Genomic DNA, 57671 nt, shown 5'->3' on the forward strand with positions numbered 1-57671 from the left:
ATAGCTGGGTAGCCAAGTTTGGAAGGGATAAGCGCTGAAAGCATCTAAGCGCAAAGCCCCCCTCAAGATAAGATTTCCCATAGCATAAGCTAGTAAGACCCCTTGGAGATGACGAGGTAGATAGGTCTGGAGTGTAAGCATAGTGATATGTTAAGCGGACAGATACTAATCGGTCGAGGGCTTAACCAAAAGGGTTAACCCAAAAACGCACACACAAAAAGAACAAAGCAAAGTTTCGATGTCGATAGTTGGTTTTAACGTGTAGTTGAATGTCTGGTGGCGATAGCGGAGGGGACACACCCGTTCCCATACCGAACACGATCGTTAAGCCCTCCAGCGCCAATGGTACTTAGGACGTAGGTCCTTGGGAGAGTAGGACGTTGCCAGGCATACAATATTACAGTGACACTGTGCTTATAGTGTAGAGTCACTGCAATGACGCGGGGTGGAGCAGTTGGTAGCTCGTCGGGCTCATAACCCGAAGGTCACAGGTTCGAGTCCTGTCCCCGCAACCATAAAGGCCCGTTGGTCAAGCGGTTAAGACACCGCCCTTTCACGGCGGTAACAGGGGTTCGATTCCCCTACGGGTCACCAAATGATAGAGGTTAGACTAATAGTCTAGCCTCTATAAAAATAATAGAGTAGATTATAATAGTTTAATAGATTCATTCTACTAATTAGCTATAAATTACTTTATATTTAATGGGTCTATAGCTCAGCTGGTTAGAGCGCACGCCTGATAAGCGTGAGGTCGGTGGTTCAAGTCCACTTAGTCCCACCAAAAAAACTTGCTCATAAGAGGCAAGTTTTTTTTATTAGTGTAATCTACAAATAAAATAAAATAAAATAAAAATACATACTTACTAGATATACTGTTAACAAATTATTGGAAATGAAACATTATACATGTGTTTTACGTATACTATAATGATGTCAACCGATGACTAGTAGAGTATCAAGTATAATATAAGGAGATTTTATAAAATGGAGCTAATAGGTATTTCTTTAGTAGGCGCGCTATTTATATTTATGATTGTTATTGGACTATTTATCTTAAATATTGCGACTAGTATATGGGCTTATAGAGATGCGAAAAGAAAAGGGAAGAGTAATGAATACTCGTTAATTGTTTTAGTAGCTACAATAGTTTTTCCGATTATTGGATTGATTATTTATTTTATAATTCGGAACGACTAGAGTAAATTCTCGTAACCAATACCTAATCCAGGTATTGGTTTTTTCTATATTGTCTATACTAAGCAAAAGGTAATAACTATTGGATAACTATTGGATGTATATGATTACATGTCAAAGTCATACTACTATTTTGTATTTGATAAAATTTGATTGTGCTTCAAAATTAGAAAAAGGATGTGATCTATTAATGTTCAACACACTTAATAAACGTCAACAATTGATTAGGATATTACAGCTTTGTATTATATTACTTGTTTTTACTACATTAATAGGCTGTGGTATTTTTAAAAGAGATGCCCAACAACCTCCAGCGAACGATGAAGCGGTGGAACCAACAGTGGTATTTGATCCAGGGTCTTTTGAAGATCCTACGGTATGTAAAACATGTCATGGTGACATATATAAAGCTTGGGAAGGTTCTATGCACGCTTATGCTTGGACAAGTAATTTTTATCAGCATGACTATCAGCAAGGAAACTCAGAGACAAATGGTGGTACTGAATTCTTCTGCGGGGCTTGTCATGCGCCAATAGCTGCTAGAACAGGACTATTACCGCCAGCCGATGCAAGTAAATTTGATGAAGTTTCACACAAGGGTGTTTCTTGTGATTTTTGCCATACCATTTCAGATGTTTTAGCTACCCATAATATGAACAGTGTATCAGAGCCAGGCAATACGAAGTTAGGCCCTAATGGTGATGGACAATCTGGTTATCATCAAATTCAAGGTTCGCAGTTATATCGCTCGGCAGAGTTTTGTGGTGCTTGTCATAATGTGGATCATCCAACAACAAATGTCGGCGTAATAACGACTTTTGATGAATGGCAGGCTAGTAGCTATGCTGCAGACGGTATTGTTTGTCAGGATTGTCATATGACACCAACTCCTGGTGTAGCCAAAAATCCTGGAAAAGCTGCTATAATGGGGCCAAATCGGGAACATGTAGCTACCCACTATTTCGAAGGTGGCAGTACATACTCGTTCATGCAACAAGGGAGCGACCAGCATGCGCAAATGGCAAGTGAACGGTTAAAAGCTGCAGCTACCGTGGATTTAGACGCTACTAGAAATGATAAAGGTATTGAACTTACTGTAAACGTTACGAATGTTGGTGCGGGACACAATATTCCTACTGGAGTCTCTTACATTCGGAAAATGTGGTTGGAGGTTACACTCTCAGATAATAAAGGCCAGATTGTGTATCGCTCAGGACATCCCGATGATAATAACTTTATTGATCCTGATGCTGTCTTCTATCGTAAAGTCTTTAAAGATGCCAGTGGTAATTTAACAAGTAAAAGCTGGTTAGCAGAAGGTATTGGTTACAATCGTACGATTCCTCCTAAGGGGACAGATTCGGAAGTATATCAAATCCCAGTAGAAGGAAATAACTTCAATGCACAGGTTCGTTTAATGTATCGTTCATTCTCTCAAGACAATATGGTACGAGTTATGGGAGAAGATGCACCGCATATAGATAGTATAGAAATGGCAAAAGCAAATATTACAATCCAATAGTAACAAATGAAAACATATGCTAATAAAAATACAGCCAACGTTGGGTTTGGCTGTATTTTTATTGTATTGTTTAGTTTAGTGGCATTTACAGTTAAGGTAATTATGGGGAATTTATCTTCTGAGTTGTCCATCGACACTAATGATTGCTTCATGATACGGAATATTCTTACCTGATTGCTGTAACGCTTGTTGTACTGCACCTACGATACCACCACAGCACGGGACTTCCATTCGTACGACGGTGACACTTTGGATGGAGCCGGTAGAGAACATATGGGTGAACTTTTCTGTGTAAAACTGATTGTCATCTAGTTTAGGACAGCCAATCATAGTGACTTTGTCTTTCATAAAGTCTTTATGGAAATCGCCGTAAGCAAAAGCTACACAGTCAGCTGCTACTAGTAGATGTGCATTGACTAAATAATCCGCAGCAGGATTGATTAACTTAATTTGAATCGGCCACTGACGTAATTCAGATGGTCTTTGTTTTGTATCTGTTGCATGAGTAGCACTATTGTCACTCGTAGTATTAGCCAGCTTTTTCGCTTGCATTCCCGGACAACCGCCAAAGCTAGGAGCAGCAGGTTGTGCATGAGAAGTGCTTTGTGCCTGATGTTTGTTATGATTCTCTAGCATAGCTTCAGGAATTTCTCTCCCTAGAGAAGTTAATAATTCGACAACAGCTGATTCATCATAATCAACTGCTTCTCTTTCGATAATTTCAATTGCGTTCGTAGGACAGGCTGGTAAACAATCTCCTAAGCCATCACAATAGCGGTCATGTAATAATTTAGCTTTCCCGTTGACCATTTGAATGGCACCTTCATGACAAGCCTGTACACATAATTCACAACCATTGCATAAGTCTTCATGTATATGAACGATTTTTCTTAACATTATTGAATCAACCTTCCTTTTCTTTATTCTATGTAACTTATTATACATAAGGACGACTGAAAGCCATATGAGTTATATCACAATTATATGTATTTCTTTACATAGGAAAGTCCTTTTAGATATGATTACTAAAAGGACCTTTAATTAAGTTTTTATGAGTCTTAGTAACGATATACAGGACAAACGTTACATGTTTCCCATTGGATTACTCCACATGCAAGTCTTTTTCCAGCATCGCCTGCAGGTTGAGAGCGATAGTCATCAGGGTTTTGATGGATAATTACGGCTTTACCGATTGCTTCGGATACTTCGAACTTATTGCTAAAAAAACTCATGCGGGAATATCCGTTGTTTGAAAACAACACGGGGAAGTCGCCAGCATGATTGCCATGAGGTTGGTTCCTTGGATTCCAGTGTCCTCCTGCTGCTTGAAATGGATCTGCTGGATTGCCTATCTCGCAAGTTCCATGATCGTGTATATGAAATCCGTGTGGTCCGATGGGGTCTTGGTCGTTTGTAGCTGGTTGAAACGGTGGTAAACCTTGCACTTCTACTGTGATTTCTGTACCGCCAGGAACACTGTCAAAATAGACAATTCCTTGGATATTAGGTGCTAAGGGCCCCCCTTTAATATAGGCTACTGCTCTTTGTTGGTTGTAAATATAGGAATACATGGTGTGAATAACCTCCAAGTAATTTTTTATCTCAGCGGCGTTTACTAATATTCCAGTAAAAACTCCATCTGAACTAAGTTTTCTTTATGGTGCATTATATTATATGTTAAAGTTAAAATTAGGTAAGTGAAAAGATAATATTTTTGGAGCTGATTCGATGAAAATCATAGGTTTAGGGGATTCCATTACGGGTGGTTATCCGTATTCACAAAATGACTCTTGGTTTAATCTTGTTTGTGAAAAACTTAATGTGGAGTTTGTTAACATGGGAGTGAATGGGGACTTAACGAGTGGTATGTTAAAACGACTACCTGATGCTCTTCTGAATAACCCTGATATGGTGATTATTCTTGGAAGTACAAATGATGCATTTCATCATATTCCATTGGAAGAGGTAATAGAAACATTCAAAAGAATGGTAGATATGCTTAAAACTGCGGATCCTAATTTAGTAGTGATTTTGGGGATTCCCATACCAATTGATAATTACGAAGAAGAACAAATTCTTGATTTATATCGCCAATGGATTCAAACTTATGCAGCGAAGCAAGAGATTCCAACTATTGATTTCTACTCCGCTATTACAAGTCCTAACACTCATAGAATTTGTGAAGAGTATGACGAAGATGGCTGTCATCCAAACCTATTTGGTCATAAAAAGATGGCGGAGGTTGCAGAGGTAGTTCTGCTAAAATTCTGCAAATCCATATAGTACAATTGACATGATAAAGAAAACTTAGTTCAGATGGAGATTTAACTCCACCTGAACTTTAGTTGGCACTTATTTCGAAGCTTGGCGGCACTTATCTCCCACTTATAGAAGTGGGAGTATTAGTAAACGCCGCTGAGATAAATAGGGAGTGGTTAGAATCAGAATCTCTTATAAACTGACGCTGCTCTTTCTAATATTCGTAATCTTAATTCAATCGGCTCATTTCTTCTTTTTATATTCTGGTCTTTATAATCAGAGAATTGAGGAAGAGGTACAAGTTGCTTTTGATAGGGCAAAGAATTATCGCGATATGTTAGAAGATTCTTATAATCAGGAAACAATTGACTTTATCATGAGGCTAGAAAAGCATCCTAGCAACATACTGATTCTTATGGATGACAATCATAAGCTAATTCATTCTTCCAATGAATTACTGTTCGAACACCTTGAAATTGCAAATGAGATGATGATTGAGAGGAATTGTCCTGACAACTATCAAGATGAGATACTATTGAGGGAACCTTATTTTGTCTTTTTGTCTCCCTTGATCAGTAACAATAGCTTTCAAGGATGTATTATTATGATTACAGATATGGAACACATACACCTTGTAGCCGATAAATTTAAGACATATTTTATGATGGTTGCAGTTGTCACAGCGTTCTTGTTCCTAATAACGATTTATGTATTATCGCAATTCATATCGCTTCCCTTAACAAGGATGAATGAAGCTGCAAAACAATTACGATTAGGAAACTATCAAGTGAAACTAAATATGCATCGGGATGATGAGTTGGGTGAACTGGCCTCTTCTATTCAATCTCTTTCTAATAATCTTGAGAAAGTACAACGCGAAAGATCAGAGTTTTTAGCAAGCATTTCCCATGAACTACGAACACCGCTTACATATTTAAGAGGGTATGCGGATGTTGCTCAGAGAAAGATTAGTGAGGAAGAAAGAGAGAAATACTTAAAGATTATCCACGAAGAATCTAAGCGACTTACGACGTTAGTGGAGAATTTGTTTGATTTAGCGCAGGCTGACCGACATCAACTTACAATTCAAAAAGAATGTGTGAATATCGGATCATTATCCGCAAATATTCTGCAGAAATTTGAGTTAGTTGCTCGTGAAAGAGGCATTATGATAGAATTCCAATCTGCAGATGATGTATTTGTGAACGTAGATCCATTGCGATTTGGCCAAGTCATCATGAATGTAGTAGATAACGCTATTAAATATTCACCCAATCAATCAAAAATTATATTCTCAATAAAACAAGTCAATACAAAAGTGATAATTAGCGTGCAAGACTTTGGCCAAGGGATACCTGATGATCAAATTACAAATGTATTTGAACGTTTCTATCGAGTGGATCTATCGCGGGCTCGAGAAACTGGAGGAACAGGGCTAGGTTTAGCTATTACTAAAGAAATCGTAGATCTTCATCACGCCACTATTAACATTTCTAGTACCCTTGGGATTGGAACAACAGTTACCATAGAATTGGAGAGTGAAATCCATGAAAAGAGTTCTAATCGTTGATGACGAAGAGCGCATGCAAGAATTACTAAAGCTATATTTAACCCCCCATCGTTATGTCTGTGATTCTGCATCGACTGCTGGCGATGCCCTTGAATTGTTAAAACGCAGTGCTTATGATTTAGCATTATTAGATGTGATGATGCCAGGTATTAGCGGGTGGGAATTGTGTCAGGTGATTAGAGAGCAATATAAGATTCCTGTCATCATGATAACTGCTAGAAGTGCGAAAGAGGATATTGTAAAGGGATTCAAGCTAGGTAGTGACGATTATATTATTAAGCCATTCGATGAAGATGTTCTGATCGCTAGAATAGATGCGGTGTTACGTCGTTCAATTCCCCAGACTACGGCAACAACTACTAATGAATCATTTGTCATCGATGAAGAATCGCATGAAATTACGTATAAAGGCATTTCGATTCCACTTACTGCGAAGGAGTTCAATCTGATACATTTGTTAGCGAAACATCCTAAACGGGTATATAAAAGAGAACAATTGATGGACATAATATGGGGGTATGACACCGATACGGAAGATCGTACGATTGATTCCCATATAAGGAATATTCGAGAAAAATTTCGAAAAGCGGGCTTTCCTATAGACGAATATCTAAAAACAATATGGGGCATAGGTTATCGCTGGGAGAAGGAGGTTGCGAAATGATGGGATATGGACATATGGGCGGCGTCTATGGCTTCCCTTGGATGATGGTAGGAATGATGATATTTTGGGCATTGCTAATTCTAGCTGGTATCTTTATGCTGAAAAGCTTTATTTCAGGTAAACATAGCTCCCTAGCTTCACCAGATTCTTTGGAAATTTTAAAAATTCGTTTAGTAAAAGGAGAAATTAACGAAGAAGAATATTTAAAACTTAAAGAACTGATCACAAAATAATAACAATTTATCCATAGATTCTGCAAATTTGTTGGTTAAGCTATAATTGTAGGAAAGTATAAAGAAAAATACAAAGGAGGTGTCTTAATGAAAAAGTCGTTAATTGTTTTCGCAGCACTTGCAGTCATTATTGCTTTTGCTGTTCCTGGAGTTTTTGCAGCAACTACTCCACAACAACAAGAGATTGATGCGATTCAAAAGCAAATGATTGAGCTTCGCAAACAACTGGTAGATCAGTATGTTGCCGCAGGGCAAATCACTAAGGAGCAAGCGGATTTAATGAAACAACGCTTAGATGCAGCGCCACAAACTTCTGGTGAGCTTCAGCGTGGTTTTGGTCGTGGTATGGGTAGAGGTGGCTGCGGGCAAGCTGGTCCTGGTGTAGCAGGTGGATGCGGTGGACCTGGAAGTTGCGGTGTTCAAACAGAAGTAGCTCCATCGAACACGAATTTGTAGGATACAAAAAATTCCTATAGAATCTAATTTTTAAAACTAAATACTAATAATTTCTAAAAAGACAGATCTCACAAAAGATTTGTCTTTTTTTTTCAAAAAAAATTCAAAATCGTATTGACAGTATAGGCAAGATGATTTATATTTAAATCAAACAGCACCAATTAAGTGTACTTTCAAGATTTATTCATAATACTTAAGAGATTGCGACAATTTGCAAAGAAATATCTAGCATTAAACAATTAATAACCTATTGATTTTATTGATTTTATTGGTTTAATAGGATTAGTAAAGTATATTTAAAATGATTGACAATGATTAGTCGTTGTCATATATTTAAGGCGTAAACATCACTGCTTTGGTATACTTTCAAAATAAATTCATAATTAACACTGAAAAATGAATAATAATAAATAGAATCAATCATGTTTAATAGTGCAAAACGTAGAGTATAGATATTGAGTATAGATAGATTCAGGATTCAGAGAAAGAAGGAGGAGCACTGTCGTGATATTAAATCAAGCTACTGATTATGGATTTCGCATCGTATTATTCTTATCAAGACAGGGTATCGGGGTTCGAACAGAAGCGCAACAAATTAGTGAACATGAGAATATACCAGAAAGATTTTTGTTCAAAATCATGAGGAAACTAACGAAGACGGGAATTGTAAAATCTTATAGAGGAGCGAATGGTGGTTTTACAGTAGGTCGCGCTCCAGAAGATATTACGTTATTGAATATAGTAGAAGCAATTGAAGGTCCTATTTGTGTCAATGTTTGCTTTAAAGGGGCAAATCATTGCAACAAGAGCTTTACTAAGCATTGTGTAGTGCATCAAGAGTTAGCAAAGTTAAGGCAGGATATTACTGCCCGACTTAGCAATATAGATTTCAAATCTCTTCTTGAGAAAGAAAATACTTTGAAAGAAGGTGATCAAGTCTTTTGTTGTAACAGTGTGAGTTAAAGTTTTTATTTAAAAATTTAGGAGGTGTTTTTTCGTGTTAGATGTATTATTACTATCTAGACTGCAATTTACATTCACTGCAATCGTTCACTACTTTTTTATACCACTAACTTTAGGTTTAGCTGTTTTAATCGCTTATATGGAATACAAGTATTGGAGAACTAATAGCCCTTTATATGATAAAATGTCCCGCTTCTGGACAAAATTGTTCCTAGTAAACTTTGCAATAGGTGTTGCGACAGGTATTACAATGGAATTCCAATTTGGAACAAACTGGGCAGCATATTCACGTTATGTAGGTGATATTTTCGGTGCGCCACTTGCTGCTGAAGGAGTATTTGCTTTCTTCTTAGAATCTACTTTTATAGGGTTACTTGTATTTGGTAGAGATAAGATTTCAAGAGGCATGAGATTTTTTGCAGCACTAATGGTAGCATTCGGAACGAACCTTTCGGCGTTCTGGATTCTAGCTGCGAACTCTTGGCAACAAACTCCTGCAGGATACAAAATTAATGAAGAGTTGAATCGTGCAGAAATGACAAGCTTTTTTGATGCAGTATTTAACCCATCTACATTAGTTCGTTTTTCTCACGTTCTTGAAGGAGCATATATTACAGCTGCGTTCTTCATCATGGCTGTAAGTGCATACTACTTATTGAAAAAGAAAAATGTAGAGTTAGCAAAAGAATCTATGAAAATTGCTGTAGTATTTGGTCTTGTATTCGCATTGTTACAACCCATTTCTGGACACTCTCACGCAACACAAGTAGCGGAGCTACAACCTGCAAAGCTCGCTGCTTATGAAGCACATTGGGAAACAAGAGAAAATGCGCCACTTTTACTATTCGCAATCCCTGATTACGCAAACGAGACAAACAAATTTGAAATCGGAATTCCTGGAATGCTAAGTTTCTTAACTTACTTAGATGCAAGTCAACCAGTTACTGGACTAAAGGATATACCTGCAGAAGAAAGACCACCTGTATTAAGTACATTTTTATCCTTTAGAATCATGGTCGGTATAGGGATGTTTATGATTGCATGGATGATCTACTTAGCAATTTTGGCGAGGAAAGGTACATTATACACGAATCAATTTGCGTTAAAGTATGCATTGTATTTCTTACCATTACCGATTATCGCAAACTCATTTGGTTGGGTTGTTACGGAGCTAGGGAGACAGCCTTGGACAGTATACGGTCTCATCACAACTGCTGAAAGTGTATCACATTTAACAGCAATTGAAGTGTTAATTTCTCTAGTGTTATTCATGGGGATTTATACATTCCTTGGATATTTAATGGTGTACTTAATGGTGAAAGAAATTAAGAAGTTTAACATGGATACAGATATTACATCTGATACACCTGTAGGTCCTGCAAAGGGGGTTACTGTATAATGGATTTAAATGCGATTTGGTTCTTACTTGTTGGTGTTTTAATCATTGGATATGCAATTCTTGATGGATTTGATTTAGGAATCGGTAGCTTATTCTATCTTCTTGGAAAAACAGAAGATGAGAAGAAAACGTTAATTAACTCAATTGGTCCAGTATGGGACGGTAATGAGGTTTGGTTATTAACTGGTGGTGGAGCGTTATTTGCAGCTTTCCCATTCGTTTACGCAACTGTATTCAGTGGTTTCTACCTAGCAATGATGCTAGTACTATTTGGCTTAATCTTCCGTGCAATTGGAATAGAGTATTATTTCAAGTCGGACGATGATAAGCAAATACAAGGTCTTTTGGGTAAAATGTTCTTTATCGGCAGTTTCTTACCAGCACTTCTATTCGGTGTTGCAGTAGGTAACGTAGTAGTAGGGATTCCTTTAGATGAAGCACAGAACTATGCTGGTAATTTCTTCGGATTATTAAATCCGTATGCATTATGCTTAGGGATTGTAGGGTTACTTGGATTCTTACTACAAGGTTCAACTTACACTGCAATTAAAACAGAAGGTGCTTTACAGAAACGTGCCGTTGGTTTTGCTAATACATTCTGCTGGTCATTATTGGTAGCTTGGATTCTAGGTGGAGTGGCAACTTATCTATTTGCTCCGCATATGTTCACAAACTATAGTGCAATGCCTGTATTGTATGCTCTTCCAATTTTAACACTAGTATGTATGGCGTCTATTCCATTCTTCCTAAAGGCTGCAGCATATGGTAAAGCATTCATTGCTAGTTCCCTAGTGATTGCAACAAAGGTTCTCACAATTGCAGGTGGATTATTCCCGAACTTAGTAATTTCTACAAACACAGAACACTTGACTATCTATAATGCTTCTTCAACTGAACTTACATTAACAGTAATGTTAATTATCGCAGTCATCGGAGTACCTATCGTCTTAGTTTACACTGGCTATGTGTACTATGTATTCCGTGGAAAAGCTACTCCAGAGCGTCAAGGATACTAAGAATTAAATGATTGATAAAAGATTAAACCAGGAGGCAAAAATTCGAGGGCGGATTCTTGTCCTCCTGGTTTGCTTTGCTATAGCAAGTGGAGCTCTGGCGATAGGGCAAGCATATTCTATAGCAACGATAGTGGATCAAGTGTTTCTAAAAGGGTTGCAACTATCATCTATGTACGGCATGTTAGGGACTTTATTGGCTATATTTATTGGTCGTGGATTACTTATGTATTGGAATGCGAAAGTTGGAGTGTCACTCGCTGGGGCTGTCAAGAATAGTATCCGTGAAAAACTTGTGCAGAAACTTACGAAGAGTGCACCACATTATCTTCTTTCACGTAAGACAGGGCAATTAATTAGTGTGTTAGCAGATGCGATCGATCAGATTGAAGGATATTATAGTCGTTATTTGCCGCAGTTGATTCAAGCGGCCATCATTCCTTTGATGGTTTTAATAATCGTTTTTACGTTTAATATTTACTCCGCGCTTATTATGCTGATAACGGCACCGTTAATCCCCGTATTTATGGTATTGATTGGGAAGATGGCGGATAGTAAATCGCGCGAGCAAATGGATATTTTAATGAGGTTTTCTGGTCATTTCTTAGATGTACTTCATGGATTCACAACGTTAAAGATTTTTGGGCAGAGTCGTGCTCAACGTAGAGAAATTGTAGAAATCAGTAATAATTTCCGTGATACCACAATGGAAGTTTTGAAAATTGCTTTTTTATCAGCGTTAATGCTAGAAATCTTAGCTACAATTAGTACAGCGATGATTGCAGTAGAGGTTGGACTACGTTTAGTGTATGATCATTTAAGCTTTCACACGGCATTCTTTATTCTACTGCTTGCACCTGAGCTATACCTTCCGTTGAAAAACCTAGGAAGTGGATTCCATACAGGGAGAAATGCGATTGCAGCAGGGGAGAAGATATGGGAAGTCTTAGATGAAAAAGAGTTGAAAACAAATTGGGGAAATCAAGAGCTTTCATTATTAGCACCACCTCAAATGACTATAGAAAATGTTTCTTTTCATTATCAAGAAAACAGGGAAATATTAAAGAAAATTTGCGTTGCAATCCGTGCCGGGGAGCAAGTGGCGATTGTCGGAAGAAGCGGTTCTGGAAAAACGACCTTACTAAAATTACTTCTAGGTTTATTACCGCCGACCCAGGGCCGAATCCTTGTGAATGGAATTAATTTATCAGATGTCAAAGAAGATTCATGGTTATCGAATGTCGCTTATGTGTCACAAGAGCCATATCTATTCGCAGGGACCATTGCCGACAATATTGTTATGAGCAATGTAAAAGCTACCCGTCCTGATATCGAACATGCGGGAAAACTTGCTGGCGTTGATCTTGTTGTCGAACATTTATTCCTAGGGTATGATACGGTTGTTGGCGAAGGTGCACGGGGGATTTCCGGCGGGGAAAAGCAACGGATTGCGTTAGCGCGTGCATTTTTGAAACAAGCTCCTGTAGTTATCCTTGATGAGCCGACGGCGGGTCTCGATTTAGAAACAGAGCATTTTATGAAACAAGCGATGGAGAAACTGCGTGAACATGCAACGGTATTTACTGTGGCCCACCGATTACAAACGATTATTGGAGCTGACAAGATTTTACTGCTATCAGATGGAGAAGTAATAGGGTGTGGTTCCCATGATCAGTTACTCCGTGAGTCTGAGCAATATCGTGATATAGTGTCGGTATATAGAGGTGAACATCTATGAGAGAACTAGGACATTTAATTCGCCTAATGGCATCAGAGAAGAAAGCTATTTTATTATCTGTACTTTTAGGTTTTATAGCTGCGGTTAGCTCTGTAGGCTTAATGGGTACAGGTGGTTATTTAATTTCTAAAGCTGCCCTTCATCCACCATTACACACATTGACACTGATTATTGTAACGGTCAGATTTTTTGGTCTTGCGCGTGCTGCGGCCCGTTATGCTGAACGATTTTTTTCACATCAAGCGACTTTTTCGATTTTAGGACAAATTCGTGTATTTTTTTACGATAAGCTTGAACCGTTAGCTCCTGCGATTTTCATGAAATATCGTAGTGGTGATTTATTAACTCGTATTGTTTCAGATGTGGAAAGTTTACAGTACTTCTTTTTACGGGTTGTATATCCACCACTGGTAATGGTATTTGTATTCTTAGCTACTGGCTTGTTGTTACTAGCATTTTCTTGGCAAATGGCAATCACTCTGATGATGGGTCTTCTAGTTGTCGGGTTTTTGATTCCTGTCATTTTTGCCTATATCGGACAGAATAATGGCTACCATTTACGCCAAAAACGCTCAGAGTTCTCGAATCAAGCGACGGAATTGCTTTTTGGTTTTGTTGATTTGAAGACAAGCCTTCAGTTAGAAAAGAAGACCGAAGAATTGAACCATGCATCCAAGGGTTTAATACAAGAGCAAAACCGTTCTGGGATATTAGCGGGTATGGGAGAAAGTCTAGCGATGGTAGGGGCGTTTTTAACTGCATGGGTTGTTCTTTTTGTGGGAGTCATTGCTGTCAGTGCTGGTGAAATGAACGGAGTGTTCTTAGCGCTACTTGTCTTAGCAACTCTTACGGTGTTTGAAGCTGCAACACCTGTAGCAGTTATCCCAGGACATCTGGAAGAAAGTCGGGTCGCGGCTGGTAGACTCTTTGGGTTAACAAAGTCAAGTATAGGATCAAAAGATGTGCATGTGTCGAATACCTCTTATGGCAGCTTGTCAATACAAGAGTCTGAACGACTCAATGAAGAAGTAGTATTTCCACCAGTCGATGTTGTTCCTATTCAATTTCAGTATGTGAACTTTTCTTATCCTGATGAGGAACGTCAAGCGTTAAATGCCTTGAACTTACATTTAGCAGTGGGTAAGAAGATTGCTATTGTAGGTCAAAGTGGATCTGGGAAAAGCACGATATTAAATTTACTCTTAAAGTTTTACGAGTACCAAGAAGGTGAGATTTATTTAGGTGAACGAGAGTTGTCAACGTATTCCCCTGAAGAGGCAAGAAGGTACTTTGGGGTTGTATCGCAGTCGAATCATTTCTTTCATGATACGGTAAGGGCGAACCTATTGATCGCTAAACCTGATGCTACGGATGCCGAGCTTTCCAAGATTTTAGATGAAGTATCGCTTGCATATATATCGTTAGATGATGTACTGGGGGAGAAGGGCCTTGGCTTGTCTGGTGGAGAAAGGCAACGTTTGGCAATTGCTCGCATGATCTTGAAAGATGCGCCAATCCTTTTACTTGACGAACCAACGACAGGACTAGATTCAATCACAGAAAGAGAAATATTGGCACTTCTATGGCCAATTGTTACAGATAAATCGATTCTATATGTGACGCACCGTCTTGTTGGCTTAGAGAAGATGGATGAGATTGTCGTAATGAGTCAGGGGCGTATCGTAGAACAGGGTACTTTTGAGGAATTGATGAAGCGTCAGGGACATTTTTATCAACTGAAACAATTGGAAAAAGAGAAAATTAATTAAAATCTTGCATAAAAGAACATTTGTTTGATAAGATAGCATTATCGAACGAATGTTCTTTTTGTTGGGGGGAATTAGGAATGGAGACGGTGTTATTAGCTGACATGAACTCATTTTTCGCATCTGTAGAACAGGCGGACCAGCCAGAATTGCTAGGGAAACCGGTAATAGTTTGTGGTGATCCAGCGAAGCGGCATGGTATCACGTTGGCAGCAAGTCGAGAAGCGAAGAAATATGGGATTAAGACAGCGATGCCATGCTGGGAAGCATTGAGCTTATGTCCAGAGGCTATTGTTGTAAGGCCGCGTATGGCACGATATGTAGAAACGTCTCTAGTCATTGTCGAGATTGCCAAGGAATTCTCTCCTTTAGTTGAGCCATTTTCTATTGATGAATTATTTATTGATACACAAGGCACGGAAAAGTTGTTTGGGAGTAGTGTGGATGTGGCAAGTTTATTTCGGAAAACCGTGTATGAGCGAATCGGTGTACCTTGCTCAGTAGGGATTGCCCCAAATAAATTATTAGCGAAAATATGCTGTGATGTAGAAGCCAAAAAGTCTTTATCCGGTATTTCGAAATGGTCCTACGAAGATATACCAGTCAAGCTGTGGCCAAGACCCGTGAAAGATTTATTTGGCGTTGGGAAAAGAATGGAGAAAAACTTCAAAAACATGGGGATTACAACGATTGGGACACTCGCACAATATCCAGTTCCTATCCTGAAAAAGAAATTCGGGATTCTTGGTGAGGTGTATCATTTATCAGCGAATGGCATTGATAACTCGCAAGTGACACCCCATTCCCATGATGATGTCAAAGGGATTGGGCATTCGATTACCCTGCCACGGGACTATTATCGTTGGGAGGAAATCCAAGTTGTTCTGAGGGAAATTACAGAAGAAGTATGTTGTAGGGCTAGAAGGAAAGGGAAGATTGGAAAGACAATCTCTTTATATGTCCGCGGTATCGATCTGATATCCAGTGTTCAGCGTTCGAAATTGCTAGCTAGCTATAGCAATTTATCTACGGATATATGCCCTTTGGTAGAATGGTTATTTCAGCAGCATTGGGGAAGTCAGCCTGTCCGTGCGATTACTATTTCTTTATCAAATTTAATGGATGATGAAGCGTTACAGCTTGAAGTGTTCGCTGATCGGGTAGCAGAACGTTCCTTGGCTTATACAATTGATAATATTCGTTACCGTTATGGAAAGACAGCAATCTTTAAGGCATCCTCCCTAAGTGAAGGAGGAGTTTACCACGAACGATCAACGTTAATAGGCGGACATAAGGCATAGTGAGTAGGAGGAAACAGCATGAACCACATAGGGAAATTCACAAGTAAGCAGATTAGCGATTGTACACGTGGAATGAATCGAGGAAATAAATTATATGAGGGGCATCGAATGGTACTCCCGGAGCATAAAGAGAAAATTATCGAACAAAAGCGCCGCGAATACTATGTTCATGAGGATGAGTGCTTCGTTCAAGAAGATGAGGAGAAGAATCTGATTCTCGAACAAGCAATGCAAAATCAAGAGATGGTTGAGATTTGCTGGCAAGAGGTCATCAATCCTATGAAACTGCCACCAGAGGAATATGCGCAATACCTTCATCAGGCGTTTGACCCAAAAGCAATAAAGGAAATGAAGATTCGTACTGAAGTAGGGAAAATTGCTGGCGTTGTATCTGCCCAAACGATGTTAAAATGCAAAATGCAGTCAGGAAACCACTTGATTGCCTTACAAGACATTATCTCAATTCGAAAACTGTAGGTGATGCCTGATTGACAGGTATTTTTTGACTCAGTATGATGAATTGAGTGGAATTTATCATTGCTAAACATCTAAGCAATTGATAAGGTGGAATAGTAACGAACGCGTATTTGCTAAAGGAGAATTAATGTGCGTATTATAGGGATAGATCCAGGCACAGCTATATTAGGATATGGGATTATAGAAAGTGTGGCAAACAAACTTAAGCCGATAGATTTTGGTTGCATACGCACAGAGTCAAACATAGATATGCCTATACGGTTAGGGCAAATCTACGAAGATTTAACGTATTTGATAGACAAGTATAAGCCTGACGTGATGGCTGTAGAAGAGTTGTTTTTTAATAGAAACGTCTCTACTGCTTTAACAGTCGGTCAGGCTCGTGGAGTTGTGCTATTAGCTGGGGTACGAGCAGGCATTTCCGTATATGAATATACGCCTTTACAAGTAAAACAAGCGATTTGCGGCTATGGGAGAGCAGAGAAGAATCAAGTCCAAGAGATGGTGCGCATGTTCTTAAACCTTAAAGTGATACCGAAACCGGATGATGCCGCAGATGCATTGGCGGTAAGTATATGTCATGCCCATTCTGCTACCATGCTTAGTAAACTAGCAGAAAAATAAAAGAGATAAGATACATAGCAATAAAAGAGATAAGATAATATAGTAGATAAGAAGGCAAGAAAGTTCTAGTATTACAGAGAAGAGGGGACCCATGATTGCGTTTATTGAAGGTATTGTAGAGGAAGTAGATATTGATCATATTGTAGTGTTAACTGGTGGGCTTGGCTATTATATTAATACACCAGGGAACGTGTACGGGAAATTAAAAGTAGGCGAATCCAAAAGGATTTATACCTACCAAAGTGTCCGCGAAGATGATATATCCCTCTTTGGTTTCTTGGAGAAAGCAGAGAAGAAGATGTTTCAACTTCTTTTGCAAGTTTCAGGAATCGGGCCTAGAGTGGCAATTAATATTATAGGAGCGGGAGAACTAGATCGACTCTACCAATCAATAAAATTTGAAGATCTAGCGTTCTTAACGAAACTTCCTGGAGTAGGTAAGAAGACAGCGCAACGTATGATTCTGGATTTGAAAGATAAGATTAAAGATATGGATATCCATTCTGATTTCAATGGGATAAGTGCCAAACAATCTCTGACATCTAATTGTTTTGGCTCATCATCAATTTTGCAAGATACCATCGGCGCATTAGAATCCTTAGGGTATTCCCTGCGAGAGGCAGAACGAGTGATTCAGGAAGTAATGTCTAATAACGGCGAAGAGGAACGACAAAGCTGGTCAGTAGACACATATATCCGTAAATGTCTGTATATTCTCTCAAAAGAGCAATAATAGGCTATATCATTCCTATACTAGCCATATCTGAATACATACGTAGTTAGGAGAAATACTAATGGAAGAAAGAATTATATCGGCAAGACTCACAGAGGAAGACGGGGAAGTTGAATACAGTCTTCGACCGCGCTATCTTGCTGAATATATTGGTCAAACACGAGCAAAAGAGAATCTAAAAGTGTTCATAGAGGCAGCGAAAATGCGCAATGAAGCGCTCGACCATGTATTGCTATATGGTCCTCCGGGTCTCGGAAAAACAACTCTTTCTAATATCATTGCGAATGAGCTCGGTGTGAATATTCGTACAACGTCAGGACCTGCAATCGAGCGTCCAGGGGACTTAGCGGCAATTCTCACGAATCTTCAAGAGAATGATGTGTTATTTATTGATGAGATTCACCAGCTACACCGAAGTGTAGAAGAAGTATTGTATCCGGCAATGGAAGACTTTGCATTAGATATTATTCTTGGAAAAGGACCGAGTGCTCGCTCTGTTCGTCTAGAATTAGCTCCATTTACACTCATTGGGGCGACGACGAGAGCTGGTAAACTTTCTTCTCCATTAAGGGATCGATTTGGTGTAGTCAGTCGCTTAGAGTATTACTCTGTGGAAGAATTATATCAAATCGTTATCCGTGCAGCGGAGATATTAAATGTACCAATTGAACAATATGGAGCATTAGAAATTGCACGACGTTCACGGGGAACCCCGCGAATTGCCAACCGCATGTTAAAAAGGGTAAGGGACGTTGCGCAAGTCCGCGGAGAAGGGATCATAACGAAAGAAATTGCCAATCTCGCACTACAAATGATTCAAGTCGATGATATCGGCTTAGATCATGTCGATCACAGACTACTACATACCATTATAACGAAGTTTGCTGGTGGGCCAGTAGGCTTGGATACGATTGCGGCAACGATAGGCGAAGAATCGGATACAATCGAAGATGTGTATGAACCATATTTATTACAAATAGGATTTTTGCAAAGGACACCTAGGGGTCGCGTTGTTACACCACTTGCCTATGAGCATTTCGGCATACCTATACCAGAATAACGCAGAAGTAAAGGGGTATCGAATGTATGAATGATTTTGGGAAGGTTCTCATTACTGTTGGGATCATATTCGTTGTAGTAGGTATTGTCTGGCAGTTTGGGGGACGGTTTGTTTCCTTTGGTAGACTTCCAGGTGATATTGTAGTAGAAAAGGAAAACTTTAAGTTCTACTTCCCAGTGGTCACATCAATCGTATTAAGTATTGTACTATCATTGGTTCTGTGGGTTATATCTTCACTCCGAAATTAAAAATCAGGATTTTAAATATTGGAAACACTAACGAAAAAAAGTTAGTGTTTTTTAGTGTAATTCTTCACAAATCATGATAAAATCATAAAAATATATTCTGAATATTGATACAAATGGAAATCAACACTATAATGACAATAATACTAAAGGGAATGAGAGTAGTGTTCGCGTCTGTAGTGTTTAGCTCAATGAGTATTCTGAGGTGAAATCATGTTTACAAATATGCGACGCAAAGAAAAGATGATCAGTGAAAATGACACAAAAGAAATTTTAAACCGTTGCCAACACGGAACATTAGCCACAATAAGTGTCAATGGGTACCCTTATTCCGTACCATTGAATTATGTGTTCGACCAAAATCGTCTGTATTTTCATTCTGCTACAACAGGGCATAAGTTAGATAATATTCAACATAATCCGTTGGTCTCTTTTACGGTGATTGACTATTATCAATTGATTCCAGAGAAATTTGATGCACATTATGATAGTGTGATTGTCTATGGGAAAGCTAGTATTGTTGAAGAAGTAGAAGGGAAGCGGAAAGCCTTACAATTGTTTATTAAAAAATATTCTCCTAATTATGTTGAGCAAGGAAATCATTATATTGAAAGGGCAATGAATCATACAACTGTGATACAAATGCAAGTTGAACATATGACCGGCAAGCACGGTAGATAAAGAAAACTTAGTTCAGATGGAGTTATTACGCTAGCTGAACTCTAGTTGCACTTATTTCGAAGCATGGCGGTACTTAGCTCCTACATATAGAAGTGGAGTACTAGTAAACGCTGCTGAGATAAAGAAAACTTAGTTTAGATGGAGTTATTACTCTAGTTGAACTCTAGTTGCACTTATTTCGAAGCATGGCGGTACTTAGCTCCTACATATAGAAGTGGAGTACTAGTAAACGCCGCTGAGATAAAGAAAACTTAGTTCAGATGGAGTTATTACGCTAGCTGAACTCTAGTTGCACTTATTTCGAAGCATGGCGGCAGTTATCTCTCACATAAAGAAGTGGGAGTATTAGTAAACGCCGCTGAGATAAAGAAAACTTAGGGAGTATTAGTAAACGCCGCTGAGATAAAATTAGAAAAGGGGATATTGGATATGGAAATCACAATTGAAAAAACAACAAGCCCAAAAACAAAACCTGATCAAAATGCACTGGGCTTTGGAAAATATTTTACAGACCACATGTTTATCATGGATTACGAAAAGAATATTGGCTGGCATAACGCCAAAATTATTCCATATCAACCAATCCCTCTTGATCCTGCTACTGCAGTTTTTCATTATGGACAAGCAATATTCGAAGGATTAAAGGCTTATCGAACAGATGATAATCGAATTTTATTGTTTAGACCGAGTAAAAATATGGAGCGTATCAACATAACCAACCAAAGAATGTGCATGCCGGATGTGGATGTTGATTTTTGTGTCAATGCCATTAAGGAGATTGTAAGAATTGATCAAGACTGGATTCCTTCTGCTCCAGGAACAGCTCTATATATTCGGCCGTTCATTATTGCAACAGATCCATACTTAGGTGTGCGTGCGTCGCAAACATATAAATTCATGATTATTCTATCACCAGTGGGTGCTTATTACCCACAAGGTATGAATCCAGTTAATATTTATGTCGAACCTGATTATGTTCGCGCTGTTCGAGGCGGAACAGGGGATGCGAAGACTTGTGGAAATTATGCTGCGAGTTTAAAAGCTCAAGAGCGTGCTGCTGAAAAGGGTTATGTCCAAGTATTGTGGTTAGATGGGGTAGAGAAGAAATATATTGAAGAAGTTGGCTCCATGAACGTGTTCTTCAAAATCAATGGTGAGATTATCACTCCTGCCTTAGGGGGGAGCATTCTGCCAGGAATCACAAGAGCATCTGTGATTCATCTCCTAAAAGCGTGGGGTCTGACTGTTACGGAACGTAAGATTTCTATGGATGAATTGTACCAAGCCTACCAATCAGGTATCTTAGAAGAAGCTTTTGGTACTGGTACTGCAGCTGTTATTTCACCGATTGGTGAATTAAGCTGGAATGGTGAAAACATTGAGCTAGGAAAAGAAGTGGGCGAGTTAGCGAAGAAAGTATACGATACAATAACAGGCATCCAAACTGGTAAAGTAGAAGATGCTTTCGGCTGGATAGTGGAGGTAGAGTAATCATGCACGTTCTTATTTCTGGCGGTACAGGTTTTATCGGAAAGCATTTAGTTGAAGAATTGCTTCTACATCGTTATCAAGTGACTGTACTTACTAGAAATAGCAATAAGATTACTCTTGGAGCTTCCAATCATAATATGCAGAAGGGTTATCGTGTAGTAGATTGGAAATACCTTGCAGAAAATCAGGAGTTTGCTCAAACCGTTGATTGTATTGTTAACCTGTCTGGGGAAACGATTAATGGCAGATGGACAAAAGCAAAGAAAACAAGAATATTAGAAAGTCGTGTATCTACCACACAGAAAATTATCGATGCGATAGCTACAGGACGCGTAACTCCTAAGCTCCTAATTAATGGTTCAGCAATTGGAATCTATGGCGATAGAGATGACGAGAAAGTTACGGAAGAATCCCAATTAGGATACGGTTTTCTATCAGAGATTTGTAAAACTTGGGAACAGCTTGCATGTAAAGCTCAGGCATATAATGTAAGGGTAGTATTATTACGTACTGGTGTTGTACTTGGCAAAAATGGCGGCGCTTTAGAAAAGCTAGTGCTTCCTTATAGATTACATGTTGGAGGAACACTTGGAAACGGAAGCCAATGGAGCTCGTGGATTCACCTTAAAGATTTAGTAGGTCTAATAAGATTTGCAATCGAGAATGATCAACTACAGGGGCCATTGAACGGTACAAGTCCAAATCCAGTAACAATGCATTCTTTTGGCAGGATGATTGGAAAGACGATAAAGACCCATTCGTTGTTTCAAGTGCCCGGTTTATTGTTGCGCGTAATACTTGGAGAAATGGCCGACTTAATATTGCACAGTCAAAGAGTTATACCGAAGAAAGCTATAGAGCAAGGTTATGTGTTTCAATATCCAGAATTAGAGACTGCACTGCAAAATATTTTAATTGACACTCCGTCTTCCTGACGGGGTTTTTTCTTGGAGGGAATATGAGAAAGAGTATCTTGCTAATCACACCAGAGAATAAAGAAATCAATCAATTTCGAAAAAGGCAATTTAACAATTTTATTCAAATTACAATGCCCTATTTAGCTGCTTTCATTGACGAGAGTCAATACAAAATCGTTCTCATTGATGAATATAATCAGAAAATACCTTATCGTGAGAATTTTGATTTGGTTGCAATTACTGTTAATACACCGAACGCCATGCATTGTTATGAGATAGCAAAACGTTTCCGCCAGAAGGGTTCAAAGGTTGTATTTGGTGGACCACATGTAACGTTACTCCCAGAAGAAGCAATTCACCATTGCGACTATTTAATAATTGGCGAAGCTGAACATACATGGCCGAAGTTTTTAGAAGAATTTTATCATGATAAGCTGATGCATCAACAAAAAGTATATAAAAGTGATTGCGTCCCGTCATTAGAAAATATTCCAATACCGAAAAGAGAACTTGGTTATCGTCGGTATTTTACGAGCGGTGCAGTAATCGCTTCTAGAGGATGTCCATATCATTGCAGCTATTGTAATTTAAAACAAATATATTTTGATCAGTATCGAACTCGACCGATTGATCAGGTCATAGTAGATGTTGCAAATATTAAGGGTAGGTATTTTGTGTTTTGGGATGATAATTTCTTTGGGGACATAGAATATGCTAAGAAATTGATGATAAAGTTGAAGAAACTAAACAAGAAGTGGGCAGCTCAAGTTACCATTGATCGTTGTAATGATGTGGAGTTATTACGCTTAGCTAAAGAAGCTGGATGTGTTTATTTTTTTGTTGGGTTAGAATCCTTTTCTAGCAATAGCCTTAATAGCGTGGGGAAAGGTATCAATAAAGTTGACACGTATCAGCATATGATAGAATTAATTCATAAACATGGTATTTCGGTTCAAGCGGGCATCATTTTTGGTTTTGACACAGATACCAAAGAAGTATTTAAGAATACCCTTGACACGTGTATTCAATTGGGGATCGATGGGGTCACAGTCAGTGTATTAACACCATTGCCAAAGACACCTATTTATAAGAAATTTAAACGCGAGGGAAGGCTATTAACGGAAGATTGGAGCGAATACAATGGTAAAACTAGAGTTGCATTTCAACCACAAAACATGACTCCACAAGAACTTTTTGATGGGTATATGTGGTTTCGAAAGGAATTTTACTCACTTTCATCAATTACAAGAAGAGTTATGAAGTCAAAGACCAATGTGTTTCATAATCTAATGATGAATTTAGGATACCGCATAAGCTTACGTTCGAGTAATAAAACATTATGATGTGGATAGGATGAAAAAAATGAGACGTGTATTTGCAATTTTTCTTAAGGGAATATTTATATTAGCTCCGATTGTATTAACATTTTACATTATTTATAATGTGTATTTTTTTACTGATGGATTATTTAAAGGCCTACTAGAAAAAGCTGGTTTTTACTATCCAGGGTTAGGGGCAGTCGTAACGCTTGCGACAATCTTTCTCGTTGGATTACTAGCATCCAACTGGATTACCAATAGCATCATTCGGTACACAGAAAAAGCGATTATTGTAACACCATTAATCGGTAAGATCTATAGTATTATTAAAGATACCATTCATTCTTTCTCTAATAATCGTAAAGGCTTTACACGTTTGGTCTTAGTAAGTATGCCAAACGATATCAAGCTACTCGGATTTTTGACTAACGATGACGACCAAGTATTTATACCAAAAGGTTATGTAGCCGTCTATCTAATGCAATCGATGCAAGTAGCGGGGAATTTAATCTTAGTTCCAGAACATACGGTGGAGCCTGTTGAAGCTTCTCCAGAGGATGCCCTTAAATTCATAGCTTCAGCAGGCATGTTAAAAGGGAGTCGATAATTCGGCTCCCTTTTCAATTCATATTCTTAATGTTTTTCTATAACAAGACCATCTTGTATAAGATAAAGATTACCACTAGGGCATTTTGGGATAAATTCTAAAACTGGTCCTTTACCATCCAAAGGTTCTGCAAGTACATCAAGCTCTGTAGGAAATGATCCAGTCATTTCTTTATATACATTGACGCCTTCTTGAAGATATACAATATTTTCTCCGCAGTTCTTCCCGGTAGGTGCTTTCATAGAAACTAAAGGTGTTACTTGTTCGTTTGAACATCCGCTTATAGCAAGTAATAGAACAAAAGCTAAAAATATTATGGCATACTTTCTCATGCTGTACCTCCTAGGTTATTTTTGCACAAATTTAATTTTATATCATATTTGTAGTGATGACAATCAGAAAAGATATAGTTGTAATTTCATGAAATATGATATACTTACCCATATTATATTTTTGGAGGTTTCGATAATGGATCAATTTGAAAACGTGACAGTAGTAAAAAAGGCAAACGTATATTTTGATGGAAAGGTAACGAGTAGAACCATCTTATTCCCATCAGGAGAAAAGAAAACCCTTGGGATTATGATGCCAGGTGAGTACGAGTTTGGAACTGCTGATAAAGAAATTATGGAGATATTAGCAGGAAAATTAGATGTACTATTACCAGGAAACGACGAATGGATTGCAATTGCTGGAGGTCAAGCATTTGAAGTACCTGCAAACGCTAGTTTTAAAATGAGAGTTAGCGAGATCTCTGATTACTGCTGTTCTTTTATTAAATAAAAATACCAATCGTAATTAGAAATAGGCGCCGAACTTCGGTGCCTTTTCATATTCCTATCAAAACCTAAATCATGATATAATATATCTACTATTATTAAGTCAAAGGAGAAGTTCCGTGGATTGCAGAACAGAATGTGGAGCATGTTGCGTTGCCCTATCAATATCATCACCTATTCCGGGGATGCCTAATGGCAAACCAGCAGGTGTCGCTTGTATTCATCTTGCAACAAATAAAAGATGTAACATCTTTAACGATTCAGGAAGACCTAAAGTATGTGATGCATTAAAACCCTCTAAGGAAATGTGTGGAACTTCTATGGATGAGGCTCTACATTATTTAAATCATTTAGAAAAGGCAACAGCACCGAAATTGAATTCATAAGGGTGATACTATGATAGGCAAACCAATCGAGGATTATTTGGTGAAGATTAGACTCTATCAAGCTGGATATAAAACTACTATGATTGGCACAATTCAAAGCTGGGAAGGTGCGAAAATAGTAGTCTATGATATTGCGAGAAGAAAATATACAATATCCTTACATCAAGTTATTCGCATTGAGCCAATCAGAACTATTGTCCCAGATACAGAGGGTGACAATAGAAATCAACAATCATCGTTGTTTGAATTTATGAACAAAGACGATGATTAATATATTTCTTATTTATAAAAAGTGAGGTGTTACAATGAATCTAGCAACATTTGATGATTTTCTTAAAGTTGATATTCGAGTCGGAGAAATTGTGCAAGCTGAAGAATACCCAGAGGCTAGAAGGCCTGCGTATAAGTTGTGGGTAGACTTTGGTGAGGAAATAGGGATTAAGAAGACTAGCGCACAGATTACGGAATGCTATAGTGTAGAGAGTTTAGTAGGGCGGCAAGTTCTGGGTGTTGTAAATTTCCCGCCAAAACAAGTAGGGAAATTTATTTCTGAAGTACTAGTTTTAGGTACATATTCAGCGCAGGGTGTAGTATTAATACAACCAGAACAGCAAGTAAATAAAGGTGATAAACTAGGGTAGATTGTAAGAATTTTATGATTCTAAGATTATCTAGCAGGATTTTTCATACGGTAAGAGAAATAGGGTAGGGAGAAAGAAGTAATCGGGGGAGTCAAATGAGAAGTCTAAAAGGTTTTCTTTTATATGGTGCTATCATAGGAACAGTTATAATGTCCCTCCTTGTCTTTACTGGGGTATCATTTGGATATGGAGCTTATGTTAAGAAACAAACAATTGAACGAGCTGAGAAAACAGCTGAGATCACGTTTAACTCTTTGTATGTTCTTATGAAAAAAGGATGGGATAAAGAACAAATCACATCGTTTTTAGAGGCCAATGAAGAGTCTTATAAAGCGAATCATATCACCGTTGATTTCTATAGTAGGGATATGCAGTTTAACGGGAAAGTAAAAGATGTTTTCGCTGATGGAATTCCAAAACAGAAACTAGAGAATAATATCATTACCTACTATTATCCGAAAACAATTGAACAGGACTGCTTAGTTTGTCACATCGATAATCAAGTAGGGGATGTATTAGGTGTTCTACAACTATCGGAAGATATACAACCGATTATTGATGAAGCAAAGCAAGATACGTTGTTATATTTGCTATTCTTATTCCCTCTACCTGTGTTAGGGGCATATATACTATCGCGCTTTCTAGTAGGTCGCTTAGAAAAATCAATCAGTGTATTACATAATAAAATTGAAAATGTGAATAAGACTGATGATTTACAACTTTTTGAAGATACAAATATAGACTTAACGTTTTCAGAAATTAATGTCATTTATGATGAATTGAAAGCGCTTTCAAAAAGGATTCGAAGTATTAGTGTCGATAAAGACATTCTAGAATTTGAAGTGAAGTTACTGGAAAAATTTATTATCACATCTGAAGTAGTTAAGGATTGGAAGGAGCATGTCAATGTTCTTCTGATTGAAATTAACAAGATTATGGATGTGCATCTCATCTTCTCATTATTTAAGGTTGAAGATGAAGATTACGTCTTAGAAGTTTTCTGGCTTTTAGAACCAAATGAAGAAACAAAAGCATCTTTTGAACAGATGATTAAAGAGAAAATTGGACAAACGAATGCACATAAGGATGTGGAGATGTTTGCCCTAGAAATCTATCACAACGTTGCGGATCCTACGAGTGGTTTTGATGATTTAGACGATGATAATATCAACTTCCAAACGAAATCTTTGTTCCTAGAAACACCTCGAATCGGTGGAATCGTTGGTATTGGCGTGAATTCTAATCTGTCTTCGGATGCAACTCGTTCGTTGGTAGTAGAGAGTATTCTCACTACACTATTAAACGTGATTGGTTCAGTGAAAGCCGTATATAAATATACGAAAGAGCTAGAATATTTTGCGACACGAGATCCATTAACGAATTTATATACGCAACGTGTCTACTGGGAGATGTTGAACTATGAAGTGCTTAGGGCCAATAGACATGGTTATAAATTTGGAGTCATTGTCATTGACTTAGACGACTTCAAGCTTATCAATGATTTGCACGGTCACCTGTTTGGAGATAAATTCCTACAACAAGTAGCTCAAGTAATAAAAGGTAGCTTGCGAGAAGGTGATATTTTAGCCCGTTATGGTGGAGATGAGTATGCAATCGTACTACCTTTTGCCGATGTGGAGCAAGTGCATTTTGTAGGAACAAGAATTATGGACGAATTAAAGAAATTTACACTAGAGGCACCGAATGGTGCAACGGTAAGAGTTTCCGCTTCTATTGGTGCAGCAGTGTATCCGGACCATGCCGAAGATTCGAAGAACCTATTCCTAATCGCTGATAATATGATGTATAAAGCAAAGGGTAGAGGTAAAGATCAAATTGGTCTACCTTCATCGGATGATGTCATAGAAATATTCAAAACGATTGAAGATAAGAATACATTAATCCTTAAAGCCTTAGAAGAGAATCGAGTCATACCATTCTTCCAACCGATTAAACGAACAAGTGATGGGCAAATATTAGCGAATGAAGTGTTGATGCGGATTGATTTGCCGGAGCAAATTATGGTTGCAAGCGATTTTGTTGAAATTGCTGAGAGCATGGGAATCATTAGTAAGCTGGACTATATGTTGATAGAGAAGGCATTACACAAGGCTAACGCGGAAAACTATACGGGTTTACTATTCTTAAATCTTTCTCCGAAAGCACTAATTGTAAGTGACTTCTTGAAAAACGTAAGAAAACTAGTGAAGCAATATAAAATACCTCATTCACAGATTGTCTTTGAAATTACGGAGCGAGACACTGTAAAGAACTTAACTGTTTTAAGTAAGTTTGTCCTTGAATTGAAACGGGAAGGATTTAAATTTGCTATTGACGATTTTGGGTCTGGTTTCTCATCATACCAATATATCAAGCGTTTACCAATTGACTATATTAAGATTGAAGGAGAATTTATTCGCAGTTTAACAACCGACGATGAAACAGATCGCGCAATCGTATTAAGTATCGTTACATTAGCACGTGAGTTGGGAATTGTAACAATCGGGGAGTTTGTCGAAGACGAGGAAACATATCAATATATTAAAGAGATAGGCATAACATATGCACAGGGATATCATATTGGCCGTCCATCTCCTAACTTACATCTAGATAAAGTCAGATAATTGAAACGAACTACAGAAAAGAAACGTCTATGTGAAGAAAAGAAGGAGGCTAATTTAATCTTAGCCTCCTTCTTTTCTTGAGGGATGTTTTTGTGGGTATTAATATTATCTTATTGGTGCTGGCATTCCATTGAATGGATAATCATATGCGATTTCTTCATCAAACTCAACGTAATCTAGGTATACCATAAGCAGTAAATAACGTCTTCCGGTTTCTGGTTCACTGATGATAATATGGTCTCGACCAGCAGCTTCGATAATACCTTCAAATACCCTAACATTGTTCTCGCGTCTTCCTTCAAAAGTCATATGCACCCTAGCGAGTTTACCACGGTTTAGTCGTAGAATATTCTCGATATAAGACATTTCTAAAGGTAATTGGCCAGGAGCTGGTACCTGTGGTAAAGAAGGAGCTGGCATTCCAATCGGCATGGACGGCATTCCAGGGACGATAGGCATTTGAGGTTGCCCAATCGGTGGCATACCTGGCATTGAAGGCATACCTGGCGTTCCTGGCATTCCTGGCATAGTAGGTATACCAGGTGAAAAAGGCATATCAGCAGGGATTTGTGGGCGACCTGGTAATGGCATTGGCATTTGAGGAAATGGAGATGGCATCATTGGATATTGTCTTGGAATTTGTACTGGCATACAGTTTTTAGTCTCCGCTACAAACTGATTATTGTCCTTTTGGTTAACACTAGCCTCTTTTGAGGCCATGTAAGGGATATATTGTGGAACAAACATTTTTTAACACTCCTATTTATGTGATATATTGGATTTTGTGCTTTCGCACGTTAGAAAGTTGTATAGACTTGTGGACACTCTCCAGCAAGTGGTGTATAGAAACAATGTAGCTTATAGCGCCCAGAATTCCATTGACCCCACCATTGCTCTGGGCAAGCACCAGTTGGTCGGAAGAACCATAAAGCAAATTCTGCGGGGTGGTGTCTTTCTCCTTTTATTAACTTACGCGCTAAGCGAATTTCATTTTCTCTTGCACGTTGATAAAAGTAACCCTTCTGTACAGCTTCAAAGCCACCTGGTGATTGAAAAGCCATCTGGGGAACTGTCCTTACATGCACAAAATCTAAGCAGTCTGATCTTACGCGATTTACCATAACATTTCCAGCCATAAGCATACCTAGCTCTCCTTCACCTTCTGCTTCGGCGCGCAGAAGTCTAGCAAGCATTTGTACATCGTCTTCCGTTGCTTTAATGACCGCCATTTTTTCACCTCTTTCGAGTTTACTACACTATAAAATATAAAGAATTTGGTAAAATTGTGCGTTTATCTAGAAAAAATATTTAAAATGGGCGAATAGAGTTATCTATGTACATTAGAAAGGATAATCCAATGAAAATTAAGAAGTTTGAACAAAAATATACAAAGGATATCATTGATGTTTGGTATAGAAGTACGACCAAAGGACAAAGCTTTATCTCGGAGGAGTTCTGGCAAAAGCATAAAGCGACAGTACAAGATGTATATCTACCACAAGCCGAAACATGGCTTATAGTGAATGAAGAGGATCAGTGTTTAGGTTTTATCTCTTTGCTAGGAAATTTTATAGGTGGACTATTTGTTTCGCCAGAGTTTCAAGGGAGAGGGATTGGAATGAATCTTATTTCTCATGTGAATCAATTAAAAGGTGAGCTTTCAGTTGATGTTTATCGTAAAAATATGAAAGCTCGAGAATTTTACAAGAAGTGTGGATTTAATGATATTAAGGAGGAAATACAAGAGGAGACCGGAGAAGTCTTAATCACAATGATGCAATCAATGAAGAATGTGTAGACAAAATATAATAGATTGGAGATTACAATGAATAAAGACAAAATAATCATAGGTTTATTAATATTATCTTTATTATTCCAATGGTTCTCATGGTCAAATATTGCAATACTAGAAAATCAAGTAAACAATCTCCGAAATGAAATTCATTCCATCAATTCTACTGTGTATAGCGAAACATCAAATGTTCGACAAATCGTTCAAGGAATACGGGAAGATGCACAATGGTGGGGAAAGGATGAAGTGGAATTTTTAAAGGTCACAAGGGAAAGAAGTACTGTAAAGGTGTCATGGCAACTCAAAGAATACCAAGATGGAGCAAGTGTGCAATTCTATTATCAACCGAGTAATCAAGATACATATATAGAATCTAAAGTGACAGAAGTATCCAAAGGGTACTTTTCTACCACCTTTGAATTTGAAAATACTTTGGAGCCTTTTATTCATTCTTCCATTCGTCGAGAAACATATGGTCCGAATCAGCGGGATTCTTACTTTCAAGAAGAAGCCATTACGATTATGGACGACATGAAAGGAGGGCACCCTAATCAAAGTATTAAATACTATATTTCTTTAACACATGCAGGAAATGCTCAATTTACAGATGTTCGTTATATAGATCACGGGGAAATTCAACATCAATTATTTAAGAGCTTAAGTGTTCACGGCCATATAGGTAAGGATAACTTTCACTTTTCTCTTTTTGAAGAGGGCAAGCAAAACACTCAATATAATCTAGTAGAGGCTTGGGTGGAAAATAGAGATGAAGAATTTCAATTGTTAGAACGGTGGGAGTTTGAGTTGCAAGACAACTATACATCCTCTGGGAAAAAGGTAGTAAATCAAAGCGAAAATGGCTATCATCCAAGAAACTTTCAATTCAATCAATCGATTCCACAAGATCAGTTAAATCAATTGTATCTAGTGATTCAGTACCCGGATAATATTAAAGTAGAACGACGGATTTTCACTAAATAGTAGTCATAGCACATAAAGAAATAATCCATGTATTGTTTTAGTGTAAATAAAACATATTAAATGTTGACTGTATTGGTATACTTATGATAATATTTTGTTAGTTTACAATGATTCTAAATAACATTTAATTATGAGGAGGAAATTATAGTATGGCAGAGAGATTAATTGGAAAAGCGGCACCAAAATTCACGATGGAAGCAGTTATGGCAAACGGCGAGTTCGGTAAGGTATCACTTGACGAATTAAAAGGAAAATGGGTTGTATTATTCTTTTATCCGTTAGATTTCACTTTTGTTTGCCCAACAGAAATTCGTGGGTTTAATGATTATTATGAGAAATTCCAAGAATTAAATTGCGAAGTGATTGGTGCTTCAACTGACTCTAAGTTCAGCCACAAGGCTTGGATTGAAAATGGACTAGGAGCTTTAAAGTTTCCATTAGCTCAAGACTTAACACATGCAGTATCAAGTGATTATGGTGTGTTAATTGAAGAAGAAGGTATTACTTTACGTGGGTTATTCATTATCGATCCAGATGGAGTATTAAAATACGGTGTAGTTCAAGATAACAATGTGGGACGTTCTGTTGATGAAACTATCCGTGTGCTTGAAGCATTCCAAAGTGGTGGACTTTGCCCGATTAACTGGAAACCAGGCCAAGCTACTCTATAATTTACACATATAAACGTTAATAAAAACAGTTTAGAAAAAGCTTATCCAATAGGATAGGCTTTTTCTATTCTATCTTAACAGCTTACCGAGATGCTCAATTTTATACGAAGTATCATTATAACACTAATAGGACTGTAGATTTAAAGTAGTGTATAATTATAGTTGATGATTTGAATGGTGGTGAGAGGATTGAATGCACAAAGAGAAAATCAACACTTAGTGTTTGTTTACGGGACATTAAGAGCTGGTCAAGAAAATCACAGTCTATTGAAAGATGCTATGTTAATTGACGCAGATGCCTGGGCGCATGGAATTATGTATAACACAACTTTGGGATATCCAGCTGTATATGATGATTTTGAGAATTTTGTTTATGGTGAGCTATATCAAGTATCTGATTCAGAGCTACAGGTATTAGATGAACTGGAAGATTATCATGGGGATTCTCAATATAATGAATATATGAGAGTGAAGAAAGATATTTACACAAAACAGGGAATTCAAGAAGGCTATGTTTACTTGTATAACCTGCCAGTGACAACGGAGATGCATCGCATTGACACAGGGGATTGGCTTTTGCAAGAGGAAAGTCAAGATTCTCATGAGGAAAGTAATGATTGGCTAAAAGAGAACAGAAAAAGATTTTTGATTCGAACGATTGCTGTAGTATTGTCGTTCGTATTATTGTTTAGTGTGGTTGGGCCATGGTTTCGTATCTTTGCCATACCTTCATTAGATTTATTAAGTACGTCTAGAGAATTAGGGAAAGACCCGATGATTCAGTTATGGAAAAAGTCAATTGTGACAGTGAATACATCAACAGGTAAAGGCACTGGTTTCAACATTCATTCGAGTGGTGTGATTATCACCAATGCACACGTCGTTGATGGTGCGAAGTCAGCGTATGTTGGTTTTGATACAGGTAAAATTTATGATGGCTCCATTAGACAAACGTTCTCTGATATTGATATAGCTATACTCGATATTGAAGGTAAAGACTTACCAGCATTGACATTGGCATTATCGAGCAATTTGAAGATTCACGATAAGGTGATTATTATTGGTAATCCACTAGGATTTTTCCAAATCGTGATGGAAGGGACGTTTCTAGGTATTTCCAAAATAGATAACTGGGAGAAACCGATTCTAGTATTTAATAGCCCTATTGTAAAAGGTACGAGCGGAAGCCCTGTAATCAACCATGATGGTCAAGTTGTTGGAGTGATTTTTGCCCATATTCGGGATAAACAAGCAAACGGTAAAGAGGTAATCTATGGATTAGCAGTGCCGATTGACTATTTAAACGAGCAGGAGATTTCTTCTTACATGTCGAATATAGACAATAACTGACTATTTTCGACACAAAGGAGATTCATATGATATTAACCTATAAAAAGTTATCAATTGTGATACTTTGCTTCGTTGTAATGACAAGCTTTATAGTTACACCTTTTTTCATACAAACTGCTGAGGCAAATGAAAGGATATCTGAGCGATTGATTCGCGTGGGCTTATTAATGCTGCAAGGTGGCCACAATGAAGTAGTGTCTTATGTAACGCTTTCGTCACAGAACGGAATGGAAATAACTCAACCTCAACAGTCGACTCCGATTATGACGCTAGCTGCCAATGAAGAGATGTTGTTTCATTTAGATAACTTCTATCTGTTGTTTGAGGAAACTACAGATCTTAAACGAGCGCAAACGGTTCATTCTGCGTTGGTAGCTGGGAACTATAAACCAGTAATTATTGAAGAAAGTGTATTAGGGGAAAGTAAGTACCAAGTGATTCTTGGGGCGTATGCTTCTATTGCTGACGCACAAACGATGAGAAATAAAATTCAGACAGAATTATCCTATGTTTCCACGATACGAGGGGCCTTTCGTTTACAATCAGGTGCGTACAATGATATCCAAACCGCTCAATCTATGATTTCTAATCTTAGGGTTAAAGGTTTTGAAGCATACTTAGTGACAAGTAGACAAAATGGAAATTTTGTCTACCGTGTCTGGATTGGCAATGAAGAATCAGCGGCAGCAAGGGAAGTACTGTTAACTAAACTGAAATTAGCGTTTGTTGGACAAGAATTTATAAATGCACAATCCACTGAAGGATATTTATTACAGAAACAAGCCAATATTGCTGGGAAGTCTAGCAAAGTGGGCATTATTCCAGTGAATACTAGTAAAATTATTACTCGTCCACTCCTAAATGGCAATGTTCCTACTATTAAAGTCAATGAGAGATTTAACCGCCAATATAGAGGTTTAATAGAGTTAACTGCGCATAATCAGCAATTAGCAGTAATCAATGAATTGCCAATGGATCAATATCTATATGGGGTTGTACCTAGAGAAATGGCTACTGGTTGGCCGATGGAGGCTCTCAAAACACAAGCAGTTATAGCACGAACCTTTGCGATGGGGAGAAATGGGTATGTCATTGCTCATGTAGTTGATGATGTTAAGGATCAAGCCTACTGGGGCTTCTCTATTGAAGCGACAGATACGAATCTAGCAGTTGATCAAACACGTGGACAAGTATTACGTACGGCGACTGGTGCATTAGCCCAAACTTTCTATTCATCCAATGCAGGTGGAATGTCAGCACAAGGGGTTGAAGTTTGGGGTAATAATATAGCATATTTAAATCCTGTGGATAGTTCATTTGATTCGGTAGTATTAGATAGGATTTCTAAGTGGTATCGAGTGATGCTTTCCAATGGTATGACTGGCTACATTCATGCGAACTATGTAAATCCGACGGGTGAAGTCAATCAAGCCGGGTTCCGACGTGCTACTATTAATGGGATGAATGTGAATGTAAGAGCCAATGCTGATATATATCACGAATCTCTTACACGGGTGAATACTGGAGAAAAAGTTGTTATATTTGATGAAGTCTATGAAAATAACGCATATCAGTGGAGTAAGGGACCCTATACTCCTATTCAAATGCGAGATATGATTAATGCAAATCAAAGATCGACCAATCCAATGATTCAAAATCCAGTGACATCTTTAGTCGTATCACAACGTGGCCCATCTGGCCGAGTTATGCAAGTCCGTGCGAATGGGAACGTTGTGAGTGTTTCCAGTCCAGACGCCCACCGTTCTTTGTTTAGAGATCAAAATGGTAGTTTGCGAAGTACTAGATTTGAGATTGATGCTCGAGGATCATATTCTATTTTAGGTGCTAATGGACAGAAAATGTCCTACCCGCAATCCGATACTCCAGCGGTTTTATATGCGATTGATCAATCATCCATCAATGCAACAGTACAACCGAAATTAGTGAATAATAATTCCAATGATTTTCTTATACTGAATAAAGAAAAGAAGATTCGGGTCGCAACCAAGCGACAAGACTATGTATTTAATGGATTTGGTTTTGGTCACGGGTTTGGTTTATCCCAATGGGGTGCCTATGGAATGGCAATGGCCAAAAACTCTCAAGGACAGCCACTGTATACGTATCAAGATATTTTGCATCATTATTATTCTAGGGATGTATACTTGAGTCCAATTGAGTAAAAAATTGTTAATAATCAATAGATTGAATGCTAAGAAAGATTGGATGACCAAAGCATGAGGAACGGAGATAAAGATGAAAGTTCAAGATTTTGATTTTGATTTACCAGAAGAGTTAATTGCCCAATCTCCACTAAAAGACCGAGAAAGCTCACGATTAATGGTAATTGACACACTTAAACAAGAAATATATGATCGAACGTTTAGCGATATCCGAGAGTTTTTACAGGAGGGAGATACCCTGGTATTGAATGATACCAGGGTTATTCCTGCTCGTCTATTGGGAGAAAAGACGGGATCGGGTGGTAAGATAGAATTCTTATTATTAAAGCCAACGGGTGAGGATTGTTGGGAAATCCTTGTAAAGCCAGGAAGAAAGGCTAAAGTAGGTGCTACCTTTGAATTTGGTCAAGGGAAGCTTAAGGCAGAAGTCTTGGAGATAACCCCCGCAGGCGGGAGAATTGTTAAGTTTTACTTTAAAGGGATTTTTCAAGAAATTTTGGATGAATTAGGAAATATGCCATTGCCACCATACATCACGGAGACTCTACAAGATAAGGAACGCTATCAGACGGTGTACTCTAAAAATCCCGGATCTGTTGCAGCTCCGACAGCAGGACTACATTTTACCAAGGAAATCATACAAGAATTACAAGCTAAGGGAATTAGAATTGCATATGTGACGCTACATGTTGGGTTAGGAACATTTCGTCCCGTTCAGGTGGAGAATATATTAGATCACGATATGCACTCAGAATATTATGAAATCACTCAAGAAACGGCAGATATTATAAACGCTACTAAGGAGCAAGGTGGACGCGTTATATCCGTAGGTACTACAAGTACAAGGGTACTTGAAACAGTAGGTCAAAAAGGATATCCTATCCAAGAAGAATCAGGCTGGACTAGTATCTTTATCTATCCAGGATACCGGTTTACTGTGGTCGATGGATTATTAACGAATTTTCACCTACCGAAATCCACATTAATCATGTTAGTCTCTGCCTTTGCGAATAGAGAGTTGATACTGAAGGCGTACAATCATGCAATAAATGAACAGTATCGTTTCTTTAGCTTTGGGGACGCGATGCTACTATTGAAAGGAGCCGAATAATGGCTGTTACTTATGAATTAATCAAAACTTGTAAACAAACAGGTGCTAGACTAGGGAAAATTCACACTCCACATGGAAGTTTTGATACACCGATGTTTATGCCAGTTGGAACATTAGCTACTGTAAAAGCTATGAGCCCAGAAGAGTTAAAAGAAATTGGATCAGGTATTATATTAAGTAATACATATCATCTGTTTCTTAGACCGGGTCATGAAATTGTCAAAGAAGCTGGTGGACTCCATAAATTTATGAACTGGGACCAAGCAATTCTTACAGATAGCGGTGGATTCCAAGTATTTAGTTTAAGTAATTTAAGGAAGATTCGCGAGGAAGGCGTAGAGTTCCGTTCTCATTTGAATGGTGAGAAACTATTCCTAAGCCCTGAGAAGGCAACAGAAATTCAGAATGCATTAGGCGCGGATATTATTATGGCCTTTGATGAATGCCCTCCGTTCCCTGCTGAGTATCAATATGTTAAGGATTCCTTAGAGAGGACGACGCGTTGGGCGAAACGTTGTTTAGAGGCACATGCTAACCCTGACAGACAAGCTCTGTTTGGCATTGTTCAAGGTGGTATGTATAAAGATTTGCGCATAGAAAGTGCCCAGCAATTATTAGACCTTAACTTTCCAGGATATGCAATAGGTGGATTAAGTGTAGGGGAATCGGCTGATTTGATGTATGAAATGCTCGAACATACAGTACCAATTCTACCGCAAAACAAGCCACGATATTTAATGGGTGTTGGGGCTCCTGAGAACTTAGTGGAAGGTGTAATGCGTGGGATTGATATGTTCGATTGTGTTCTACCTACGAGAATCGCAAGAAACGGTACGATGATGACGAGTAAAGGCAAGCTTGTCATTCGCAATGCTGAATATGCTAGGGATTTCCGTACAGTAGATGAGAACTGCCAGTGTAAGGTTTGCCAAAATTATTCTCGTGCTTATATTCGACATTTAATTAAATGTAACGAAATTTTTGGATTCCGACTTACAACTTATCATAATCTGTACTACTTAATTAATCTCATGAAACAAATCCGTCAAGCGATTGCAGAAGATCGTTTAGCAGACTTCCAAAAAGAATTCTATGCCATGAGAAGTTAATCTTCTAATTATGTTGATAGAATAGGACAAAAACTATATAATATAAATATTGTGAAAGGAGGCATACATATATGGATCAAATCGTTGGATTTTTACCTCTTATTATTATGTTTGCAATATTCTACTTTTTGTTAATCCGTCCTCAACAAAAACGTCAAAAAGAGCGTAACGTAATGTTAGACAACCTTAAAAAAGGCGATAAAGTTGTTACACTTGGCGGTTTACATGGAGTAATTGCAGAACTAAATGATGATTCTATGGTAGTAAAAGCAGGGGAAACGAAACTTACATTTGAACGTTCTGCTGTTTCTTACGTGAAAAACGAAGAATAATAATTGCACATATAAAAACGGAAAAGTGATATAAACTTTTCCGTTTTTTAATTTAATTGGCACATCAGAAATATAATTGAGCTATATACAGAGATCACGTCAACTATATAATTTCTACTTGCTCATTTAAATACTATTCTATTTATAATAGTAGAACCACGCAATATCAGGGAATAATTGTTGACCAAATAATGTGACCTGGTCTTCTGTATACGGTAACTTGTTCTTAATTTTCTGGGCTTGTAAGAGATACTTTCTATATTGTCTTGCATAGTTCTTCCTCTTCGTTTTGAGGCTTCCACGCTTAAGGCGAATCGCATCCAAAAAACTTAAGGTTACAGGTTTCCTTGTTGTTTCGTTTCTATGTGTCCAACAGCCTGTTGTCGGGTTGAGAAGATATTCTTGTAAGAATTGGTGACCATACACCGCCACGAACTGAATTGCCGCAATCATATAATCAAATGTCGCTTGATCGAGAGTATAGTGGAAATTGACCCTAGTCCAACCAGGCTTCATAGCTCCATGACCTAAATGAATCGCCTCTCTAATCCTTTCTAGTTTCTTATAACTAAGATTAAGCAGCTTAGCGCCATACGGACCAGCGCAATCACAACCAGCGCGTGATTGGATTCCGAACAAGTCACTCAACAATTTGGATACAAAACCGTGGTGCAAAAATCCGTTCTTATATCGAATGAGAAAAGACATAATCGCAATTCTGTTTATCGGGTTTTGATTTCCGAGAATTACAATATTATCAAACTTGCTTAATTCAGCAAATGCTTTTTTTATATATACAGACTCAATGTCTTCTATTTTTCCCTCACCGATTTGATGTTTCAATTCTAGTGCCATTGCTGCACGGATTCCCTGCATAATTCCAGGTGTGCCTGCCGTTTCCCGCCGTTCTAAGTCATCTAAGTATTCCTGATCATAATTTGTCACGAACCGAACCGTGCCACCACCAGCAGTAGTTGGGGAATTCTGATTATTATAAATTGCGTTATTTATGATCAATATTCCGCTTGAGTTTGGACCGCCAAGGAATTTATGCATTGATAAGTAGATACCATCGAAATAGCAGTTGTTGTCTTTGGTCATGTGAATCTCGACGTAAGGTCCGCTAGCAGCAAAGTCAAAGAATACATATCCACCATATTGATGCATGATTCTAGCAATCTCATACATCGGAGACTTAATACCCGTAACATTGGAAGCAGCAGAAAAAGAGCCAATCTTCATTCGGTGTTTATATAGTGGATTACTTACGTGCTTTTTTAAAGCGTTGAGATCAAAGAGACCATTGGTATCAAGGCCAATTTTTACAACTTCAGCATGACCTTCGCGCCATTGAAGCTCATTCGAGTGATGCTCGTATGCACTAATAAATACAACGGGTCTATTTGCATCGAATTTCTTATCAAACGCTTGGACAATTGCCTTTTCTTTGGCACTCAAATTAGGTTTTTCGAAAAAGTCGCTACGGCGTCTCCAGTATTCGGGAGTTTTGTAGATACCTAAAATTTTCGAGAGTTTATCTATAGCGCCAGTCGCTCCTGTACCCGTAGCAATGATACTGTAGTTCGTACCTGCTCGTACCAGTTTTCTAATTTTATTGATGGCGTCGTTATACAATTCCGTCGTGTACTTACCTGTATAGTCATCCTCAGTATGGGTATTCGCATAACTTTCACTGATATTCCAATAGTAATTTTCTAGAAAACGTAAGCATTTACCCGACGCAGTATAATCGGCGTAGGTTATCAAACGTTTGCCAAAAGGTCCTATCATAAAGCTTCCATAACCTAAAGTCTCATAGCGGAAAAAATCTATATCCACATTTAACACCTTCTATCTCATTTCATCTAATATAAAAGCCTATTACTTATTGCTATAGCTAATATATGATGATTCTCAAACAGGTGTACCAATAAAGAAAACTTGGCATTCGCCAAACCTCAGGCGATGAGAATGCCTTAGTTGCACTTATGTACATCAGATAAAATTTATAAATTCTGATGTACTAAAAAAACCACCCCAAATGGTGGCTTTTAAAAATCAGTTGCGATAATATCTTGAAAATTCTGAAACGGGAGATAGGATATCCCGTTTTTTTGACAATGGATTGCCAGCTTATCTTTAGCAAAGACACGGTCAGCAGTTTCGGCAGCTTGATAGTCGGTATATCCATCTCCTATGAATGTCACATGGTCTAATTTCTGATACTTCTTAATAATATCTCGTTTACTAACGCCAAGATTTGGCGTACTCATTGAATGGTAGGGAAATGATGCTTTCCAAATACCGTTGTCAAAATACAATTCGTTAGCATAGACTTGAATATCTTCTATCATATACTGTTTGAGAATTGAATGAATCAGTAAAGAATAGCCATCACTTACGATCGCTATTCTTTTTTGATGCCTTATGCAGTGGTTGAAAAATGCAGGGAAGTAAGGATCGATTTCAATTCCTTTGATGACTTGTAATAGCGTTTCTTCCGTCATATCTAAGATGGATAGCATCTTATCCGTCATCTGAGGAGTAGAGAGACGACCAGATTCCCATTCTTGTTCTAAAATTGTAGTATCCGCCGTTGCGAAATGATCAATCATCGTAGCGCAACTACACTGCTTACTAATTGTTTTATCAAAATCAACGAGATATATCATGTTTGTCACCTATTTGTTGGATGGAAATACGTTATTTATCCATAGTATAACACGAGAATAGGCTCCTAACTATCACTAAAATTAACTCCAATAATTCCTCCAATCACACCTATCAGTAATGTAATGATCGATTGCGTGAGAGCAGTTACGTTAAATGTAACATCAGAGAATAGAAGGCTGCCCGTGACGAAAATGAATAATATGTAACTTAGAGCAGTTAAGCCTCCGTAGTACCACCCCTTTTTCCCAGCACTAAAACCAGCTTTCATAGAGCCAACAATCACCCCGAGAATATGAATGGCATAGGTAACGCTTTGAATTGCAGTTTCTGGAATACCGGTGAAATTTACTACTAAGATTAAAATGAATAATAGACTTAAAGATACTAAAAATGTCCACATAAAGCCCAGTGAAATAGGATGTTTCATAGACATTATAACGCCTCCCAAAAAACAAATTCTTTTTTAAAAACTATGTTGGACATCAATAAACTATGAGTTTTTTTTATTTTTATAAAAAATCTTTGTATTGGTTTTTTTATCGTTTTTCTTTCATATGTTTTTAGTGAAGGGGGACGAGGCGAAATGATTTTTGTGGAATTTGCTGTTGCATTGTTTTTCATCTTGTTAGGTGCTGAATTATTCACAAATGGTGTAGAGTGGCTTGGGAAGAAGCTGAATCTTTCAGAAGGCGCCGTTGGTAGTGTGTTAGCGGCTGTTGGGACGGCGATGCCCGAAGCGATAATCCCTGTCATTGCGTTAGTTTCTAATAAAGGAGATGCTGCGTTAGAGATTGGAACTGGGGCTATTTTAGGAGCGCCACTAATGCTCAGCACAATTGCTATGTTTGTGGCTGGTGTATCTGTAGTTATTTTTTCTAAAAGGCGAAAAACTAATAAATTTCAGCTCAATTCACTCATTATTCGAAGAGATTTGCGTTTCTTTGTCATAGTTTATGTTTTTGCGATGTTGGCCGGGGTAATCCCTTCGCAGCTAGCTAAATATATCATTGCGATAGGATTAGTTACTGTATATATCTATTATGTGTTCCAAACTATTCGCTGTGAATCACCGTTAGATGGGTCAGATATTCCTCCATTGACATTTGCGAGAAAAATGAAGAATCCTCCGACATGGATTGTGTTGAGTCAAGTACTCGGTGCACTTGGAATCATTATTGTAGGTGGACATTTGTTTGTCGATGCTATAGAAAATGGTGCTCTATTACTCGGGATTTCGTATTTCGTGTTAGCTACATTGATTATTCCGATTGCAACCGAATTACCAGAGAAATTTAATAGCGTAATTTGGATTCGTCAAAAGAAAGACACCCTAGCTCTAGGGAATATTACAGGCGCAATGGTTTTCCAAAGCTCGATTATCCCAGCGATAGGTATAACACTAAGTCCTTGGAAACTAGAAGGATTGGCACTACTAACAGGGCTATTAACTTTATTTGCAGGTTTTATATTATTGGCTCAAATCTCCATAAAAAAAGAAATTACTCCTAAAATGCTTATGCTGAATGGTCTATTATACCTAATTTTTATTGTCGTAGTTTTACAATATTAATAATTAAAAGAGTCGTTATTTTTGGACTATTTTTTGTCAGTGTTCAATATATTGATAGCGATAAGGGGACAGGGGGGAACTTCATAGATGTTCGATGTATTTCAAGAACTTGCTAATTTCCAAGTTCATATCGCTATTATTATCTTTTTACTAACGTATGCATTGATTATAACTGAGAAAATGAATCGCGCCATTACTGCATTACTAGGTGCAGTTTTAATGATTATCTTTGGTATTATCAACCAAGAAAATGCACTTCGACATATTGAATGGGGTACCATTGGCTTACTTATGGGTATGATGATTATTGTTGGTATCACGCAACAAACGGGCCTATTCTCATATATTGCAATTAAAGCGGCGAAACTAGTCAATGGCGAACCGCTGTACATTTTAATATCATTGGCCACATTGACAGCAGTGTTTTCCGCGTTATTAGATAATGTAACTACAGTTCTATTAATCGTACCCGTTACACTTTCAATTACCCGCGTATTGAAAATTGACCCAATACCGTTTTTAATGACAGAAATTATTGCTTCTAATATCGGTGGAACAGCTACATTAATTGGTGATCCACCAAATATTATGATAGGGCCAGCCGCAAACCTTGACTTTAATGCTTTTTTAGTAAATTTAGGACCAATTAGCTTAATGATTTATTTAGTTGTAATCACTTGTATATGTTTCATCTATAGAAAACAGTTAAGAATATCTACGGCAGATAAAATGCAGATACATAAAATCAATGAAAAATTATATTTACAAAACATACCATTGCTAATAAAATCTGTTGTCGTATTACTCCTTACCATTATAGGCTTTGTATTTCATCATAGTCTAGGACTAGAGGCAGCTACGATTGCTATGGCCGGAGCAGTCTTACTCATGTGTATAGGTCTAGGTGAAAAAGAAATTCATGATGCGTTTCAAAAGATTGAATGGGTCACAATATTTTTCTTTGTAGGACTATTTATCCTAGTAGGAGCCTTGGTAGAAATAGGACTAATTAAGCAATTAGCACTCTATGCCATTGATTTAACGAAAGGTGACGTAGTTTTCACTTCCATTTTACTCATTTGGATGTCTGGAATTTTCTCAGCCATTATAGATAACATTCCATTTGTTGCAACTATGATACCTTTGATTCAGACGATTGGGAGTCTAGGGGGGATATCAGACCTAGAGCCGTTATGGTGGTCGTTAGCTTTAGGAGCGTGTTTAGGTGGCAACGGATCACTCATTGGTGCCTCTGCAAACGTGATTGTAGCAGGCATGGCTTTAAAAGATGGTAAGGAAATTACCTATCTTGGATTTCTTAAGTTAGGCGCTCCCCTGACATTACTATCACTTGTCATGGCAACAATCTATGTATATCTAATGTTTTTGACTTAGGTCTTTAGTGAAGACCTAAGTTTTTTTATGTCTTTAGTAGGTAGTAGAAAATGAAACCTTATGCTGATTTCATCGTGATTTTATTTGCCATACAATGTAAGAAAGGATCTTTCTAGGAGGTGCAAATATGAGTCAAAAAATCTATGATCACTCAATCAAACCTATAGATTTCTGTGATGATGGAGATGTGTTAGGAGAAGATATATTCTCTGACCATGGTAAATTAATATTGGCCCAAGGCACGGAGCTCAATAAAGATCTTATTCGTAAATTAAAGAGTATGGGAATATTTGCAATACAGATTCGTTTTTCAACAGAAAATAAAAATAGTGACACGGTGTATTATAATACCGCTCATAAACAAATTATTACCGATGCGTATCGTGCCATAGAAACTATACTATCCGTGCTTTGGAACAGAAAGACGATTTCTGTCAAAGAGCATGAGCAGCATTTAGTGAATCTCGTGCAAACGACTATGTCTTCAGGAGACATATTAGACATCATTCAACAAATTCAAGTGTACGATGATTATACATGTAAGCATTCACTGGCAGTAGGCACTTATGCTACACTGCTCGCTACTTGGTTAGGATATGGTGAAAGTGACGTAAAGACAATTGGACTTGCAGGGTTACTTCATGACATAGGAAAGACAAAAGTGGATTTGGAGATTATCAATAAGAAGGACTCATTAAATTTTAGTCAATGGGACAAGGTACATCGTCATCCTGTGTATAGCCATGATATTATTAAGTTTAACGGTTTTCATGATCAGCATTTATTAAAAGCGATTGCTCAGCATCACGAACGAAATGATGGAAGTGGTTATCCTAAGGGACTAAGGGCAAAGGATATCCACCCGTACGCACAAATTATTGCTGTAGCAGACTCTTATCATGCAATGACAACAGACAAAAGTTACGGAAAAAAGAAATCTCATGTGGATGCTTTAAAGGATTTATGGAATGACGCATTTTGCAAACTCGATCCAGAAATTGTGCTGGTGTTCATTAACGGTATGATGGGGAAATATATGGGTAGAATATGTCAGCTAACGAATGGCGAGGCAGGGAAAGTCGTATTTATTCATCGCGATGAACCGACGAGTCCGATTGTAAGGGTTGGTCGTGGGGAACAAGCGAAGTATTTAGACTTGCGCTACGAAAAGCGAATAAAAATAAAAGAAATATTATAGTAAAACGCAATAAGTTTTGTTACACTATCTGTATACCTGAGTAAAGGTGGAGATAAGGTAATATGTTTCAACAATTGCGCCAAATTCCTGTAATGAATGAGCTTTCAGATATTACATTAGAGGAAATTATGAATAATATAATTATAAAAGACTATCGTGCAGACGAGATGATTTATGTAGAAGGTGAACCATCTCAGTATGTATTTTTAGTTGTGAGTGGAAGGATTAAAATCACGAAAGTAAGTTCCACTGGCAGAGAGAAAATCCTGCATATTATCCGTGAAAATGAGATGTTTGGTGAACAAGCGATTTTTGAAGATGGAATGAATCCCGCTTCCGCGAAAACAATCGAAAAATCGGTGATATTCCTGATCCGCTTAGAGACAGTGAAAAAGCTGATGATAGAAGATAATCGGTTCTCAAAAATGTTATTACAGGTTATGAACTTGAAATTAAAACAAGCATATAGACAGATCATTAATTTGTCATTTAAAGACACGTATAGTAGATTAGCTAGTCGTATATTTAAGCTTTCAAGGGACCATGGAGTTCGCCATGAATACGGACTTTTTATTAAAGCGAAGCTAACACAACAAGAGTTAGCAGATTATGTGGGTACTTCACGGGAAACAATCAGTAGAATTCTATCGGATTTAGTTCAAAAGGAAATTCTGCATGTCGATCGCCATAAGATTTATGTGAAAGACGTGGATGCATTAAAAGAACTAGCGCTTGGAAGTGTGTAGCATAGTATAAAATTGGATAAGCCTTCACTGCATATAGGGCAGACCATACGGTCAAAATACCTATAGCTAAGCAGTGGAGGTTTTTTTATGGAGGAGCTTATAACAAGTTTATCGAGAACTTTGTTTATCTATTTCTTCATATTAGTTGTTATGAGGGTTATGGGGAAAAGAGAACTTGCTAAGTTGTCAATTTTTGACTTAGTGGTCTTTATCATGATTGCTGAACTAGCTGCAGTAGCAATCGAAGACGTGAGTAAACCTTTATTACAAATGCTAAGTCCGATTATTCTTGTAATGGCTTTACAAATTGTAATTTCCTATGTAAGTCTCAAACAGATTAGTTTCAGAAATATGATTGAAGGTAAGCCTGTCATGATTATAGAGAATGGTAAGATCAACGATAAGGAAATGCAGAAACAACGATATGATATTAATGATTTACTCTTGCAATTACATGAGCAAAAAGTGAAAAATGTTGGAGATGTTGAATTTGCAATATTAGAAACATCAGGAAAACTTACGGTTTTTACCAAAGAATCGAATTCAAAACAAAGTGACAACAGTAATGGTAAAAACAATAATTCCAAGAAGCAAGAAGATGCTAAAGAAGCCCAAGAGGATAAATATATACAAGCAATAGAGATTGGTGATTATGTGCAAGACCAAAAATTCCAAACCTCTCTTCAGACAGACATTCGTTTTCTAGGTTTGCCTTTGACTTTAATATCTGACACTAGGGTGCAGGACGATAATTTAGAGAAAATACAACAGACACGGTTTTGGTTAAAGAATATGATTCAAGAAGCAGGTTTTAAAGAATTTAAGGATATTTATTACATGAGCATTGATGAAGATGGTAAAATTTACATAGATGCCCGCGAATATGATACTTAAAATTCTAAGGATATTATTATTTGCGGTTAATGATTTTAAAGCGTATAAGGTCTTCCGTGGATAATAATTTCATTCCTAATAAAAATAGGATATAAACGACGAGTGAGCAGAAGCTTACAAGAGATACATGTAACCAATCCTTGCTGTTACTGAATAAGTGATTTCCGATAACAGTTGAAAGAATTAATACGACAGTAATAAAACAGAATTTTAAAATATCAGAAATAGGATACTGAACCTTAATATATTTTAACGTACTACGTAAATGTAATAATGTTACAGAAACGAAACTAATCCCGATGGCAATAACGGCTCCTATAATACCTAAAGATGGTTGCGTTGCAAGAAAATATACAGCGGCAAGTTTAATGATAGCTCCAAATAAACTGTTATACATCGTTTCGTTTGCTTTTCCTAGTCCTTGAAGAATTCCTGCTAACGGTGATTGTAAATATAAGAAGATCCCCAGTGGTGCTAATATCTGTAATGCCGTTTTTATTTCAGGCTGATTATATAGAACTTTCCCTAATAGTTCTGCTTGTGTGAATAATATTACGGAAAAATATACACTGATAATTAAACTGAAGTGGATGGATTGTCGTACACGAGTAGTGATAGACTTGCTTTGTTCTAATGCATTGGCCTCAGAAATAGAAGGAATTAGTGTGACTGACAATGAGTAAGTGAACACCGTAGGAAATAATAATAGTGGAATCACCATCCCCGCTAATTGTCCATAATACGCCGTAGCTGCATAGGTTGCAACGCCAGCAATGGCAAGACTTTTAGCAATTACTATCGGCTCGAGTGCATACGTCAATGAGCCGATTGCGCGGCTAAACGTGATGGGTATAGCAGTTTGGGCGATGCTGTATAATACTTGACGGCGCGATTGTTTCTTTACTTTTTGTACGATAGGAGTGTCAAAGGGACGATTTCGAAAGCGAAGATAATACGCGAATAATATAATTAACCCCATCAACTCGCCACAAACCATTCCAACCATTGCTCCTGCAGTGGCATACTCTACACCTTTTGGAAGCCATAAATTAGCAAAGTAGATTACGGCAGATATTCTTAGAATCTGTTCGAAAATTTGCGATACTGCCGTTGGATTCATATTTTGTAAGCCCTGGAAGTAACCACGCAATATAGCGGATAATGCGGCAATTGTAATAATCGGAGACATAGCAACTAATGCATAATAGGATCGTTCATCTTGTAGGAACGTAGTAGAAATCATAGGTGCATAATATATTAATAGCACTGTAAATATTGCACTAAGGACTGTGACGATTAAGAAAGATAAATATAGGATTCTGCGCACTCTACGACGTGTATTCTCCACAACAGCTTCTGCAACTAACTTGGAGATTGCAACAGGTAAGCCAGCAGTTACAATTGTAATAATCAGTATAAGGATGGGGAAGGCCATCTGAAACAAGCCCATACCTTCCGCACCTATAATCCTTGATAAAAAGATTCTATACACAAAGCCCAATACTCTAGAAATTAAGCTAGCAGCAATCAATATTAATGTACCTTTTATAAAGGTTTGTTTCATAAGAAACCTCATCCTCTTCGACAGTTTGTACATTTTATTCGATAACTTAATCTTCTATGCTAGATTGTTTACGGACGGAATCGTGTGTGCTATACTGTTTATGTTACATAGCCAATAGGAGGGGAATTTATGAAACACATCAAGATATTAAGTAGGAATACATTACAAGATTCAATTCATACAGGTGCTTGTGGCGAATGCCAGACTTCATGCCAATCCGCATGTAAGACATCAGTAACTATTGGAAATCAAGTGTGCCTACAAAAAGAACAGAAATAATAAAGGACCCAATGGCTGGGTCTCTTTTTTCGTAATTCAGAGGAATCAATTTGGAGGGTTTATGGATAATTCAATACATCAATTTCGTGTGAAAGATAAATTCCTGGTTTTTGATATAGCAAGCAATACATTATTAGAGTTTGACGCATTAAGCTATCGAGTATTAGAGTTGTTCCGATGCGGGCATGATATAGATTCAATTATACAAACGATGAAAACAGAAGGTTTTACAGAGTCTTCTGAAGAAATATCGGATACCTATCAAGATATACTAACATTGAAAAGTGACAAAGTTATTTTTACTAAAGAAGTCGTGCCAAGCCACTCGCTATTCGGGAATGACACGATTATTAAAGCTATGTGTCTGCATATTGCACATGACTGTAATTTGCGCTGTAAATATTGCTTTGCTGCTAGTGGACATTTTGGCGGCAATCGAACAATGATTGATGTGGAAACAGGGAAAGCAGCCATCGATTTTTTAATTGAGCACTCGAAAGGGCGTCAACATATCGAAATCGACTTTTTTGGTGGAGAACCTCTGATGAATATGGAGGTAGTAAAAGAGCTTGTCGATTACGCTAAACAGCAAGAGAAACAACATCATAAGATTTTCAAACTTACATTAACGACGAATGGACTCCTGTTGAACGAAGAGATACGTGATTATTTAAATGAGCAAGGAATTAGTTTAGTTCTGAGTCTTGATGGTCGCAAGGAAATAAACGATAAAATGAGACATACATTGGATGGAGAAAGCTGTTACGATGTCATTGTCCCAAATTTGAAAGAGACTGTAAAAGGCAGAAATCACGATAATTACTATCTACGAGGTACCTATACCAGCGAGAACTTAGATTTTGCGGCAGATGTATTACACATGAGGGATTTAGGCTTTGAATATATATCTGTTGAGCCAGTTGTTGCACCTGAGAACTTGAGCTATGCATTAACGGAAGAACATGTCGATACAATTCGCAACGAATATCGAAAGCTTGCGGATGAATATATTGCTTCTAAAGGAACAAATCGAGAGTTCTCTTTCTTTCACTTCGATGTAGATTTAGAAAATGGACCATGTGTCGCTAAGAGACTTTCAGGTTGTGGTGCAGGTCATCATTATGTGGCAGTTACCCCTGAGGGAGATATATATCCTTGCCATCAATTTGTTGGTAGACAAGAGTTTTTACTTGGAAACGTAACCGAAGGCATTACGCAACATCAGTTAATTGAGCAATTTAAGAACAACAATGTATACACGAAAGTAAAGTGTAGAGAATGCTGGGCACGCTATATGTGTGCTGGTGGTTGCCATGCAAATGCCTATGCGTTTAATCAAGATTTATTAGAACCTTATGAAACAACTTGTGCGATTACGAAAGACCGCTTAGAAACAGCTTTATATATTAAAGCACTAGAATTAGCTGAAGAGTAATCTACATTAGAATATAGAAAGTAAGGTGATAAATTGAAAGATTACATTTTACTAATCGTTGATATGTTATCATCATTACCTAACGAATTGATAGTAGTTATCATCGCGGCATTACCAATTATTGAGTTGCGAGGGGCTATTCCAGTGGGGGTAGAACTTGGCTTGCCGATTTTTCAGGCATGGTATTTAAGTATTCTTGGGAATTTACTGCCAATTCTCCCTATCCTTTATTTCTTTCAGCCATTATCGAATTATCTTATGCGATATCGAATCTACCAGAAATTCTATGATTGGTTATACAATCGTACGATGAGAAAAAGTGATAAGGTTCAGCAATGGGGAGCGTTGGGATTAGTACTTTTTACAGCAGTACCATTACCGACAACAGGGGCTTGGACCGCCTGTTTTGCAGCAATACTTTTCCGTATTCCCGTACGTTTATCTTTCTCTGCCATAAGTCTTGGTGTAGTACTTGCAGGGTTTATCGTAGCGTTTTTGAGTAATATGCTTCTAGGTTGAAGGACTATTTTTTCTGTTGTGGAATTATAGGGGAAGTAGCTATACGATAAGGTACAATGGAGATATGACAGATAACGATGAGACATAACGAAGAAATATATCCTGTTAACTGGGAGGATTACGATGCAGAAGCATGATGTAAACGAGTTTGAAATGGACACTACTTTGCGCCAACAATTAGAACAAACAGAAGAAACACCTCTAAAAGAAACAGAAGTAGATATTAAAATCATAGATAAAATTGCTGACGAAGAAATAGTAGAAGAAAATAAAGAAGAAGTTGAGGACGAAGAAGTAATAGAAGAAACAAAAGATGAAATTGCAGACGGAGAAGTAACAGAAGAAACAAAAGATGAAGTTGCAGACGAAGAAATAAAAGAAGAAGTTGCTATGGAAGAAACAGTGGAAATAGAAGAGGATGTTCTGAGTCCAGAGGAAAGAGACAGAATTAAGAAGGCTTTGGAAGATATGTGTAAAATGAAGTCGGAGGAATTTCTTTTATTGGGGATTCAGACAACACCAGAACAGATATGGTCATGTGTTTCTCATCAGTATAAGAAGGAATATCCGGAATTACACCAAATCGTAAACGACATCCTATCTTTGAAGACATCAAAATTCATGAACTGGTTAATCATCCAGAACCAACGTGGACTTTTATAGCCCTTAGGGCTTTTTTGTTTTTGTTTGACTTTTTATTTTTATTATCAGTATAATAGTTTTATTGCTTTTTACCTGAAGAAGGTATCATTTGATTGATTATAGAAATCCTTAGAGGAGGACATAGCAACATGGTGAAATGGAACAAGCTCATACTCTTTGTCCTAGTAACAGTATTGATTTTTGGTATTACATTGTTCAACGGTGTAGAAAAAGCCAAGGAGATTACACTAGGTCTAGATTTGCAGGGTGGATTTGAAATTCTTTATCAAGCAGTAGCAACGACAGATACAGAGTTAACGAATGAAAATTTACAAAACACTGTAGCAGCCATTGATGAGCGTATTAATCGCCTAGGTGTTGCAGAGCCAAGTATAGATATTGAAGCGAATCATAGAATTCGTGTGCAATTGGCAGGGATTGAGAATCAAGATGAAGCAAGAGCAATTATTGGTACTACTGCGAAATTAGAATTTGTTACGGAAGATGGACAAGTTGTGATGACTGGTCATGATTTACGTAGTAATGCGAAATACGTACCAGATGAAATTAATCGTCCAACAGTATCCATCTCTTTTAAAGAACCAAGTTTGTTCGCAGAAGTTACAAGGGTAAATAAAGGCAAAGTCATTGCTATTATGTTAGATGGTGATGTCATTAGTGCACCTGTAGTAAACGACGTAATTATTAATGGAGATGCAGTAATCACTGGCATGGAGTCGATTGCAGAGGCAAATCGTTTAGCATTATTGTTAAACTCGGGAGCACTGCCTTTAGAATTACAAGAAATTAATTCGACTAGCGTCGGTGCTACGCTAGGGCAGATTGCATTAGAGAAGGGTGTTTATGCAGTAATGATAGGTGCAATTATAATTGTGCTCTACATGATGCTGTACTATAGAGTGCCAGGTGTTGTAGCTGTTATTTCTTTAGTGGCTTATATTTATCTAATTATCAATCTGTTTGTGATTATGGAATTCACTTTAACATTACCTGGGATAGCAGCGATTATCCTTGGTATTGGTATGGCAGTAGACGCGAACATCATTACCTATGAACGTGTTAAGGAAGAGATACGGAATGGTAAGACAATATTGTCATCTGTGTTAACAGGTTCGAAGAAGTCACTTTCTACAATCTTAGATGCGAATATTACTACTATTTTAGCAGCTGCTATATTATTTATATTCGGAACGGGGCCGATTAAAGGTTTCGCTTTAACACTGATTGTAAGTATTGTTGTAAGCTTACTTACAGCCGTATTGTTATCTCGTTGGCTATTAGTGTTACTTGCTCAAAGCAATTTCTTTAAAAAGACAGAGTTATTTGGCGCGAAGGGAGGCGAATTGAAATAATGAAGTGGAATTATGACCTCGTTTCTCATCGTAAGTTATATTTTATTATTTCTCTTGTCATTGTTCTGATTGGTGTCGGCTCTTTGCTTGTCCAAGGCTTAAACCTAGGGGTGGATTTTGTAAGCGGTTCGCGTATTACTGCTCATCTTGGAGAACCATTCGACGGTCAAGAAGTTCAGGAAATTTATACGGAGTTAGGCCTTACACCAAGTGTGATTCGATCAGCTGGAGACGATAATGACATTGCTATCGCGCGATTTGACACGACTTTAGATAACGAATTGTTACCACAAATAAAAGCGGCATTTCAGCAACAGTTCCCAAATTTCCAAGGAATTGAAGAGAGTAGTGTATCGCCTCAAGTTGGTAAGGAATTAGCGCAAAAAGCAATCTATTCTGTACTAATTGCATCCATCTTTATTATAATTTATGTGGCATTCCGATTTGAATATCGTTTTGCGATTGCAGGAATTATAGCGTTATTACATGATGCCTTTGTGGTTATCACAATCTTTTCTTTATTCCAATTGGAAGTGAATCTTCCATTTATTGCTGCAGTCTTAACAATCATCGGTTATTCAATCAATGATACGATTGTAGTCTTTGACCGTATAAGAGAAAATCTAAAGTATGCAAAAATCAAACAACCTAGCGATTTAGCTCAAGTAGCAAACGATAGTTTAATGCAAACCATGACTCGTTCCATTAATACGGTAGTAACTGTATTGTTTGGTGCCATTGCACTTGTAATTTTTGGTGGAGAAAGCTTGCGTTACTTCTCAATTGCTTTGACAATTGGATTAGTCGCTGGTGCTTATTCATCGATCTTTTTAGCAACTCAGATTTGGCTTTCTTGGAAGATTAGAGACTTTCATAAAATTAAAGAAAATCAAGCAAATTAACCGCGATTCTGCGGTTTTTTTCTTTTCAAAATATTGTAATATCATTATAATATCTCTATATGATTACAAAGGGGCGCGTACGGTATGCAATGGAATATTATTTTGTTTTTGGCTTTTGCGTTAGTGATAGCTGCGTTTGCGGTTGTCAATATGGATACGGTCACAATTAATTATCTTTTCGGGGACACGACAGTTCCTTTAATTTTAATTATTATAGGTTCAGCACTGGCAGGCTCATTGATGATTGCTTCCTTTAATATCATGACTCAAATGTCCAACTATCGTAAAATTAAAGAGTTAAAAGAAAGAATTATGTTTTTAGAGTCAGAACTAGCAGATTATAAACAAGAAAAAGAGCAGCAAGACATAACGCATTTCTCTTTTGATGATAATGTAATAATAGATGAAAAGAATTAGCAAGAAGAGAATCAACAATAACCGAATCAACATGAACGTATCAACATGAATCGAATCAGCAAGAACCTTAATAAGAGCCCTGAGGCTCTTTATTAATTTAGTGATTACACTTATAATGGAAAGGTTGAAAGGTAGTGGTTTAATGTTAAGGAGTAAGAAACGTTGGATACTTCCAGATGCTTATTTCCAATCTGGGAGTTTCGTTGAATATATAATGAAGAACAGAGGATTTTCGATAGAAAAACTGCAAAAATTTTTATCACGAGATGAGTCGCAGCTTTTTTCACCTTTTACTATGAAAGGGATGAAAAAGGCTGTTTCACGGATTGTAACGGCGATTGAAAATGAAGAAAGAGTTTTAATATATGGCGATTATGACGCTGATGGGGTGACGGCAACGAGTATACTATTGCTGACCCTGCGCTCTATGAAAGCGTTAGTAGAATTCTATATACCGAATCGATTTTCAGAAGGGTACGGACTGCATGCAGAGGCGATTGAACAAGCTCATAATCGAGGCGTACGTTTAATCATAACGGTTGATACAGGAATATCCGCTATAAAAGAAGTAGAGTTAGCAAATGATTATGGTATCGACGTCATTATAACGGATCATCATGAACCAGGAATAGAAATACCGAATGCATATGCAATCTTGAATCATAAATATGCCCTGTGTGAGTATCCTGAACAGTACCTAGCAGGGGTCGGTGTAGCTGTAAAACTAGCTTCAGCTTTGTTGTTCAGGCTACCATACGAATACCTTGATATTGCTGCCTTAGGCACTGTGGCCGATTTAGTACCACTTTTGGGTGAGAATCGAATCATCGTATCCAAGGGACTAGAGAAGATAAATAGTGATCCGTGTATAGGAATAAGCGCTTTAATCGAAATAGCCGGACTAAAGGATAAACCGATATCCACAGGTCATCTGGGATTTCAATTAGGCCCAAGGATTAACGCAGGCGGTAGATTGGATACAGCAGAAATTGCAGTTAAACTATTAACTACTACGGATCCACTGGAAGCTCAGACACTTGCGAAGACGCTAGATGAGATTAATGTTAGAAGACAAGAACTAGTGGAGCAAACGTATCAACAGGCAGAAGAAGTACTGCTTCAAGGAGATTATTTAAATAACAATCAAGTTATTGTATTAGCAGATGAAAGATGGAACCATGGAGTCATAGGGATTGTGGCATCTCGATTGCTAGAAAGATATTATCGACCAGTATTACTGATTGCGTTAGAGGACGAAATTGGGAAAGGCTCGGCTCGTAGTATAGAGAACTACCATATGTTTGAGGTATTACAGGAATGTCAGCATCTCCTTTTAAAATATGGTGGGCACGCTATGGCAGCTGGTTTTTCGATTCAAAAGACCCAAATTGCTCATTTGCAAGATGCTTGTAATGAGCTTGCGAATCAGCGTTTAAAACGGGAAGATTATATACAAACATCGTCAATTGATATTCTATTAAATATCCCGGAAGTTGCCAAACGGCAGGACGAGATACCTTCTATTGAAAACTTAGCGCCATTTGGCATTGGTCATTCGCAACCGAAATGTATGATAAGCGGAGCAATTCTGCAGCAAATTCAGTGGCTAGGAAAAGATAAACAACATGTAAAAATTACAGTGGGTAATCAACGAGAGAAGTTAGACGCTATTGGATTCCACTGGAGAAATCGAGTGGACGATTTTATCAATCATTGTTTGTCGATGCAAATCCGTTTCGAGTTAATCGGGGAACTTACCATCAATGAGTGGAATGGCAATCGCAATACACAGCTCGTACTTCACGATTGTTCTGTTTCTCCGATACAGTTTTTACGTGATAAAGAACATATTGATCAATTGAAAGGTTTTTTGGAGAAGTATGATTTCCGTGTAGAAGTTATTTCGATAGAAGATATTGAGTTAGAACAGCTAGCTAACACTTGTTCCAAGATATATAATGAACATACGTATGCTCATCCGCTTATATATGATACAGTATATCTTGTTATAAGTAATTCTAGTGGGAAAACAAATGAATTACTAGCACAGTATTACGAGGTTCCGGAGCGGGAGCAATTTGCTATTGTCTACAAGGTTATTAAACAAAATAAAGGAACAATACTGTATGAAACACTTCGTCAGCAGCTTGAGGAGGTTGGGATCTCTGAGAGAAGCTGTAGAACTATATTGCATGTGTTTCAAGAACTATCATTTATCTCAATCAATCATGAACAAATAGAAATTATAGAAAGTCCTGAAAAACGGAACTTAGAAGAATCGAAATTTTACTCAGATTTACTATTGAATTATCAAATATATCTTAAACATATCTACCACTAGAAAATTAAGCTCGCACAATAGGAGGCGCTCATATGGATCTAAAAGAATGTATTCGACTGATTCCAAACTACCCAAAGGAAGGTATCCTTTTTAAGGACATTACCCCATTGTTGAAAAATAGTGATGCGTTACAGTATACAATAAAACAAATGGTGAAATTCTGTGAAAATAAACAGCCAGATATCGTTGTCGGACCAGAATCAAGAGGGTTTATTTTTGGAACACCATTAGCGTACGAATTAGGTGCAGGTTTTGTACCAGTAAGAAAGCCAGGGAAGCTACCAGCTGAAGTGGAAAGAGTAGAGTATGAGTTAGAATACGGGACAGATGCCCTAGAAATCCATAAAGACTCGATTATGCCAGGGCAAAAAGTAGTCATCTGCGACGATTTATTAGCAACTGGAGGGACTGTACAATCAGCGATTCAACTAATTGAAAAGCTTGGTGGTGAAGTCGTCGGTATTTGCTTCTTAATTGAATTGACATTTCTAAATGGTGCGGATAAATTAAAAGGATATGATGTCCAAAGTTTAATCAAATACTAGTTGAAAATCCTTTAGATGGGTGCGTACCAAAATGAACATACAAGCATTACTAGTAAAAATTAAAGATTACCCTCAACAGGATATTGAGCGCATAACGTCCGCATATGAAGAAGCGGCTAGAGCTCATGAAGGTCAGAAACGTATTTCTGGCGAGGATTATATTATCCACCCATTATCAGTCGCGATCATTACTGCAGAATTAAAGCTCGATGCAGTAACAATTATGGCGGCTCTTTTGCATGACGTTGTAGAAGACACACCAGTCACAACCGAAGAAATCGAAAAAAAGTTTGGCAAAGATGTGGCCATGTTAGTCGATGGTGTCACGAAACTCTCGAAGATCAAATATCAGACAAAAGAAGAGCAGCAAGCCGAAAACTTGCGCAAAATGTTTATGGCAATGGCTAAAGATATTCGCGTGTTATTAATTAAATTAGCAGACCGCTTAAATAATATACGTACATTAAAACCACTTCCTCCAGAAAAGCAAAAGAGAATTGCACAAGAGACATTAGAGATTTTCGCTCCTCTTGCTCATCGTCTAGGGATATCTACTGTTAAATGGGAATTGGAAGATATTGCGTTCCGATACATTGAACCGTCACAATATTATCGTATAGTCAATTTAATGACACAGAAGCGTAGAGACCGTGAACAATTTATCGATCAGATTAATCTGGAATTAAGAACACGATTAGACCAAATGGAAATATCAGCAGATATCTCTGGAAGACCGAAACACATCTATAGTATTCATCGGAAAATGGTATCGCAGAATAAGCGATTTGATGAGATATATGACCTATTAGCAGTTCGTGTTATTGTGGAGAACATTAAAGATTGCTATGCAGTCTTAGGTGTTGTGCATACCATATGGAAACCGATGCCAGGTCGTTTTAAGGATTACATTGCGATGCCAAAGGTTAATATGTATCAGTCGTTGCATACAACTGTCATAGGTCCTCAAGGTAAGCCGTTTGAGATTCA

The 57671-nt window shown here is 37.7% G+C and carries 60 protein-coding genes, 3 tRNA genes and 2 rRNA genes (1 of these 65 running past the window's edge); 56 read left to right on the forward strand and 9 right to left on the reverse strand.

What is annotated here, in order from left to right; genetic code table 11:
- From BHU72_RS12370 to BHU72_RS12400, 7 genes are all read left to right on the forward strand, one after another.
- Nucleotides 1-189 (forward strand): 23S ribosomal RNA (locus tag BHU72_RS12370); the annotation flags it as partial.
- Between the two features lie 83 nt (nt 190-272).
- A 5S ribosomal RNA gene (gene rrf, locus BHU72_RS12375) occupies nt 273-389 on the forward strand.
- A 50-nt stretch (nt 390-439) separates the two neighbouring features.
- A tRNA-Met gene (locus BHU72_RS12380) sits at nt 440-515 on the forward strand.
- Nucleotides 516-519: 4 nt separating this feature from the next.
- Nucleotides 520-594: transfer RNA gene (locus tag BHU72_RS12385), tRNA-Glu, on the forward strand.
- Nucleotides 595-704: 110 nt separating this feature from the next.
- A tRNA-Ile gene (locus BHU72_RS12390) sits at nt 705-781 on the forward strand.
- 203 nt (nt 782-984) lie between these two features.
- On the forward strand, nt 985-1197 hold the full coding sequence (locus tag BHU72_RS12395) for a PLDc N-terminal domain-containing protein (RefSeq protein ID WP_069702950.1): 213 nt from the start codon (nt 985-987) through the stop codon (nt 1195-1197).
- A gap of 187 nt (nt 1198-1384) precedes the next feature.
- Nucleotides 1385-2716, forward strand: a complete 1332-nt coding sequence (locus tag BHU72_RS12400; RefSeq protein WP_069702951.1) for a multiheme c-type cytochrome — start codon at nt 1385-1387, stop codon at nt 2714-2716.
- 111 nt (nt 2717-2827) lie between these two features.
- Here BHU72_RS12400 and BHU72_RS12405 read toward each other — a convergent pair whose 3' ends face one another.
- Together BHU72_RS12405 and BHU72_RS12410 are read right to left on the reverse strand one after the other, a co-directional pair.
- Nucleotides 2828-3613, reverse strand: a complete 786-nt coding sequence (locus tag BHU72_RS12405; RefSeq protein WP_069702952.1) for an ATP-binding protein — start codon at nt 3611-3613, stop codon at nt 2828-2830.
- A 161-nt stretch (nt 3614-3774) separates the two neighbouring features.
- Complete coding sequence (locus tag BHU72_RS12410) at nt 3775-4287, reverse strand: superoxide dismutase family protein (RefSeq protein WP_069702953.1); 513 nt, start codon at nt 4285-4287, stop codon at nt 3775-3777.
- 157 nt (nt 4288-4444) lie between these two features.
- On the opposite strand from BHU72_RS12410, the gene BHU72_RS12415 reads away from it, so the two are divergent.
- The 21 genes from BHU72_RS12415 to BHU72_RS12515 all read left to right on the forward strand — a co-directional run bounded on the left by BHU72_RS12415 (nt 4445) and on the right by BHU72_RS12515 (nt 24232).
- Entirely contained in the window at nt 4445-4999 is a 555-nt protein-coding gene (locus tag BHU72_RS12415; protein WP_069702954.1) for a GDSL-type esterase/lipase family protein, read from the forward strand.
- A 148-nt stretch (nt 5000-5147) separates the two neighbouring features.
- Complete coding sequence (locus BHU72_RS12420) at nt 5148-6545, forward strand: sensor histidine kinase (RefSeq protein ID WP_083248462.1); 1398 nt, start codon at nt 5148-5150, stop codon at nt 6543-6545.
- Nucleotides 6523-7209 (forward strand): response regulator transcription factor, encoded by a 687-nt coding sequence (locus tag BHU72_RS12425; RefSeq protein ID WP_069702955.1) that lies wholly within the window; start codon nt 6523-6525, stop codon nt 7207-7209. Before BHU72_RS12420 ends, BHU72_RS12425 begins: the two co-directional genes overlap by 23 nt.
- Entirely contained in the window at nt 7206-7442 is a 237-nt protein-coding gene (locus tag BHU72_RS12430) for an SHOCT domain-containing protein (RefSeq protein ID WP_245671904.1), read from the forward strand. Before BHU72_RS12425 ends, BHU72_RS12430 begins: the two co-directional genes overlap by 4 nt.
- A gap of 87 nt (nt 7443-7529) precedes the next feature.
- The gene (locus BHU72_RS12435; RefSeq protein WP_069702956.1) at nt 7530-7898 is read left to right on the forward strand and encodes a DUF2680 domain-containing protein; all 369 of its coding nucleotides are present in this window, start codon (nt 7530-7532) and stop codon (nt 7896-7898) included.
- Between the two features lie 504 nt (nt 7899-8402).
- Nucleotides 8403-8861 (forward strand): RrF2 family transcriptional regulator, encoded by a 459-nt coding sequence (locus BHU72_RS12440; protein ID WP_069702957.1) that lies wholly within the window; start codon nt 8403-8405, stop codon nt 8859-8861.
- A 34-nt stretch (nt 8862-8895) separates the two neighbouring features.
- Nucleotides 8896-10260 (forward strand): cytochrome ubiquinol oxidase subunit I, encoded by a 1365-nt coding sequence (locus BHU72_RS12445; protein ID WP_069702958.1) that lies wholly within the window; start codon nt 8896-8898, stop codon nt 10258-10260.
- Complete coding sequence (cydB, locus tag BHU72_RS12450) at nt 10260-11276, forward strand: cytochrome d ubiquinol oxidase subunit II (protein WP_069702959.1); 1017 nt, start codon at nt 10260-10262, stop codon at nt 11274-11276. The genes BHU72_RS12445 and cydB overlap by 1 nt, the downstream gene beginning before the upstream one ends.
- A gap of 7 nt (nt 11277-11283) precedes the next feature.
- Complete coding sequence (gene cydD / locus BHU72_RS12455) at nt 11284-13011, forward strand: thiol reductant ABC exporter subunit CydD (RefSeq protein ID WP_069702960.1); 1728 nt, start codon at nt 11284-11286, stop codon at nt 13009-13011.
- Nucleotides 13008-14780, forward strand: a complete 1773-nt coding sequence (gene cydC, locus BHU72_RS12460; protein ID WP_069702961.1) for a thiol reductant ABC exporter subunit CydC — start codon at nt 13008-13010, stop codon at nt 14778-14780. Before cydD ends, cydC begins: the two co-directional genes overlap by 4 nt.
- 77 nt (nt 14781-14857) lie before the next feature.
- On the forward strand, nt 14858-16078 hold the full coding sequence (locus BHU72_RS12465; RefSeq protein WP_069702962.1) for a DNA polymerase IV: 1221 nt from the start codon (nt 14858-14860) through the stop codon (nt 16076-16078).
- An 18-nt stretch (nt 16079-16096) separates the two neighbouring features.
- A complete protein-coding gene (locus BHU72_RS12470) occupies nt 16097-16555 on the forward strand; it encodes a hypothetical protein (protein WP_069702963.1) in 459 nt (152 codons plus the stop codon).
- Between the two features lie 129 nt (nt 16556-16684).
- The gene (gene ruvC, locus BHU72_RS12475) at nt 16685-17179 is read left to right on the forward strand and encodes a crossover junction endodeoxyribonuclease RuvC (RefSeq protein WP_069702964.1); all 495 of its coding nucleotides are present in this window, start codon (nt 16685-16687) and stop codon (nt 17177-17179) included.
- A 91-nt stretch (nt 17180-17270) separates the two neighbouring features.
- Nucleotides 17271-17912 (forward strand): Holliday junction branch migration protein RuvA, encoded by a 642-nt coding sequence (gene ruvA / locus BHU72_RS12480; protein ID WP_069702965.1) that lies wholly within the window; start codon nt 17271-17273, stop codon nt 17910-17912.
- 61 nt (nt 17913-17973) lie between these two features.
- Nucleotides 17974-18972 (forward strand): Holliday junction branch migration DNA helicase RuvB, encoded by a 999-nt coding sequence (ruvB, locus tag BHU72_RS12485; RefSeq protein WP_069702966.1) that lies wholly within the window; start codon nt 17974-17976, stop codon nt 18970-18972.
- A 26-nt stretch (nt 18973-18998) separates the two neighbouring features.
- On the forward strand, nt 18999-19220 hold the full coding sequence (locus BHU72_RS12490) for a DUF2905 domain-containing protein (protein WP_069702967.1): 222 nt from the start codon (nt 18999-19001) through the stop codon (nt 19218-19220).
- Nucleotides 19221-19430: 210 nt separating this feature from the next.
- Nucleotides 19431-19898 (forward strand): pyridoxamine 5'-phosphate oxidase family protein, encoded by a 468-nt coding sequence (locus BHU72_RS12495; protein ID WP_069702968.1) that lies wholly within the window; start codon nt 19431-19433, stop codon nt 19896-19898.
- A gap of 429 nt (nt 19899-20327) precedes the next feature.
- Nucleotides 20328-21389: a branched-chain amino acid aminotransferase gene (locus BHU72_RS12500; RefSeq protein WP_069702969.1), complete on the forward strand. Its 1062-nt coding sequence runs from the start codon at nt 20328-20330 to the stop codon at nt 21387-21389.
- A 2-nt stretch (nt 21390-21391) separates the two neighbouring features.
- Nucleotides 21392-22324 carry a TIGR01777 family oxidoreductase gene (locus BHU72_RS12505; protein ID WP_069702970.1) on the forward strand — a complete coding sequence of 311 codons (933 nt, stop codon included), beginning with the start codon at nt 21392-21394 and terminating at the stop codon, nt 22322-22324.
- A 23-nt stretch (nt 22325-22347) separates the two neighbouring features.
- Entirely contained in the window at nt 22348-23649 is a 1302-nt protein-coding gene (locus BHU72_RS12510) for a B12-binding domain-containing radical SAM protein (protein ID WP_069702971.1), read from the forward strand.
- A gap of 19 nt (nt 23650-23668) precedes the next feature.
- Nucleotides 23669-24232 (forward strand): DUF502 domain-containing protein, encoded by a 564-nt coding sequence (locus BHU72_RS12515; RefSeq protein WP_069702972.1) that lies wholly within the window; start codon nt 23669-23671, stop codon nt 24230-24232.
- Between the two features lie 26 nt (nt 24233-24258).
- Here the strand turns inward: BHU72_RS12515 and BHU72_RS12520 are convergent, their stop codons facing one another.
- Complete coding sequence (locus tag BHU72_RS12520; RefSeq protein WP_069702973.1) at nt 24259-24564, reverse strand: hypothetical protein; 306 nt, start codon at nt 24562-24564, stop codon at nt 24259-24261.
- Between the two features lie 136 nt (nt 24565-24700).
- On the opposite strand from BHU72_RS12520, the gene ppnP reads away from it, so the two are divergent.
- The 5 genes from ppnP to BHU72_RS12545 all read left to right on the forward strand — a co-directional run bounded on the left by ppnP (nt 24701) and on the right by BHU72_RS12545 (nt 28662).
- The gene (gene ppnP / locus BHU72_RS12525) at nt 24701-25015 is read left to right on the forward strand and encodes a pyrimidine/purine nucleoside phosphorylase (RefSeq protein ID WP_069702974.1); all 315 of its coding nucleotides are present in this window, start codon (nt 24701-24703) and stop codon (nt 25013-25015) included.
- A gap of 115 nt (nt 25016-25130) precedes the next feature.
- Nucleotides 25131-25397, forward strand: a complete 267-nt coding sequence (locus tag BHU72_RS12530; RefSeq protein WP_069702975.1) for a YkgJ family cysteine cluster protein — start codon at nt 25131-25133, stop codon at nt 25395-25397.
- Between the two features lie 10 nt (nt 25398-25407).
- Nucleotides 25408-25668: a hypothetical protein gene (locus BHU72_RS12535; protein WP_069702976.1), complete on the forward strand. Its 261-nt coding sequence runs from the start codon at nt 25408-25410 to the stop codon at nt 25666-25668.
- A 34-nt stretch (nt 25669-25702) separates the two neighbouring features.
- Nucleotides 25703-26038: a tRNA-binding protein gene (locus BHU72_RS12540; protein WP_069702977.1), complete on the forward strand. Its 336-nt coding sequence runs from the start codon at nt 25703-25705 to the stop codon at nt 26036-26038.
- A 95-nt stretch (nt 26039-26133) separates the two neighbouring features.
- On the forward strand, nt 26134-28662 hold the full coding sequence (locus BHU72_RS12545; protein ID WP_069702978.1) for a putative bifunctional diguanylate cyclase/phosphodiesterase: 2529 nt from the start codon (nt 26134-26136) through the stop codon (nt 28660-28662).
- 105 nt (nt 28663-28767) lie between these two features.
- On the opposite strand, the gene gerQ is transcribed toward BHU72_RS12545, so the two are convergent.
- Both gerQ and BHU72_RS12555 read right to left on the reverse strand, forming a co-directional pair.
- A complete protein-coding gene (gerQ, locus tag BHU72_RS16570; protein ID WP_367114483.1) occupies nt 28768-29103 on the reverse strand; it encodes a spore coat protein GerQ in 336 nt (111 codons plus the stop codon).
- A 356-nt stretch (nt 29104-29459) separates the two neighbouring features.
- Entirely contained in the window at nt 29460-29891 is a 432-nt protein-coding gene (locus BHU72_RS12555; RefSeq protein WP_069702979.1) for a cell wall hydrolase, read from the reverse strand.
- A gap of 104 nt (nt 29892-29995) precedes the next feature.
- On the opposite strand from BHU72_RS12555, the gene BHU72_RS12560 reads away from it, so the two are divergent.
- From BHU72_RS12560 to yajC, 8 genes are all read left to right on the forward strand, one after another.
- Nucleotides 29996-30460 carry an N-acetyltransferase gene (locus BHU72_RS12560; RefSeq protein ID WP_083248463.1) on the forward strand — a complete coding sequence of 155 codons (465 nt, stop codon included), beginning with the start codon at nt 29996-29998 and terminating at the stop codon, nt 30458-30460.
- A gap of 27 nt (nt 30461-30487) precedes the next feature.
- Entirely contained in the window at nt 30488-31435 is a 948-nt protein-coding gene (locus tag BHU72_RS12565; RefSeq protein WP_069702980.1) for a hypothetical protein, read from the forward strand.
- Nucleotides 31436-31584: 149 nt separating this feature from the next.
- Complete coding sequence (locus BHU72_RS12570) at nt 31585-32106, forward strand: peroxiredoxin (RefSeq protein WP_069702981.1); 522 nt, start codon at nt 31585-31587, stop codon at nt 32104-32106.
- Nucleotides 32107-32295: 189 nt separating this feature from the next.
- Nucleotides 32296-33456 carry a trypsin-like peptidase domain-containing protein gene (locus BHU72_RS12575; protein WP_069702982.1) on the forward strand — a complete coding sequence of 387 codons (1161 nt, stop codon included), beginning with the start codon at nt 32296-32298 and terminating at the stop codon, nt 33454-33456.
- A 26-nt stretch (nt 33457-33482) separates the two neighbouring features.
- A complete protein-coding gene (locus tag BHU72_RS12580; protein ID WP_069702983.1) occupies nt 33483-35639 on the forward strand; it encodes a SpoIID/LytB domain-containing protein in 2157 nt (718 codons plus the stop codon).
- Between the two features lie 73 nt (nt 35640-35712).
- Nucleotides 35713-36750, forward strand: a complete 1038-nt coding sequence (queA, locus tag BHU72_RS12585; RefSeq protein ID WP_069702984.1) for a tRNA preQ1(34) S-adenosylmethionine ribosyltransferase-isomerase QueA — start codon at nt 35713-35715, stop codon at nt 36748-36750.
- Entirely contained in the window at nt 36750-37859 is a 1110-nt protein-coding gene (gene tgt, locus BHU72_RS12590) for a tRNA guanosine(34) transglycosylase Tgt (RefSeq protein WP_069702985.1), read from the forward strand. Before queA ends, tgt begins: the two co-directional genes overlap by 1 nt.
- Nucleotides 37860-37930: 71 nt before the next feature.
- Nucleotides 37931-38191 (forward strand): preprotein translocase subunit YajC, encoded by a 261-nt coding sequence (gene yajC / locus BHU72_RS12595; protein WP_069702986.1) that lies wholly within the window; start codon nt 37931-37933, stop codon nt 38189-38191.
- 138 nt (nt 38192-38329) lie between these two features.
- Here the strand turns inward: yajC and BHU72_RS12600 are convergent, their stop codons facing one another.
- From BHU72_RS12600 to BHU72_RS12610, 3 genes are all read right to left on the reverse strand, one after another.
- The gene (locus tag BHU72_RS12600) at nt 38330-40030 is read right to left on the reverse strand and encodes an aminotransferase class V-fold PLP-dependent enzyme (protein ID WP_069702987.1); all 1701 of its coding nucleotides are present in this window, start codon (nt 40028-40030) and stop codon (nt 38330-38332) included.
- Nucleotides 40031-40242: 212 nt separating this feature from the next.
- A complete protein-coding gene (locus BHU72_RS12605) occupies nt 40243-40863 on the reverse strand; it encodes an MtnX-like HAD-IB family phosphatase (protein ID WP_069702988.1) in 621 nt (206 codons plus the stop codon).
- Nucleotides 40864-40928: 65 nt separating this feature from the next.
- Nucleotides 40929-41297 (reverse strand): TIGR04086 family membrane protein, encoded by a 369-nt coding sequence (locus tag BHU72_RS12610; protein WP_069702989.1) that lies wholly within the window; start codon nt 41295-41297, stop codon nt 40929-40931.
- Between the two features lie 150 nt (nt 41298-41447).
- Here BHU72_RS12610 and BHU72_RS12615 point away from each other — a divergent pair, with 150 nt between their 5' ends.
- The 5 genes from BHU72_RS12615 to BHU72_RS12635 all read left to right on the forward strand — a co-directional run bounded on the left by BHU72_RS12615 (nt 41448) and on the right by BHU72_RS12635 (nt 46667).
- Complete coding sequence (locus BHU72_RS12615) at nt 41448-42434, forward strand: sodium:calcium antiporter (RefSeq protein ID WP_069702990.1); 987 nt, start codon at nt 41448-41450, stop codon at nt 42432-42434.
- Nucleotides 42435-42521: 87 nt separating this feature from the next.
- Nucleotides 42522-43829 carry an ArsB/NhaD family transporter gene (locus BHU72_RS12620; protein ID WP_069702991.1) on the forward strand — a complete coding sequence of 436 codons (1308 nt, stop codon included), beginning with the start codon at nt 42522-42524 and terminating at the stop codon, nt 43827-43829.
- A 127-nt stretch (nt 43830-43956) separates the two neighbouring features.
- Complete coding sequence (locus tag BHU72_RS12625; RefSeq protein ID WP_069702992.1) at nt 43957-45027, forward strand: HD-GYP domain-containing protein; 1071 nt, start codon at nt 43957-43959, stop codon at nt 45025-45027.
- A 62-nt stretch (nt 45028-45089) separates the two neighbouring features.
- Entirely contained in the window at nt 45090-45773 is a 684-nt protein-coding gene (locus BHU72_RS12630; protein WP_069702993.1) for a Crp/Fnr family transcriptional regulator, read from the forward strand.
- 87 nt (nt 45774-45860) lie between these two features.
- On the forward strand, nt 45861-46667 hold the full coding sequence (locus tag BHU72_RS12635) for a YetF domain-containing protein (RefSeq protein WP_069702994.1): 807 nt from the start codon (nt 45861-45863) through the stop codon (nt 46665-46667).
- A gap of 16 nt (nt 46668-46683) precedes the next feature.
- On the opposite strand, the gene spoVB is transcribed toward BHU72_RS12635, so the two are convergent.
- Complete coding sequence (gene spoVB, locus BHU72_RS12640) at nt 46684-48231, reverse strand: stage V sporulation protein B (protein ID WP_176720482.1); 1548 nt, start codon at nt 48229-48231, stop codon at nt 46684-46686.
- A 129-nt stretch (nt 48232-48360) separates the two neighbouring features.
- Between spoVB and scfA the strand changes: the two genes are divergently transcribed.
- The 10 genes from scfA to BHU72_RS12685 form a co-directional block, all read left to right on the forward strand.
- Complete coding sequence (scfA, locus tag BHU72_RS12645) at nt 48361-48510, forward strand: six-cysteine ranthipeptide SCIFF (protein WP_069702996.1); 150 nt, start codon at nt 48361-48363, stop codon at nt 48508-48510.
- A 61-nt stretch (nt 48511-48571) separates the two neighbouring features.
- Nucleotides 48572-49945 (forward strand): thioether cross-link-forming SCIFF peptide maturase, encoded by a 1374-nt coding sequence (gene scfB, locus BHU72_RS12650; protein WP_069702997.1) that lies wholly within the window; start codon nt 48572-48574, stop codon nt 49943-49945.
- Between the two features lie 33 nt (nt 49946-49978).
- The gene (locus tag BHU72_RS12655) at nt 49979-50464 is read left to right on the forward strand and encodes a COG2426 family protein (protein ID WP_245671905.1); all 486 of its coding nucleotides are present in this window, start codon (nt 49979-49981) and stop codon (nt 50462-50464) included.
- A gap of 123 nt (nt 50465-50587) precedes the next feature.
- The gene (locus BHU72_RS16190; RefSeq protein ID WP_245671906.1) at nt 50588-51127 is read left to right on the forward strand and encodes a post-transcriptional regulator; all 540 of its coding nucleotides are present in this window, start codon (nt 50588-50590) and stop codon (nt 51125-51127) included.
- 128 nt (nt 51128-51255) lie between these two features.
- Entirely contained in the window at nt 51256-52479 is a 1224-nt protein-coding gene (gene secD, locus BHU72_RS16195) for a protein translocase subunit SecD (protein WP_245671907.1), read from the forward strand.
- The gene (gene secF / locus BHU72_RS16200) at nt 52479-53381 is read left to right on the forward strand and encodes a protein translocase subunit SecF (RefSeq protein WP_245671908.1); all 903 of its coding nucleotides are present in this window, start codon (nt 52479-52481) and stop codon (nt 53379-53381) included. Before secD ends, secF begins: the two co-directional genes overlap by 1 nt.
- Before the next feature lie 84 nt (nt 53382-53465).
- The gene (locus tag BHU72_RS12670) at nt 53466-53798 is read left to right on the forward strand and encodes a LapA family protein (protein WP_069702998.1); all 333 of its coding nucleotides are present in this window, start codon (nt 53466-53468) and stop codon (nt 53796-53798) included.
- 115 nt (nt 53799-53913) lie between these two features.
- The gene (gene recJ / locus BHU72_RS12675) at nt 53914-56139 is read left to right on the forward strand and encodes a single-stranded-DNA-specific exonuclease RecJ (RefSeq protein WP_083248466.1); all 2226 of its coding nucleotides are present in this window, start codon (nt 53914-53916) and stop codon (nt 56137-56139) included.
- Between the two features lie 32 nt (nt 56140-56171).
- Nucleotides 56172-56684 (forward strand): adenine phosphoribosyltransferase, encoded by a 513-nt coding sequence (locus BHU72_RS12680; RefSeq protein ID WP_069703000.1) that lies wholly within the window; start codon nt 56172-56174, stop codon nt 56682-56684.
- A gap of 31 nt (nt 56685-56715) precedes the next feature.
- Nucleotides 56716-57671, forward strand: partial view of a RelA/SpoT family protein gene (locus BHU72_RS12685; protein WP_069703001.1) — the 5' portion only. Its footprint extends 1204 nt past the window's final position; the window shows 956 of its 2160 coding nt (coding positions 1-956); the start codon lies at nt 56716-56718; the stop codon falls past the right edge of the window.

The organism is Desulfuribacillus stibiiarsenatis (genome assembly GCF_001742305.1).
Taxonomy (GTDB): domain Bacteria; phylum Bacillota; class Bacilli; order Desulfuribacillales; family Desulfuribacillaceae; genus Desulfuribacillus_A; species Desulfuribacillus_A stibiiarsenatis.

Excerpts from the sequence above, each read along its gene's own strand:
- BHU72_RS12395 (WP_069702950.1), top strand. The coding sequence starts at position 985 with ATGGAGCTAATAGGTATTTCTTTAGTAGGCGCGCTATTTATATTTATG.
- BHU72_RS12400 (WP_069702951.1), top strand. The coding sequence starts at position 1,385 with ATGTTCAACACACTTAATAAACGTCAACAATTGATTAGGATATTACAG.
- BHU72_RS12405 (WP_069702952.1), bottom strand. The coding sequence starts at position 3,613 with ATGTTAAGAAAAATCGTTCATATACATGAAGACTTATGCAATGGTTGT.
- BHU72_RS12410 (WP_069702953.1), bottom strand. The coding sequence starts at position 4,287 with ATGTATTCCTATATTTACAACCAACAAAGAGCAGTAGCCTATATTAAA.
- BHU72_RS12415 (WP_069702954.1), top strand. The coding sequence starts at position 4,445 with ATGAAAATCATAGGTTTAGGGGATTCCATTACGGGTGGTTATCCGTAT.
- BHU72_RS12425 (WP_069702955.1), top strand. The coding sequence starts at position 6,523 with ATGAAAAGAGTTCTAATCGTTGATGACGAAGAGCGCATGCAAGAATTA.
- BHU72_RS12430 (WP_245671904.1), top strand. The coding sequence starts at position 7,206 with ATGATGGGATATGGACATATGGGCGGCGTCTATGGCTTCCCTTGGATG.
- BHU72_RS12435 (WP_069702956.1), top strand. The coding sequence starts at position 7,530 with ATGAAAAAGTCGTTAATTGTTTTCGCAGCACTTGCAGTCATTATTGCT.
- cydB (WP_069702959.1), top strand. The coding sequence starts at position 10,260 with ATGGATTTAAATGCGATTTGGTTCTTACTTGTTGGTGTTTTAATCATT.
- cydD (WP_069702960.1), top strand. The coding sequence starts at position 11,284 with ATGATTGATAAAAGATTAAACCAGGAGGCAAAAATTCGAGGGCGGATT.
- cydC (WP_069702961.1), top strand. The coding sequence starts at position 13,008 with ATGAGAGAACTAGGACATTTAATTCGCCTAATGGCATCAGAGAAGAAA.
- BHU72_RS12465 (WP_069702962.1), top strand. The coding sequence starts at position 14,858 with ATGGAGACGGTGTTATTAGCTGACATGAACTCATTTTTCGCATCTGTA.
- BHU72_RS12470 (WP_069702963.1), top strand. The coding sequence starts at position 16,097 with ATGAACCACATAGGGAAATTCACAAGTAAGCAGATTAGCGATTGTACA.
- ruvA (WP_069702965.1), top strand. The coding sequence starts at position 17,271 with ATGATTGCGTTTATTGAAGGTATTGTAGAGGAAGTAGATATTGATCAT.
- ruvB (WP_069702966.1), top strand. The coding sequence starts at position 17,974 with ATGGAAGAAAGAATTATATCGGCAAGACTCACAGAGGAAGACGGGGAA.
- BHU72_RS12490 (WP_069702967.1), top strand. The coding sequence starts at position 18,999 with ATGAATGATTTTGGGAAGGTTCTCATTACTGTTGGGATCATATTCGTT.
- BHU72_RS12495 (WP_069702968.1), top strand. The coding sequence starts at position 19,431 with ATGTTTACAAATATGCGACGCAAAGAAAAGATGATCAGTGAAAATGAC.
- BHU72_RS12500 (WP_069702969.1), top strand. The coding sequence starts at position 20,328 with ATGGAAATCACAATTGAAAAAACAACAAGCCCAAAAACAAAACCTGAT.
- BHU72_RS12505 (WP_069702970.1), top strand. The coding sequence starts at position 21,392 with ATGCACGTTCTTATTTCTGGCGGTACAGGTTTTATCGGAAAGCATTTA.
- BHU72_RS12510 (WP_069702971.1), top strand. The coding sequence starts at position 22,348 with ATGAGAAAGAGTATCTTGCTAATCACACCAGAGAATAAAGAAATCAAT.
- BHU72_RS12515 (WP_069702972.1), top strand. The coding sequence starts at position 23,669 with ATGAGACGTGTATTTGCAATTTTTCTTAAGGGAATATTTATATTAGCT.
- BHU72_RS12520 (WP_069702973.1), bottom strand. The coding sequence starts at position 24,564 with ATGAGAAAGTATGCCATAATATTTTTAGCTTTTGTTCTATTACTTGCT.
- ppnP (WP_069702974.1), top strand. The coding sequence starts at position 24,701 with ATGGATCAATTTGAAAACGTGACAGTAGTAAAAAAGGCAAACGTATAT.
- BHU72_RS12535 (WP_069702976.1), top strand. The coding sequence starts at position 25,408 with ATGATAGGCAAACCAATCGAGGATTATTTGGTGAAGATTAGACTCTAT.
- BHU72_RS12540 (WP_069702977.1), top strand. The coding sequence starts at position 25,703 with ATGAATCTAGCAACATTTGATGATTTTCTTAAAGTTGATATTCGAGTC.
- BHU72_RS12545 (WP_069702978.1), top strand. The coding sequence starts at position 26,134 with ATGAGAAGTCTAAAAGGTTTTCTTTTATATGGTGCTATCATAGGAACA.
- gerQ (WP_367114483.1), bottom strand. The coding sequence starts at position 29,103 with ATGCCGTCCATGCCGATTGGAATGCCAGCTCCTTCTTTACCACAGGTA.
- BHU72_RS12555 (WP_069702979.1), bottom strand. The coding sequence starts at position 29,891 with ATGGCGGTCATTAAAGCAACGGAAGACGATGTACAAATGCTTGCTAGA.
- BHU72_RS12560 (WP_083248463.1), top strand. The coding sequence starts at position 29,996 with ATGTACATTAGAAAGGATAATCCAATGAAAATTAAGAAGTTTGAACAA.
- BHU72_RS12565 (WP_069702980.1), top strand. The coding sequence starts at position 30,488 with ATGAATAAAGACAAAATAATCATAGGTTTATTAATATTATCTTTATTA.
- BHU72_RS12570 (WP_069702981.1), top strand. The coding sequence starts at position 31,585 with ATGGCAGAGAGATTAATTGGAAAAGCGGCACCAAAATTCACGATGGAA.
- BHU72_RS12580 (WP_069702983.1), top strand. The coding sequence starts at position 33,483 with ATGATATTAACCTATAAAAAGTTATCAATTGTGATACTTTGCTTCGTT.
- queA (WP_069702984.1), top strand. The coding sequence starts at position 35,713 with ATGAAAGTTCAAGATTTTGATTTTGATTTACCAGAAGAGTTAATTGCC.
- tgt (WP_069702985.1), top strand. The coding sequence starts at position 36,750 with ATGGCTGTTACTTATGAATTAATCAAAACTTGTAAACAAACAGGTGCT.
- yajC (WP_069702986.1), top strand. The coding sequence starts at position 37,931 with ATGGATCAAATCGTTGGATTTTTACCTCTTATTATTATGTTTGCAATA.
- BHU72_RS12605 (WP_069702988.1), bottom strand. The coding sequence starts at position 40,863 with ATGATATATCTCGTTGATTTTGATAAAACAATTAGTAAGCAGTGTAGT.
- BHU72_RS12610 (WP_069702989.1), bottom strand. The coding sequence starts at position 41,297 with ATGTCTATGAAACATCCTATTTCACTGGGCTTTATGTGGACATTTTTA.
- BHU72_RS12615 (WP_069702990.1), top strand. The coding sequence starts at position 41,448 with ATGATTTTTGTGGAATTTGCTGTTGCATTGTTTTTCATCTTGTTAGGT.
- BHU72_RS12620 (WP_069702991.1), top strand. The coding sequence starts at position 42,522 with ATGTTCGATGTATTTCAAGAACTTGCTAATTTCCAAGTTCATATCGCT.
- BHU72_RS12625 (WP_069702992.1), top strand. The coding sequence starts at position 43,957 with ATGAGTCAAAAAATCTATGATCACTCAATCAAACCTATAGATTTCTGT.
- BHU72_RS12630 (WP_069702993.1), top strand. The coding sequence starts at position 45,090 with ATGTTTCAACAATTGCGCCAAATTCCTGTAATGAATGAGCTTTCAGAT.
- BHU72_RS12635 (WP_069702994.1), top strand. The coding sequence starts at position 45,861 with ATGGAGGAGCTTATAACAAGTTTATCGAGAACTTTGTTTATCTATTTC.
- spoVB (WP_176720482.1), bottom strand. The coding sequence starts at position 48,231 with ATGAAACAAACCTTTATAAAAGGTACATTAATATTGATTGCTGCTAGC.
- scfA (WP_069702996.1), top strand. The coding sequence starts at position 48,361 with ATGAAACACATCAAGATATTAAGTAGGAATACATTACAAGATTCAATT.
- scfB (WP_069702997.1), top strand. The coding sequence starts at position 48,572 with ATGGATAATTCAATACATCAATTTCGTGTGAAAGATAAATTCCTGGTT.
- BHU72_RS16190 (WP_245671906.1), top strand. The coding sequence starts at position 50,588 with ATGCAGAAGCATGATGTAAACGAGTTTGAAATGGACACTACTTTGCGC.
- secD (WP_245671907.1), top strand. The coding sequence starts at position 51,256 with ATGGTGAAATGGAACAAGCTCATACTCTTTGTCCTAGTAACAGTATTG.
- secF (WP_245671908.1), top strand. The coding sequence starts at position 52,479 with ATGAAGTGGAATTATGACCTCGTTTCTCATCGTAAGTTATATTTTATT.
- BHU72_RS12670 (WP_069702998.1), top strand. The coding sequence starts at position 53,466 with ATGCAATGGAATATTATTTTGTTTTTGGCTTTTGCGTTAGTGATAGCT.
- recJ (WP_083248466.1), top strand. The coding sequence starts at position 53,914 with ATGGAAAGGTTGAAAGGTAGTGGTTTAATGTTAAGGAGTAAGAAACGT.
- BHU72_RS12680 (WP_069703000.1), top strand. The coding sequence starts at position 56,172 with ATGGATCTAAAAGAATGTATTCGACTGATTCCAAACTACCCAAAGGAA.